The sequence below is a fragment of the Rothia sp. CCM 9419 genome, assembly GCF_048512815.1.
Lineage (GTDB): Bacteria > Actinomycetota > Actinomycetes > Actinomycetales > Micrococcaceae > Rothia.
Map to the genome: position 1 here is coordinate 1 of NZ_JBLXXY010000002.1, position 57,671 is coordinate 57,671.

The 57,671-nt window shown below is 47.7% G+C and carries 48 protein-coding genes, 1 tRNA gene and 1 rRNA gene (1 of these 50 running past the window's edge); 38 read left to right on the forward strand and 12 right to left on the reverse strand.

Going from position 1 to position 57,671, the window contains the following annotated elements; translation table 11 throughout:
- The first annotated feature begins 58 nt into the window (after window positions 1-58).
- The 18 genes from rrf (at window position 59) to ACN08W_RS02080 (ending at window position 17,367) form a co-directional block, all read left to right on the forward strand.
- Window positions 59-175, forward strand: a 5S ribosomal RNA gene (gene rrf, locus ACN08W_RS01995).
- 194 nt (window positions 176-369) lie between these two features.
- The gene (locus tag ACN08W_RS02000; protein WP_419108660.1) at window positions 370-1,614 is read left to right on the forward strand and encodes a hypothetical protein; all 1,245 of its coding nucleotides are present in this window, start codon (window positions 370-372) and stop codon (window positions 1,612-1,614) included.
- Window position 1,615: 1 nt separating this feature from the next.
- Complete coding sequence (locus ACN08W_RS02005; protein ID WP_419108661.1) at window positions 1,616-2,611, forward strand: HAD-IIA family hydrolase; 996 nt, start codon at window positions 1,616-1,618, stop codon at window positions 2,609-2,611.
- Window positions 2,598-2,795 carry a hypothetical protein gene (locus ACN08W_RS02010; protein ID WP_419102964.1) on the forward strand — a complete coding sequence of 66 codons (198 nt, stop codon included), beginning with the start codon at window positions 2,598-2,600 and terminating at the stop codon, window positions 2,793-2,795. Before ACN08W_RS02005 ends, ACN08W_RS02010 begins: the two co-directional genes overlap by 14 nt.
- Entirely contained in the window at window positions 2,792-3,520 is a 729-nt protein-coding gene (locus ACN08W_RS02015; protein WP_419108662.1) for a TlyA family RNA methyltransferase, read from the forward strand. Before ACN08W_RS02010 ends, ACN08W_RS02015 begins: the two co-directional genes overlap by 4 nt.
- A gap of 47 nt (window positions 3,521-3,567) precedes the next feature.
- Complete coding sequence (locus ACN08W_RS02020) at window positions 3,568-4,527, forward strand: NAD kinase (protein ID WP_419102966.1); 960 nt, start codon at window positions 3,568-3,570, stop codon at window positions 4,525-4,527.
- Window positions 4,528-4,542: 15 nt separating this feature from the next.
- Entirely contained in the window at window positions 4,543-6,270 is a 1,728-nt protein-coding gene (recN, locus tag ACN08W_RS02025; protein WP_419108663.1) for a DNA repair protein RecN, read from the forward strand.
- 29 nt (window positions 6,271-6,299) lie between these two features.
- Window positions 6,300-7,982, forward strand: a complete 1,683-nt coding sequence (locus tag ACN08W_RS02030; RefSeq protein ID WP_419102968.1) for a CTP synthase — start codon at window positions 6,300-6,302, stop codon at window positions 7,980-7,982.
- 155 nt (window positions 7,983-8,137) lie between these two features.
- Entirely contained in the window at window positions 8,138-8,824 is a 687-nt protein-coding gene (locus tag ACN08W_RS02035) for an NUDIX domain-containing protein (protein ID WP_419108664.1), read from the forward strand.
- Window positions 8,825-8,836: 12 nt separating this feature from the next.
- A complete protein-coding gene (gene xerD / locus ACN08W_RS02040; RefSeq protein WP_419106789.1) occupies window positions 8,837-9,811 on the forward strand; it encodes a site-specific tyrosine recombinase XerD in 975 nt (324 codons plus the stop codon).
- 70 nt (window positions 9,812-9,881) lie between these two features.
- Window positions 9,882-10,748, forward strand: coding sequence for a ParA family protein (locus ACN08W_RS02045; RefSeq protein ID WP_419102971.1), 867 nt, complete (start codon window positions 9,882-9,884; stop codon window positions 10,746-10,748).
- 108 nt (window positions 10,749-10,856) lie between these two features.
- Window positions 10,857-11,726 carry a segregation and condensation protein A gene (locus ACN08W_RS02050; RefSeq protein WP_419106791.1) on the forward strand — a complete coding sequence of 290 codons (870 nt, stop codon included), beginning with the start codon at window positions 10,857-10,859 and terminating at the stop codon, window positions 11,724-11,726.
- A 2-nt stretch (window positions 11,727-11,728) separates the two neighbouring features.
- Window positions 11,729-12,553 carry an SMC-Scp complex subunit ScpB gene (gene scpB, locus ACN08W_RS02055; protein ID WP_419102973.1) on the forward strand — a complete coding sequence of 275 codons (825 nt, stop codon included), beginning with the start codon at window positions 11,729-11,731 and terminating at the stop codon, window positions 12,551-12,553.
- Between the two features lie 103 nt (window positions 12,554-12,656).
- Window positions 12,657-13,637, forward strand: coding sequence for a pseudouridine synthase (locus ACN08W_RS02060; RefSeq protein ID WP_419108665.1), 981 nt, complete (start codon window positions 12,657-12,659; stop codon window positions 13,635-13,637).
- Window positions 13,638-13,652: 15 nt separating this feature from the next.
- Window positions 13,653-14,801, forward strand: a complete 1,149-nt coding sequence (locus ACN08W_RS02065) for a prephenate dehydrogenase (protein WP_419108666.1) — start codon at window positions 13,653-13,655, stop codon at window positions 14,799-14,801.
- Between the two features lie 20 nt (window positions 14,802-14,821).
- Window positions 14,822-15,511 carry a (d)CMP kinase gene (gene cmk, locus ACN08W_RS02070; protein WP_419108667.1) on the forward strand — a complete coding sequence of 230 codons (690 nt, stop codon included), beginning with the start codon at window positions 14,822-14,824 and terminating at the stop codon, window positions 15,509-15,511.
- A 31-nt stretch (window positions 15,512-15,542) separates the two neighbouring features.
- Window positions 15,543-17,117 carry a ribosome biogenesis GTPase Der gene (der, locus tag ACN08W_RS02075; RefSeq protein ID WP_419108668.1) on the forward strand — a complete coding sequence of 525 codons (1,575 nt, stop codon included), beginning with the start codon at window positions 15,543-15,545 and terminating at the stop codon, window positions 17,115-17,117.
- A 176-nt stretch (window positions 17,118-17,293) separates the two neighbouring features.
- Window positions 17,294-17,367: transfer RNA gene (locus tag ACN08W_RS02080), tRNA-Pro, on the forward strand.
- A 68-nt stretch (window positions 17,368-17,435) separates the two neighbouring features.
- On the opposite strand, the gene ACN08W_RS02085 is transcribed toward ACN08W_RS02080, so the two are convergent.
- From ACN08W_RS02085 to ACN08W_RS02110, 6 genes are all read right to left on the reverse strand, one after another.
- Window positions 17,436-17,996, reverse strand: coding sequence for a methylated-DNA--[protein]-cysteine S-methyltransferase (locus ACN08W_RS02085; RefSeq protein ID WP_419108669.1), 561 nt, complete (start codon window positions 17,994-17,996; stop codon window positions 17,436-17,438).
- Window positions 17,997-18,073: 77 nt separating this feature from the next.
- Window positions 18,074-18,994 carry an ornithine cyclodeaminase family protein gene (locus ACN08W_RS02090; protein ID WP_419108670.1) on the reverse strand — a complete coding sequence of 307 codons (921 nt, stop codon included), beginning with the start codon at window positions 18,992-18,994 and terminating at the stop codon, window positions 18,074-18,076.
- A 151-nt stretch (window positions 18,995-19,145) separates the two neighbouring features.
- On the reverse strand, window positions 19,146-20,702 hold the full coding sequence (gene glpK / locus ACN08W_RS02095; RefSeq protein ID WP_419108671.1) for a glycerol kinase GlpK: 1,557 nt from the start codon (window positions 20,700-20,702) through the stop codon (window positions 19,146-19,148).
- Between the two features lie 65 nt (window positions 20,703-20,767).
- Complete coding sequence (locus tag ACN08W_RS02100) at window positions 20,768-22,153, reverse strand: MFS transporter (RefSeq protein ID WP_419108672.1); 1,386 nt, start codon at window positions 22,151-22,153, stop codon at window positions 20,768-20,770.
- 72 nt (window positions 22,154-22,225) lie between these two features.
- On the reverse strand, window positions 22,226-23,011 hold the full coding sequence (locus ACN08W_RS02105) for an MIP/aquaporin family protein (protein WP_419108673.1): 786 nt from the start codon (window positions 23,009-23,011) through the stop codon (window positions 22,226-22,228).
- 282 nt (window positions 23,012-23,293) lie between these two features.
- Complete coding sequence (locus tag ACN08W_RS02110) at window positions 23,294-25,051, reverse strand: FAD-dependent oxidoreductase (RefSeq protein WP_419108674.1); 1,758 nt, start codon at window positions 25,049-25,051, stop codon at window positions 23,294-23,296.
- 104 nt (window positions 25,052-25,155) lie between these two features.
- Here ACN08W_RS02110 and ACN08W_RS02115 point away from each other — a divergent pair, with 104 nt between their 5' ends.
- Window positions 25,156-26,106 (forward strand): sugar-binding transcriptional regulator, encoded by a 951-nt coding sequence (locus tag ACN08W_RS02115; RefSeq protein WP_419102984.1) that lies wholly within the window; start codon window positions 25,156-25,158, stop codon window positions 26,104-26,106.
- A 5-nt stretch (window positions 26,107-26,111) separates the two neighbouring features.
- Here the strand turns inward: ACN08W_RS02115 and ACN08W_RS02120 are convergent, their stop codons facing one another.
- Window positions 26,112-27,041, reverse strand: a complete 930-nt coding sequence (locus ACN08W_RS02120) for a LysR family transcriptional regulator (protein ID WP_419108675.1) — start codon at window positions 27,039-27,041, stop codon at window positions 26,112-26,114.
- A gap of 159 nt (window positions 27,042-27,200) precedes the next feature.
- Here ACN08W_RS02120 and ACN08W_RS02125 point away from each other — a divergent pair, with 159 nt between their 5' ends.
- From ACN08W_RS02125 to ACN08W_RS02150, 6 genes are all read left to right on the forward strand, one after another.
- Window positions 27,201-30,686: a bifunctional proline dehydrogenase/L-glutamate gamma-semialdehyde dehydrogenase gene (locus ACN08W_RS02125; protein ID WP_419108676.1), complete on the forward strand. Its 3,486-nt coding sequence runs from the start codon at window positions 27,201-27,203 to the stop codon at window positions 30,684-30,686.
- Between the two features lie 195 nt (window positions 30,687-30,881).
- On the forward strand, window positions 30,882-31,028 hold the full coding sequence (locus ACN08W_RS02130; protein WP_419102987.1) for a hypothetical protein: 147 nt from the start codon (window positions 30,882-30,884) through the stop codon (window positions 31,026-31,028).
- A complete protein-coding gene (gene gcvH, locus ACN08W_RS02135; protein ID WP_419108677.1) occupies window positions 31,025-31,414 on the forward strand; it encodes a glycine cleavage system protein GcvH in 390 nt (129 codons plus the stop codon). Before ACN08W_RS02130 ends, gcvH begins: the two co-directional genes overlap by 4 nt.
- Window positions 31,415-31,696: 282 nt before the next feature.
- Window positions 31,697-32,176 carry an FHA domain-containing protein gene (locus tag ACN08W_RS02140; RefSeq protein ID WP_419102989.1) on the forward strand — a complete coding sequence of 160 codons (480 nt, stop codon included), beginning with the start codon at window positions 31,697-31,699 and terminating at the stop codon, window positions 32,174-32,176.
- Window positions 32,177-32,944: a MerR family transcriptional regulator gene (locus ACN08W_RS02145; protein WP_419108678.1), complete on the forward strand. Its 768-nt coding sequence runs from the start codon at window positions 32,177-32,179 to the stop codon at window positions 32,942-32,944.
- A gap of 218 nt (window positions 32,945-33,162) precedes the next feature.
- Window positions 33,163-33,765, forward strand: coding sequence for a MerR family transcriptional regulator (locus ACN08W_RS02150; RefSeq protein WP_419108679.1), 603 nt, complete (start codon window positions 33,163-33,165; stop codon window positions 33,763-33,765).
- An 82-nt stretch (window positions 33,766-33,847) separates the two neighbouring features.
- On the opposite strand, the gene ACN08W_RS02155 is transcribed toward ACN08W_RS02150, so the two are convergent.
- Window positions 33,848-34,621 carry a ParA family protein gene (locus tag ACN08W_RS02155; protein ID WP_419108680.1) on the reverse strand — a complete coding sequence of 258 codons (774 nt, stop codon included), beginning with the start codon at window positions 34,619-34,621 and terminating at the stop codon, window positions 33,848-33,850.
- Window positions 34,622-34,936: 315 nt separating this feature from the next.
- On the opposite strand from ACN08W_RS02155, the gene ACN08W_RS02160 reads away from it, so the two are divergent.
- Both ACN08W_RS02160 and ACN08W_RS02165 read left to right on the forward strand, forming a co-directional pair.
- Window positions 34,937-38,389 carry a pyruvate carboxylase gene (locus ACN08W_RS02160; protein ID WP_419108681.1) on the forward strand — a complete coding sequence of 1,151 codons (3,453 nt, stop codon included), beginning with the start codon at window positions 34,937-34,939 and terminating at the stop codon, window positions 38,387-38,389.
- 186 nt (window positions 38,390-38,575) lie between these two features.
- The gene (locus tag ACN08W_RS02165) at window positions 38,576-39,988 is read left to right on the forward strand and encodes a mycothione reductase (RefSeq protein WP_419108682.1); all 1,413 of its coding nucleotides are present in this window, start codon (window positions 38,576-38,578) and stop codon (window positions 39,986-39,988) included.
- A 96-nt stretch (window positions 39,989-40,084) separates the two neighbouring features.
- Here the strand turns inward: ACN08W_RS02165 and ACN08W_RS02170 are convergent, their stop codons facing one another.
- The gene (locus ACN08W_RS02170) at window positions 40,085-42,097 is read right to left on the reverse strand and encodes an AMP-dependent synthetase/ligase (protein WP_419108683.1); all 2,013 of its coding nucleotides are present in this window, start codon (window positions 42,095-42,097) and stop codon (window positions 40,085-40,087) included.
- The gene (locus ACN08W_RS02175) at window positions 42,094-42,852 is read right to left on the reverse strand and encodes an alpha/beta hydrolase (protein ID WP_419108684.1); all 759 of its coding nucleotides are present in this window, start codon (window positions 42,850-42,852) and stop codon (window positions 42,094-42,096) included. Before ACN08W_RS02175 ends, ACN08W_RS02170 begins: the two co-directional genes overlap by 4 nt.
- 240 nt (window positions 42,853-43,092) lie before the next feature.
- Between ACN08W_RS02175 and ACN08W_RS02180 the strand changes: the two genes are divergently transcribed.
- Both ACN08W_RS02180 and ACN08W_RS02185 read left to right on the forward strand, forming a co-directional pair.
- Window positions 43,093-43,851: a lysophospholipid acyltransferase family protein gene (locus tag ACN08W_RS02180; RefSeq protein ID WP_419108685.1), complete on the forward strand. Its 759-nt coding sequence runs from the start codon at window positions 43,093-43,095 to the stop codon at window positions 43,849-43,851.
- A gap of 200 nt (window positions 43,852-44,051) precedes the next feature.
- Entirely contained in the window at window positions 44,052-45,425 is a 1,374-nt protein-coding gene (locus tag ACN08W_RS02185; RefSeq protein WP_419108686.1) for a class II 3-deoxy-7-phosphoheptulonate synthase, read from the forward strand.
- Window positions 45,426-45,523: 98 nt separating this feature from the next.
- Here ACN08W_RS02185 and ACN08W_RS02190 read toward each other — a convergent pair whose 3' ends face one another.
- Complete coding sequence (locus ACN08W_RS02190; protein WP_419102997.1) at window positions 45,524-46,942, reverse strand: serine/threonine protein kinase; 1,419 nt, start codon at window positions 46,940-46,942, stop codon at window positions 45,524-45,526.
- A gap of 164 nt (window positions 46,943-47,106) precedes the next feature.
- On the opposite strand from ACN08W_RS02190, the gene ACN08W_RS02195 reads away from it, so the two are divergent.
- The gene (locus ACN08W_RS02195; protein WP_419103096.1) at window positions 47,107-47,439 is read left to right on the forward strand and encodes an Rv2175c family DNA-binding protein; all 333 of its coding nucleotides are present in this window, start codon (window positions 47,107-47,109) and stop codon (window positions 47,437-47,439) included.
- 121 nt (window positions 47,440-47,560) lie between these two features.
- Here the strand turns inward: ACN08W_RS02195 and ACN08W_RS02200 are convergent, their stop codons facing one another.
- The gene (locus tag ACN08W_RS02200; RefSeq protein ID WP_419108687.1) at window positions 47,561-48,688 is read right to left on the reverse strand and encodes a polyprenyl synthetase family protein; all 1,128 of its coding nucleotides are present in this window, start codon (window positions 48,686-48,688) and stop codon (window positions 47,561-47,563) included.
- A 172-nt stretch (window positions 48,689-48,860) separates the two neighbouring features.
- Here ACN08W_RS02200 and dinB point away from each other — a divergent pair, with 172 nt between their 5' ends.
- The 8 genes from dinB to ACN08W_RS02240 form a co-directional block, all read left to right on the forward strand.
- Window positions 48,861-50,123 carry a DNA polymerase IV gene (gene dinB / locus ACN08W_RS02205; RefSeq protein WP_419108688.1) on the forward strand — a complete coding sequence of 421 codons (1,263 nt, stop codon included), beginning with the start codon at window positions 48,861-48,863 and terminating at the stop codon, window positions 50,121-50,123.
- Between the two features lie 147 nt (window positions 50,124-50,270).
- Window positions 50,271-50,657: a DUF3040 domain-containing protein gene (locus ACN08W_RS02210; protein WP_419106818.1), complete on the forward strand. Its 387-nt coding sequence runs from the start codon at window positions 50,271-50,273 to the stop codon at window positions 50,655-50,657.
- A 277-nt stretch (window positions 50,658-50,934) separates the two neighbouring features.
- Complete coding sequence (gene mraZ, locus ACN08W_RS02215; RefSeq protein ID WP_419108689.1) at window positions 50,935-51,369, forward strand: division/cell wall cluster transcriptional repressor MraZ; 435 nt, start codon at window positions 50,935-50,937, stop codon at window positions 51,367-51,369.
- Between the two features lie 74 nt (window positions 51,370-51,443).
- Complete coding sequence (gene rsmH / locus ACN08W_RS02220) at window positions 51,444-52,436, forward strand: 16S rRNA (cytosine(1402)-N(4))-methyltransferase RsmH (RefSeq protein WP_419108690.1); 993 nt, start codon at window positions 51,444-51,446, stop codon at window positions 52,434-52,436.
- Entirely contained in the window at window positions 52,437-53,147 is a 711-nt protein-coding gene (locus ACN08W_RS02225; protein ID WP_419108691.1) for a hypothetical protein, read from the forward strand.
- Window positions 53,148-53,352: 205 nt separating this feature from the next.
- A complete protein-coding gene (locus tag ACN08W_RS02230; protein ID WP_419103004.1) occupies window positions 53,353-55,230 on the forward strand; it encodes a peptidoglycan D,D-transpeptidase FtsI family protein in 1,878 nt (625 codons plus the stop codon).
- 69 nt (window positions 55,231-55,299) lie between these two features.
- Entirely contained in the window at window positions 55,300-56,988 is a 1,689-nt protein-coding gene (locus tag ACN08W_RS02235; RefSeq protein ID WP_419108692.1) for a UDP-N-acetylmuramoyl-L-alanyl-D-glutamate--2,6-diaminopimelate ligase, read from the forward strand.
- A 7-nt stretch (window positions 56,989-56,995) separates the two neighbouring features.
- Window positions 56,996-57,671 carry the 5' portion of a UDP-N-acetylmuramoyl-tripeptide--D-alanyl-D-alanine ligase gene (locus tag ACN08W_RS02240; RefSeq protein WP_419108693.1) on the forward strand. Its footprint extends 914 nt past the window's final position, so the window shows 676 of its 1,590 coding nt (coding positions 1-676); its start codon is at window positions 56,996-56,998; its stop codon lies beyond the right edge, outside the window.

Consider the following 57,671-nt stretch of genomic DNA (forward strand, 5'->3'; position numbering starts at 1 on the left):
CTAATAACAAACCACAAGAGTTATAAAACTTTTGCAGGTATTGATTATTAAATAGATTTGCGGTGATTATATCGTAGGGGAAACGCCCGGTTCCATCCCGAACCCGGAAGCTAAGACCTACCGAGCCGATGGTACTGCACTGGGGACGGTGTGGGAGAGTAGGTTGTTGCCGCATTATTATTTGAAGGAGGATTTCTTCCAGGTAAAACTGGTAGAAATCCTCCTTTTTTGTTACCTATATTGAGTAACGTGTAAGAGAAAACGCATCAACACTTTTGATGTGTCGATAGCTCATCCTGAAATACCTCGATAAACTATATATTCAACGCCATAACGTGAATCATCTTCACAATAATAGAGGAGCATAATTTGTCTGACTACTCCCGCCGTGACGCGCGCCAGAACAACGATCGAAAAGATCAAGGAGGAAAAGCTCAACGACCTGACCGTCAGCGTTCTGCTTCTCGTGGAGAATACACAAAGAGCTTTGGCAACCACAAAAAGTTTAATGACCGTGGTCGTGACGGAGAAAAACGCTACTCAAAAGATACAGAACGTTCTTCTTCAGCCCGTCGCCCTTCCCGCGATAATAACCGCTCTGAACGTTCCTACCAAGACCGTAACAAAGGCGGACGACGCTATAACAACGAAAATAAACCTCAAGGTGGACATCGCCGTGGAGGAATAGAACAGCGTGAAGAGCGTTTTGCCCGTAAAGAAGGCTACCGTCCGGCACGCCCACAAGCTCCAGAGCTAGACACTGATGTGACCGGTCGTGAACTTGAAGGATACATCCTTCGTGAGCTACGAGCTCTCGAAAAAGATAACGCCGAAGTTGTGGCAAAACATCTTGTTATGGCAGGACGATACCTCGAACTTGATCCACAATTCGCGTTAGAACACGCCGTTGCCGCTACTCGCCGTGCAGGACGTATTGGAACAGTGCGTGAAGCAGCAGGAGTCGCCGCATATGTTGCTGAAAACTATGACTTATGCCTTCGTGAACTTCGCACACACCGTCGTATCAGCGGTTCCAACCAACATTTAGCGTTACTAATCGACAGCGAACGAGCTCTAGGACGTATCGATAAAGCCCTAGAAATGGCAGAACAATTCCGCTTCGACCAAGACTTACAACCTGCAACTCGCGTCGAAATCGCTCTTGTACTTTCAGGTATTCATCATGATCAAGGCAACTTGCAAGATGCAATGAAAGCACTAGAAATCCCCGAGCTGAACAGCAAACGTGGATTCGAATACAGTCCACGTCTCTTCTCCGCATACGCGAATCTTCTCGAAGAAGCTGGACGAGGTAAAGAAGCAGCACGCTGGAATCGTCTTGCTTTCATGACCGAAGCAGCTTTAGGCCAAGGAAACTTCGTAGAGCCTGAAATTTTTGACATTTTCACCGAAGAAGAACTCCTTGAACCAGAAGAACCTTCAGTAGATATTAGTGAATTAGAATCCCAAGCTGAAAACTCGACATCACAAGCACCTACTGAAGAAGACACTATAGAAGAGACTGACTTAGCATCTACTGAAGAATCACCGGCTGAAGAAGAATCTTCTGTAGCCGACGAGAAAACTACCGATAAAACATCCAAAGAAGCATAGTATGTTAATCAAAAAACATGATGCTATTCTGAGCGACCTTGATGGCGTCGTCTACGCTGGCCCGCATGCAATTGACGGCGCACCTCAAGCGCTTAACCGTGCAGAAAACGAAGGTGTACCTGTCGCATTTGTGACAAATAATGCTTCACGAAGCGTCGAAACCATTGCAGAACACTTACGCTCTCTAGGGGTAGACACCTCAGCAGAACGTATTGTTAGCTCTGCACAAGCTGCAGCAGAACTCTTACGAGAACACCTTAAAACAGGGGCAAAAGTTCTGATTACAGGAACTCAAGATCTTGCAGACTGTGTTGAAGCAGCAGGTTTTAAAGCGGTTTACCACCAGACAGAAAATCCTCAAGCTGTTGTTCAAGGTTTTAACCCAAAAATGGTATGGGAAAACTTAGCCGAAGCATCCTTTACCCTAGCGGACCCAGAAATTCTGTGGATTGCAACCAACACTGACTGGACTATTCCACAAGCCCGTGGAATGGCCCCCGGCAATGGCACACTAGTCTATGCCGTTGCTAAAGCAACGGGTAGAACACCATATATTGCAGGGAAACCAGAAGCCGCAATCTTCAGAACTGGAGCTCAAAAACTCAAGAGTAGCGCACCAGTTGTTGTAGGAGACCGTCTTGACACCGATATTCGCGGTGGAAATAAAGCCGGTATGGCAACTGCTTGCGTTCTGACCGGCGTAGAAAGCTATCAAAGTATTCTGCAGGCGCCAGTTCAAGACCGTCCAGACTATATTCTGGCCACATTAAACGACTTCTTCACAGAATATCCAACAATAAATATTAACGTTACCGAGGGCCTCTACAGGGCTGACGGTGCAGGATACTCTGCTGTAACCGAGGGTGAGACCCTCACCGTGACCGGTCATGGAGAAGAACTTAACGCATGGCGAGTAGCTTGTGCTGCATGGTGGGCAGCGCATCCACAACAAAAAGAAAGCTGCCAACCGGAAGAAATTATTCGTGACAAACGATAATGCACGCGACAAACTTTCCTCAGAGGAAGAAACTGAAAGATTAGATTCTTCCTACCTAGAACATTTTATCTATCAGCTAGAACAGGCCGAGACTCTAGATACCATGGACCAAAAAACTCAAGAACTTTGGTCCCTGATTAACGGGTTAGAGGACTATCTTCAAAAGGGTGACTCTTTAGAGTGAGACTCGATAAAGAACTCGTGAACCGTAACTTAGCTCGATCACGGACTCTCGCTCAGAAACTCATTCACGATAGTTTCGTGTCGGTCAACGGCGTCATCGTCACAAAAAGTTCCTACGACGTGCTACCTCAGGACACTCTTACGGTGCACGATAGTGAGCATACCCAATATGTGTCCCGAGCAGGACATAAACTGATGGGCGCATTAAAAATCTTCTCTGACGTTAGAGTCACTGGCAAATACTGTCTTGATGCTGGGGCCTCTACCGGAGGATTTACAGATGTCTTACTCCAACAAGGTGCAGCGCACGTTGCCGCAGTTGACGTAGGACATAACCAGCTCGTTCCTGAACTACGAGAAGACCCACGCGTTAGTGTCTATGAGGGGATGAACGTTAGATATTTACGTTTAGAAGATATCGGAGGAGCAGTAGATCTTACTGTTTCTGACCTCTCTTTTATCTCTTTAACCCTGGTCATGGAGGCATTAGCCCAAGCAACTAAAATGGGTGGAGACCTCCTGCTGATGATTAAACCCCAATTTGAAGTGGGCCAACATAAAATTGGGCGTGGGGGAGTCGTCAGCGATCCAACAGCACACCAAGAAGCTATCGAAAAAGTCTCTTTGAGCGCTAAAAGCTGCGGACTTAACATTGCCGGTCTTGAAAAAAGTCCATTACCGGGACAAGACGGAAATCAAGAATTTTTCCTTTGGTGTACTAAATAGTGCAGGCTAGCTCAACCTCAACGCAAAAGTGCCATAAGATTTATAAGGTGAGCACCTCAACACAAAAGAACTCTTTTTCTCGAAAAATTCTCGTCTTTGCACATACCGGACGTGAAGAAGCCCGACGGGCGGCACGTACCGTATGCACTCAGCTACACGAATCGGGGCTAATTCCCGTCCTTGAACGTAGCGACCTCGAATGTCTCGTTGAGGGGTGGCAAGACCCCGTACCCGTCGCGGTTGCTCGTGAAGCAGTAGCACTCGTTGACGTTGAACTAGGGATTGTCCTTGGTGGCGACGGCTCTATTCTGCGTGCAGCAGAGAAAGTACGTCATACAGATATTCCCCTCGTTGGTGTTAACCTCGGGCATGTTGGCTTTCTAGCCGAATCTGAAGAATCTGATCTTCAAGAGACCGTGCAATGCATCGTTGAAAATAACTACACCGTCGAAGAACGCATGGCTATTGAGGTAAAAGCATGGCACGGGCATCAAAAATTAGTCGAAACATGGGCTCTGAACGAAGCAAGTGTTGAAAAAAGTAACCGCGCAAAAATGATTGAGGTAGTTATCGAAGTCGACAAACGTCCGTTGAGCACCTTTGGGTGCGACGGGGTTGTTATGGCAACACCAACCGGCTCAACAGCTTATGCTTTCTCTGGTGGCGGACCTATCGTATGGCCAGAAGTGGAAGCAATGCTTATCGTACCGTTATCTGCACATGCTCTTTTCTCCCGTCCTCTCGTGACCGCGCCGACTTCTTTGCTTGCCGTTGAATTGTTGCCTCATAATGGGGTGACCGGCGTATTGTGGTGTGATGGACGCCGAACTATTGATTTACCCGCTGGTGCACGAGTCGAAGTATCACGATCAGATAAGTACGTTCGTCTAGCACGAATACATACCGCACCATTCTCCGAACGTCTTGTCGCAAAATTTGAACTTCCTATTCGCGGTTGGCGTGGACCCTATAACGCAATCCATGATGAAAAAGCATCCCAAGAATAAGAGAGACACTATTTTATGATTGAAGAGATTCATCTGCGTGACGTGGGTGTTATTACTGATGCTCGCCTGCCGCTAGAACCGGGGTTTTCTGTGTTGACTGGCGAAACTGGAGCCGGTAAAACAATGGTTGTTACTGCCCTCGGCATGTTACTTGGTGCACGTAGTGACGCTGGAACGGTACGAAGCGGTGCGAAGAACGCTTTAGCTGAAGCCGTGATGCGTTTGCCTAAAAACCATAAAGCTCTTGCTCTAGCAGAAGACGCTGGAGGTAGTTTCGACCATATTGATCAAGACCAGTGCGAATTGTTATTGGCTCGTACTGTCTCTGCTCAAGGACGTTCACGTGCTCATGTTGGCGGTTGTTCTGCACCTATCGGAAAATTAGCGGAAATTGGTCAAACCCTTGTGGCGGTGCACGGACAATCGGACCAGATTCGTTTGAAATCTTCTGCAGAGCAACGACGAGCCCTTGACTCTTATGCTGGTGATGAGCTGTCTAATATACAACGCGATTATCAGCAGCATTATGAGCGTTATCGCCATATTGCAACGGAGCTACGTCAAGTGCGCGAGAATACTCGTGAGAGAGCTCTTGAAGCGCAAACATTAGAAAGCGCTTTAAACGAAATTAACGCAATAGAACCTCTTCTTGGTGAAGATGAAAAATTAGCTCAAGAAAGTTTAAGACTAACAAATATTGAGTCTTTACGTTCTGCCGCGCAGACAGCTTTAGCAGCTTTAACAGGAGCAGAATACCTCGAATCTGAGAGCGCTAACGTTCTTGCCTTATTAGATACAGCTCGTTCTGCTTTAGAGGTGGAATCTTCTTCAGACGAGCAACTGGCGGCGCTAGTGCAACGACTCAATGACGCGCTGATACAGATTACGGATATTGCTGAAGAGCTATCGTCCTATACCTCGAATTTAGATAGTGAAGGCCCCCAGCGTTTAGCACAAGTTCAAGAGCGCTTAGCTCAGCTGAAGACTCTTACTCGCAAATATGGCTCAGATATTGCTGAAGTGCTTCAATGGGCAGAAGAATCTCAAGAACGTCTTTTGACGTTGAACGATGATCCACACCGTATTGAAGAGCTTGAAGACGAACTGCAAGACCTTCGAGAACGTCTTCAACGGCAAGCTGAGCAGATGTTGCAGATCAGGCAGCGTACAGCGAAGAAACTTGCTCATGCTGTGTCTGAGGAATTGAGCGCTTTAGCTATGCCTCATGCCGAACTTGTTGTTGACGTTCAAGAGAGCGCAAAGTTCACGCCTTCTGGCAAAGACACTATTGAGTTTTTACTCAAGCCACATGAGAAGGCTACGGCTCGTCCCTTAGGAAAAGGTGCTTCTGGAGGTGAACTTTCTCGCGTAATGTTAGCGCTTGAAGTTGTCTTAGCAGAAGTCGACCCCGTCCCTACTTTTATTTTTGACGAGGTAGACTCGGGTGTGGGTGGTAAAGCCGCCGTCGAAATTGGTCGGAGACTAGCGATGCTCGCTCAACATGTTCAGGTTCTGGTGGTCACACATTTGCCTCAAGTTGCGGCTTTTGCTGATCAACATATTCTTGTGATGAAGAATGATGATGCTTCGCTATCGAAGGTTAAAGTGCTTGATGAACAAGAACGTGTCGTAGAGTTAGCTCGTATGCTAGCCGGACATGACGAATCTCTCTCTGCTCAAGAACATGCAAGAGAACTGCTGAAAAATGGGAAGAACATCTCACGACCTGCTCACGTGCAATAGGTGAGTGGTGTTGGCTCAGAAGAATATCAATGATAAGGTGGAATTCCGTGGCGAATGAAAAAAAGACTTCAGATAACGGCAAAGTAACACATCAGATTTTTGTGACTGGTGGTGTAGCTTCATCCCTCGGTAAAGGACTTTCAGCATCTTCTCTAGGGCGTCTACTACGCTCTCGCGGTCTATCCGTGACGATGCAAAAGTTTGACCCCTACCTCAACGTAGACCCCGGTACGATGAACCCCTTCCAACATGGAGAAGTTTTTGTAACAGATGATGGGGCAGAAACAGACCTTGACATCGGTCACTACGAACGTTTCCTTGACGAAAATCTCGACCAGTCTTCCAACGTAACAACCGGACAAGTCTATTCTACCGTTATCGCTAAAGAGCGTCGCGGTGAATACCTTGGCGATACCGTTCAGGTTATTCCTCATATCACTGATGAAATTAAACGTCGTATGAGAGTACCTGCAACACGCGAAGATGCACCCGATATTATCATTACTGAAATTGGTGGAACTGTTGGTGATATTGAATCTCAGCCATTCCTTGAAGCTGCCCGACAAGTTCGCCGAGACGTCGGACGAAATAATGTCTTCTTCCTACACGTGTCCTTAGTGCCTTTTATTGGGCCTTCCGGAGAACTCAAAACTAAACCTACTCAGCATTCAGTTGCTGCGCTTCGTGGTTTGGGTATTATTCCTGATGGGCTCGTCCTTCGATGCGAACGAGAAGTTCCAGAATCTCATAAGAAGAAAATTGGGAACGCTTGCGATGTTGACCCTGAAGCAGTTATCTCTTGCGCTGATGCGCCTAGCATCTATGACATCCCTAAAACTCTTCACAGCCAAGGGCTAGACACCTATATCCTTGATTATCTTGGTCTTGACTATCAAGAGGCTGACTTTGCCGAATGGAACAAAGTTCTCACCGCTGTACACCAGCCTCAATCTGAGGTTAATGTTGCCCTCGTCGGAAAATATATTGACCTACCTGACGCGTATCTTTCTGTCTCTGAGGCGCTACGCGCTGGAGGCTTTGCAAACAACGCTAAAGTGAACGTCAAATGGGTAGCGGCTGACCTCTGCGCCACTGACGAAGATGCTGCACACCAACTACGTGAGATGGACGCAGTCCTCGTTCCTGGTGGTTTTGGTATTCGTGGTCTTGACGGTAAAATTGGGGCACTCAAATATGCGCGTGAACATCACATTCCAACATTAGGCATTTGCCTAGGTCTACAGTCAATGGTGATTGAATACGCGCGCAATGTGCTAGAAATTCGTGACGCATCATCAACAGAATTTGATCCTGAAACACCATCACCGCTCATCGCCACTATCAAAGAACAACAACAATTTGTTGAGGGCGCCGGAGACCTTGGCGGAACGATGCGCCTTGGCCTTTACCCCGCAACTTTAAACGCTGATTCTGTCGTGGCGAAGACCTACGGTGCTACTGAAGTTTCAGAACGTCACCGCCACCGTTACGAAGTTAACAACGAATATCGTGAACAGCTAGAAAAGGCTGGACTTGTTATCAGTGGTGTATCTCCTGACGGAAATCTCGTAGAATACGTTGAACTCCCTGAAGATGTACATCCTTATTACGTCGCAACGCAGGCACACCCCGAATACCGTTCTCGCCCAACACGACCACACCCATTGTTTGTTGGTCTAATTAGGGCAGCGCTTGCACAACGTGCAAAATAACGGGGTAATAAAAAACCTGAGGTAAGAAAGTCGGGTACTGGAGAAAAACACTCTGGCACCCGACTTTCTGTATCTTGTCTATTATCGATAGTTGTACCGTATACCTCGGTTGTAGACATGATATATGTTTGAGACAATATCAGGAAGGTTCCATCATGCATCTCTCGTCAGAAGAGCTGACCGATGATATCGATCCACGCCCCCTGCACCGGCGAGAACTCCTCTGCGGTGGTCGTATCTGGGATGTTGTGAGAGAAAGCGTCTCTCTCACCGAAGAATCAATACCCTTTGAACGGGACTTCTTAGACCACCCGGGTGCTGTTGCGATTGCAGTATTGAATGAAGAACACCAAATTCTTCTGATTCGTCAATACCGTCACCCCGTGCGTGCGAACCTTTGGGAAATACCTGCTGGACTATTAGATGTGGCAGGAGAAACTCCTCTCGAAGCGGCACAACGAGAACTCGCTGAAGAAGCTTTTCTGAGAGCCAAACAATGGGATACGTTAATGGAGTTCTATAATTCTCCAGGAGGAAGTACCGAAACCTGCCGAGTATTCTTAGCACGAGATATTACCCCTATTGATCAAGAACACCAGCATATTCGAGAAGATGAAGAATCTGAGATTGTGATGCGTTGGGTCAACCTTGACGACGCGGTTACGGCCGTCCTCTCCGGCAGAATACACAATCCTAGTGCGACCAACGCGATTCTTGCTACCTATGTAGCCCATCAACAGAATTTTGCTCATCTTTATTCTGCTCACGCACCATTTGAAGCGCATCCTCGGTACAGAAGAAAAGATTACATCGGGCCTATCAGCCCAGCAGAAAAATCATAAGATTATATTTCTATGACAACACCTTCAACACCAACAGCTGTACATCGTGGCATAGAACAATATCTGCAATTTCTCACTATCGAACGATCCCTGAGTAAAAATACGGTGGAGTCCTATCGGCGTGATCTACAACGATACGAAACATTTTTGACGCAGAACGCAATCATTTCTCCTCACGCCATCACCTCAAAACACATCCGTGATTTTGTCACCGAGCTTGCAACCAGAGACTCTCCAGAACAGAAACCGCTCAGCGTACGTAGCGTAGCAAGAGCTGTTGTTGCGGTGAGAGGACTACACCGTTTTTGGTTTAAAGAAAACACCACAAAAGACGACCCCGCATCTCATATTCAACCACCTAAAATCGCGTCAAGACTACCTAAAGGTATTTCTTATGAAGAAGTTAAAGCTCTTCTAGAAAGCCCCGATAAACAGTCCACCACAGGTCTTCGTGACCGCGCCGTCTTAGAGTTTCTATATTCCACAGGGGCACGTATTTCGGAGGTCCTTGCCCTTGACCTCGACGATATTTCTCTGCAAGAGCCCACTGTAGATACTTCTGAACAGAAACAGCGTACTGGCATGGTAAGGTTATGGGGCAAAGGATCGAAAGAAAGAATCGTTCCTGTTGGTTCGTATGCCGTACAAGCCATAGAAGAATATTTGGTGCGCGCTCGCCCCATACTTGCTCAGCAGGGCAAAGGAACCCCCGCACTATTTTTGAACGCTCGCGGTGGACGTTTAGGGCGTCAAGGAGCATGGCTCATGATTAAGAGCGCTGCAGAACGCTCGGGTATCGTTTCAGATATTTCTCCGCACACACTCAGGCATTCTTATGCTACGCATCTGTTAGAAGGTGGAGCAGATATCCGTGTTGTTCAAGAACTTTTAGGTCATGCTTCACTGACAACAACCCAGATTTACACTAAAGTTACGGCAGAAACGTTACGCGAAGTCTTCGCTGCAACTCATCCACGAGCTCTTTAACCAGAGATAATTTGACTCTAGGCTGTACTCTAGAGAGAGAACAATTTTCGGTTTCATAAAGGTAATGCACATGAATAAATCTTTTGATGATCATTCACAGACTGGTCCAACAGGTCGTCCTTTGCGGACATACCCTGATCCTGCGCCACTGCAAACCCACGGCCCAGCTCGTATTATTTCTATGGTGAACCAAAAAGGTGGGGTTGGTAAAACCACCTCAACTATTAACCTTGGCGCGGCTCTTGCCGAATGCGGGCGACGCGTCCTACTCGTTGATTTTGACCCACAAGGCGCACTATCAGCCGGTTTTGGTGCTAATCCACACGAGCTAGACCTAACGGTATATAACGTCATGATGGACCGTAACGTTGATATTCGCGAGGTTATTCAAAGCACCAACGTCGAAAATATTGACTTACTCCCTGCAAATATTGACCTTTCTGCGGCTGAAGTTCAGCTCGTGAACGAAGTCGCTCGTGAACAAGTCTTAGCTAGTGCTCTACGCAAAGTGGCTCATGAATACGATGTTATTCTGATTGATTGTCAGCCTTCTCTTGGTCTTTTAACTGTCAATGCGCTTACAGCCAGTGACGGCGTCATCATTCCTCTTATTTGTGAGTTCTTCGCCCTGCGCGCGGTCGCCTTATTGGTGGATTCTATCGAGAAAGTGCAAGAGCGCCTCAATCCTAAACTTCAAATTGACGGTGTTCTCGCAACTATGTTTGATTCGCGTACCTTGCATTCTAAAGAAGTGCTCGCTCGTATTATTGACGCCTTTGGAGACAAAGTTTTCGATACCGTCATTAAACGAACCGTTAAATTCCCTGATGCAAGCGTTTCTGCAGAACCTATTTTGTCGTATGCTGCGACCCATCCGGGGGCAGAAGCCTACCGCCAATTAGCACGTGAACTGATCAGCCGTGGTGGTGCCGCCTAAACGTGGGCAAAGCTACCCGCTCATACCCTTGCACTTTTCTTCTGTTCTACGGCAGAATCGTGGTAAGGACATCAACCTATATCTTTTTAAGAAGGACCTGCTACATCTATGACGACAGAGCCGGTCGCTGCCGTGATGGCACCGACATCCACTACCTCAGACGAGAGAACACCGACACCCTTCAACCTTACTCTTGAGAACTTTGAAGGGCCGTTTGACCTTTTACTCTCCCTGATTACTCGCCGTAAACTCGACATCACAGATATTGCTTTATCTGAAGTGACCGATGAATTTATGGAGTATATTTCGGCTCTTTACCAGCAACACCATCCTCAGGCGTTAGATACCGCCAGCGATTTTTTGGTTACTGCAGCAACACTTCTAGAGCTCAAAGCTTCCCGACTATTACCACGCGATACCACCGCTGAAAATAACTATGATGCAGCCTTATTAGAAGCTCGAGACTTACTCTTCGCACGACTCTTGCAATACCGTGCCTATCGAGAAGTCTCAGAATACTTGAACACCAGATACGAGCAAGAATCACACCGCTTTGCTCGAGAAGTCGCCCTCGAACCTCATCTTGTAAAGGTTCTCCCCGAACTTGTTTTTAACACTGGCATCGAAGAATTTGCGCGCATTGCTGCTCGAGCATTAAAGCTCAAAGAGTTAGAAACAGTTCATACACCAGAACCAACCGTCAACACCGAACATTTACAAGAACCTCTCACGACCATTGCCGCAGAAGAAGAACATATTAAAGAACGCCTACAAGACGGCGAAGAAATATCTTTCCTCGAACTTTTACAAGGTACCAATGTCTATGAGATAGCTATCGTTCGTTTTCTGGCTCTTCTTGGGCTATACCAGCAAGGAGCCATTGCTCTACACCAAGAAAAACCTCTAGGAACGATTCGTGTAACAGCGCAATACACCCGCGAAAAAACAACGTGCACACCCATAGCGCAGGAGCAATGAAAATGTCTGAATACCCAGAAGAATACGATTACACTGCCTCCGACCTTGAACTTCTCAATTCTGGTGCATGGAACCCCGAAGACGACCAAGACCATGAAGAAGAACAATACAACTTTTCAGATATTCAAAAGAGCGTTGAAGCTCCTGAAAACCCGTGGGAAGAACCTGAAAAAGCTGAAGAATACGCAACACAAAAAACCCAACAGAAACCTGTTGTTATTCTCAACGATGAGGACATCCCACGCGTTGAACTTCAACCGGGAGGCGCTAAAGCTGCCATCGAAGCTATCCTCCTCATCGCACAAAAACCGGTACGAACTCGAGAACTATCAGAAGCTTTACTCTTACCGGAAGACGCTATAGATAACGCTTTAGACCAGCTATATCGAGAATATAATGGTTATGTTGAACAAGATATCGTGCACGAACCTCGCGGGCTAGAACTCCGACGTGTAGCAGGAGGATGGCGTATCTACTCACGCGCAGATTTTAGCCCTTGGGTAGGGCGTTTTATCGGCTCAAAAGCAAACTCAAAATTGCCTAAAGCCGTGATGGAAACACTTGCAGTCATCGCCTATCAGCAGCCTGTTACGCGAGCGTACATTACAAGTGTTCGAGGAGCTAACGCTGATTCTGCAGTGCGAACCCTTCTCCAACGAGAGCTTATCGTCGAAACAACACCAGAACCTCACACACGGGCGCAACAATACATCACTACAGAACTTTTCCTTGAAAAACTTGGACTAGATTCTTTGGACGAATTACCACCCCTCGCCCCATACTTACCCGATGAAGACGACCTAGAAATAGCAACAAAAAACTTTTAACGAGCAGAACAGACTCCTATCTCAACACGGATAAAGACTCTTCAACTCGAACAGAAAAACTCAACACACTACGTGCTACTACAGCACAAACAGGAGAAAACACATGAGTGCACAGAAACCATCCGGCCGTTCACAGAACCGATCCGGCGCTAAAAATAATCGGGGAACCACCCACCGCAAAGGTGGAATCCCCAAAGGCGGTAAAGGTAATGGCGGAAAACGTTTCCGTTCTGGAAAACCGTTCGCACAAGAACGTGGAGAATACAGACCACAACGTAATAACTCCAACTACGCCGGACCCCACCGCCCCCGCCGTCCCCGTGCAGAACCCGTAGACCACTACGAATTTTACGAACAAGACGGCGTACGACTACAAAAAGTGATGGCTCAAGCCGGCGTTGCAAGCCGTCGCGTCTGCGAACAAATGATTACTGAAGGCCGTGTCACCGTCAACGACGAACTCGTGACCGAACTCGGCGTGCGCGTCAATCCTGAAGAAGTTAGCATCCGTGTTGACGGAATTACCATTCAAACTGACGAACGTAAAATCTACATGGCATTAAACAAACCTGCCGGTGTTGTTTCTACCATGGAAGACCCTGACGGTCGCCCCTGCATCAATGACTTCCTACGTTCCTCGATGAGCCAACGCGTATTCCATGTTGGCCGTCTTGACGTAGAAACTGAAGGGCTCTTACTGCTGACCAACGACGGTGAACTAACAAACCGTCTGACACATCCTAGCTATGAGATTCCTAAAACCTATTTGGTGCAAGTTCATGGACCTGTAGAATCTGGCGTGGGCGCACACATGAAAAAGGGCATTCGTCTTGAAGACGGCGTCTCACGAGTAGATAGCTTCAAACTTGTAGACTCTACCCCCGGACACGTCCTCATTGAAGTAACAATCCACTCCGGTAAAAACCGTATCGTACGCCGTCTATTCGACGCCGCAGGATACCCAGTAGAGAAACTCGTTCGTGTACAAATGGGCCCCGTACGTATTGGCTCCCAAAAACAAGGAACGATCCGCAACCTCTCCAAAGTCGAAATTGGCCAGCTCCTCGCTTCCGTAGGCCTCTAAACAAGAGAAAAAACGATGAGCATATCACCTCATACCGGGACGTACCCACAGCCGCCAGTTCTTATTATCGGAACCGGACTGCTGGGGGCATCCGTAGGGCTCTGCCTTCGTACTCAAGGCAGAGACGTCTACCTCGTAGACGTCTCTCCTACGGTAGAAGCCATTGCTGAAGACATAGGCGCAGGAATATCTGTTCACAAACGTGCTCAAGAACGCGGACTTGAGAGCTCAGAACTTGCACAACTGCTACCTGAAGCACCACAACTTGTGGTGGTCGCTGCTCCGCCCGATGTTGTAGCACACATCGTCATCGAACAACTACAACAATGGCCTGACGCAACGGTAATAGACCTTGCCTCTGTCAAAGCACCTATTGCCCAAGCCGTTCTTGCCTCTTCGACAGAGGCACACCGTTATGTGGGCGCACACCCCATGGCAGGACGAGAACGTTCAGGGCCTGTTGCTGCACGTGCAGAACTCTTTACCTCACGCCCCTTTGTCATCTGCCCACACCAAGATTCTTCCGAAGAATCTATCAGAATTGCTCACCACTTAGGTGCAGAGCTTGGCTCCATCGTGACAACCATGGACGCTCAAGAACACGACCGCGCTGTGGCACGTATTTCACACGTGCCACAGGTTATGAGTTCTCTACTTGCTTCCCGACTACAGGAAACACCCCTACACGCACTATCTTTAGCAGGACAGGGCTTACGAGACACCGTTCGTATCGCAGGGTCTGAACCAACCTTATGGACGCAGATTCTGGCAGCTAACGCTGAGCCTGTCCGTGAAACACTGCACGAGATACGTCAAGAACTAGACCGAATCATTTGTAGTCTTGAAAACCCTCAGGTGCAGGGCGCTCGCTTGAGTATCGCGCAGATGATACGTGATGGTAATGCTGGTGTGGCACGTATCCCCGGAAAACATGGGGGTGCGCCTTCTGCGTTCTCACAGATTGTAGTATTGGTTGAAGACACTCCTGGGACTATCGCTCAACTCTTACAAGAAATTGGTGAGTTGGGTGTGAACATTGAGGACTTACGTCTTGAACATTCTCCAGGGCAGCCGGTTGGCATGGTAGAGCTTTCGGTCAACCCTAATGAGCATGAAAAACTAGTTGAAGATTTGACGAACGCCGGCTGGAAAGTCGTTCGATAAAGATGAAGGAAGACAAGACGATGAAAGAACTTGTAATCGCGATTGATGGACCTTCTGGTTCTGGAAAATCCTCAGTCTCTGAGCAGATTGCACGGCACTACCAGTTGGCGTACCTAGACACTGGAGCGATGTACCGTGCCCTGACTTGGTATTGCTTAGAAGAAAATATAGATCTTAACCGTCCATCAGCAATTATTGAGGCAGCACAGCGTTTCCCGCTAGAACAAAGTACCACCGTTGATGAGAAGTTCTTGAAAGTGGACGGTGTAGAAGTATCTGAGCAGATTCGTTCTCCGCGCATTTCAGAGTCTGTTTCTGCTGTTGCTTCCATCCCCGAAGTGCGGTCTTTACTGGTTGCCCAACAGCGTCAAATCATCGAAGACTGCGGACGGCGTATCGTCGTTGAAGGTCGAGATATTACAACTGTTGTAGCGCCGGATGCTCATGCGCGTGTACTGCTGACAGCTTCTGAAGAGGTTCGAATGGCTCGTCGTGGTATTCAGCTCGGTGGAACACAGAACCAGCAGCAGCTACAAAAACAGGTTGCTGAACGTGACGCCAAAGATTCCCAAGTTAATAACTTTATGGAAGCTGCTGAAGGCGTCGCTTTGGTGGATTCGTCTGAACTAGATTTTGAACAGACGATTCTTGCTGTGCGTCAAGCCATCGAAGAGCAGATTCAATCCAATAGTGCATTAGACTTGAACTAAATAGAATAAGAGCGAAGAGAAAAGAATTTCTATGGTAGAGAATACTACGCCAGAGCGCGATGAATATGAGAAAAAATATCTAGGCGACGGTAACGACAACGTATCAGAACGTTTAGCGCAGATTGATGACGAGACCGCTGAACAGCGTGCTGAAGCGTTACGTGCAGGTCTTGAAGACTACGCTCTAGAAGATGAAGACCGCCAGCTACTTGGCGCATGGGGCTTCGACATTAACGAGGACGAGACCGAAGAAGCTGACCCCGTTGTTGCTATTGTCGGCCGTCCAAACGTCGGTAAATCCACTATTATTAACCGTATTTTGGGGCGCCGTGAGGCTGTTGTAGAAGACAAGCCGGGTGTAACTCGTGACCGTGTCTCTTATAAAGCAGAGTGGAACGGAAAAGATTTCACTCTTGTTGACACCGGCGGGTGGGAAGCTGATGCTAAAGGCATCGATGCGCAGGTTGCTGCTCAAGCCGAAATTGCTGTAGCTCATGCTGACGTCGTGCTATTAGTAGTAGATGCAATGGTTGGTATTTCTGCAACGGATGAAGCAATTGTTCGTATGCTACGTCGCATTGATAAGCCTCTTTTGCTGATTGCTAACAAGGTGGATGCTGAACATCAAGAGGCAGAAATTCATAACCTGTGGTCTTTGGGTATGGGACAGCCTTATCCGGTGTCTGGTTTGCATGGTCGTGGACTTGCTGACCTTCTCGATGCGTTGTACGAAGTGATGCCTGAACATTCTCAGTATGCTGAGCCAGAAGCGTTAGGTGGTCCTCGTCGTGTAGCTCTTGTAGGTCGTCCCAACGTGGGTAAATCATCGCTGTTGAACAAACTTGCTGGTGAAGAACGAGCTGTGGTGAACGACCTTGCTGGCACAACGCGTGACCCTGTAGACGAGATTGTGGAGCTAGGGGACCGCCCTTGGCGTTTTGTTGATACCGCAGGTATCCGTCGCCGTGTGCATATGGCAAAGGGAGCGGACTTCTATGCTTCTTTGAGGACGCAGACTGCTATTGAACGTTCTGAAGTGTGTGTTGTTCTACTCGATGTTTCTGAGACTATCTCTGAACAGGATATTCGTATTATTCAGCAAGTTGTTGATTCTGGGCGCGCTCTCGTGCTGGCCTTTAACAAGTGGGACACTCTTGATGAAGAACGTCGAGACCAGCTAGAACGTGAAATTGATCGTGACCTTGCCCATGTTGCGTGGGCTCCTCGCGTCAATATTTCTGCACGTACGGGATGGCACAAGGACAAACTTGTTCCTGCTTTGGAAACAGCTCTTGAATCATGGGATTCTCGTATTCCTACAGGTCGTCTTAACGCTTTCTTGGGTGAGATTGTTGCTGCTCATCCGCATCCGCTACGTGGTGGTAAGCAGCCTCGTATCCTGTTTGGTACACAGGTGTCTTCTCGCCCTCCAAAGTTTGTTCTCTTTACAACTGGTTTCTTGGACCCTGGATATCGTCGGTTCATTATGCGTCGTTTGCGTGAGACCTTCGAATATACGGGTACTCCTCTTGAAATTTCGATGCGTGTGCGTGAACGCCGTCAACTTGATAAGAAGCGTCAGTCTTCTAAAGGCTCTCGCCGCTAAATAGTATCTATTGTGTGATGCTGTGTTGCGTATGGTGTATCTCATGAACTGACGCAACACAGTATCAATGTGAGCTAAGACTCCAAACTTTTTAGGTTGTGAGTTTGTATTCATTCTCATGGGTGCTGTATAGTTGTCTAGGTGCTAGAAAGCCTAAGGCTTTCTATAGAGCATTTCGGGTTGTGGCGCAGCTTGGTAGCGCACTTGACTGGGGGTCAAGGGGTCGCAGGTTCAAATCCTGTCAACCCGACATATAAAAGCCGTGATAAAAACAATAAGTTTTTATCACGGCTTTACTTGTTCCTCTACTCTTATTCTCTAGAAAAGACGCTCACCAGCTAGCTTTCGAGAACGTTCTAACTCTAATAGCCACTGTTTTGCCGAAAGGCCACCGGCATAACCGGTCATTTTCCCGCCTGCCCCAAGAACCCTATGACATGGGATAAAAATAATACAGGGATTACGTCCTACCGCCTGACCCACGGCTTGAGCTGGCGCCCCAGGACCGACAATACGACTAATCGCACCATAGGTATTGGTGTACCCATAACGAATATCCGAGACAAGATTCCACACCGCTAGCTGGAAATCTGTTCCTTCTGGCCGAAGAGGAACTTCAAAAACAATACGTTGCCCCTGAAAATATTCTTCTAACTCTTTGACTGCCTGAGAAAGAACAGTATGCTCGTCCGCTGAAATCAATGTTCCAAGATGATTCTCATCAGGAAAATACTTCTGGCCCTCTAACCAAGCACCAACTAACGCATCCTCCTCAGCACAGAGAAAAATAGTACCAATCTGTGTAGAACAGGTGGTATAGAAACGTGGTTGCACATCATCTGCTCTTTCTTCAACCGTACTGGATAAAGACTCAGGCATGAGGAACACCTTTCGCACCATATATCATGATGGCGCCTTGAGAAGATACGTAATAATAACTCTAGGATACCGCTATCTTAGGGTTGAACAGCATCTACGATGGCTTCTGCCAATGTTAAATCTTCCCAACCCATACCTGATGTTTTAAAAACAATAGGACAACCAGCCTGCACCTTCACACGTTCTGAAACAACATCACACAGAGAATACAATTCTTCTTCTGATAACACACCATCTTCAATAGCGCAGATGATATCACCACATTCGCGAAGAGCAGTTGCCCGATCTTCAACAATCACCTCAGCAACTTCCATCACCGAAGAACTTACTTCTCGTGCCTGCGGAGTATGGGAACCTACCGCAACGATAATAGCGTGAGGGTTAATATCTTCTACCTCAAAGAGGGGCGTGGACGAAGTCGTGGTACAAAGAATGAGCTCTGCCTGTTTGAGGACATGAGTAGCGTCCTGAGAACCAGCCTGAACCCACTGTGTTATATTTTCTGGCTGGGTACGGCTGATAAAAGTATGCTCTACTGGACGTATTGCCTCGAGCGTATTTTCGAGGGTCTTAAGATGGGCGCGTCCTTGTGCGCCATAACCAAAAATGACGGTTTTTAGTGGTTCTGAAGAATCAGAAATATACGGGTAAACACCGGCAATAGAAACCGCTGACGTGCGGATATCAGTTAGTGCCACGCCATCAAGAACATGTGTTGGGGCTAAAGTCTGTGCGTTAAAGAGAAGATAAGAGCCCTGAATCAAAGGGACGTCAGGGCGTGCAGAGGTATCTGCACAACTGAGTATTTTCATTCCGAAACTATGAGAAGTGTAGGATGGCATCATGAGCAATTGCGCATAGGGCATATCCATTCTTTGACGAGGGTAATCATTACTTGGATCATAGCCATTTCTTAAAGTATTCCTCAGCGCATGTACCGCTTGTGCAGGGGAAAAATGGTCGAGAATATTCTGATACGAAAGATAAGTAATGCTCATATTTTCACCCTCTCAAAAACCAGCATAAAAATCTGCTATTAAGCCTAACGCTGAGCCGTAAGCGTCATAAATACTCACGTTGGAGTAATAACAACACCTACGACTCAGCGTTAGTGAATTCAGCTATCGAGAAGTGAAAATGACAATAGCTTTAGTCTTGGTCTACGTCCTCATCGACCCAGTCTAGAGTCTTGGCTACGGCCTTCTTCCAGAGGCGGTATTGACGTTCCACTTCTTCAGTTGGCATCTGAGGAGTCCAACGCTGATCCTCAGACCAGTTTGCGGTCACGTCTTCTTCTCCCGTCCAGAAGCCCACCGCGATACCTGCAGCATAAGCGGCACCCAATGCAGTGGTTTCAATGACCTTAGGACGAATAACCGGTACACCCAGAATATCTGCCTGGAATTGCATGAGGAACTCGTTTGCCGTCATTCCACCATCAACACGTAGCTCAGAAAGATCAACGTTAGTTCCTGCAGCCTGTGCATCAGCGTTCATTGCGTCGAGAACCTCACGAGTCTGCCAAGCGGTAGACTCAAGAGCAGCACGAACAATATGTGCACGGTTAACATAGCGGGTCAGACCAACGATAACGCCACGTGCATCTGGACGCCAATGTGGTGCAAAGAGACCAGAGAACGCCGGAACAACGTAGCATCCACCAGAATCTTCAACGCTTGTAGCAAGAGCTTCGGAATCTGCCGCGTTATCAATCATCTTCAGGTTATCGCGAAGCCACTGGATGAGTGAACCAGAAACAGCAACAGAGCCTTCCAACGCGTAGACAGGTGCTTGGTCGCCAATCTTATAAGCAACGGTTGTGAGCAAACCATTCTCAGAGATAACAGGTTCTTCGCCGGTGTTCATCAACATGAAGTTACCGGTTCCGTAGGTATTTTTCGCCATACCTTTTTCAAAGCATGCCTGACCGAAAGTTGCTGCCTGCTGGTCGCCAAGAATACCTGCAATAGGGGTGCCGTTGAGAAGTCCCTGGGAACGACCGTATCCGTACACCTCGGAGGAAGACTTAATTTCGGGGAGCATAGACATGGGGATGCCCATATCTGCTGCAATGTTTTCGTCCCACTCAAGGGTGCGAATGTTCATGAGCAGAGTACGGGAGGCATTGGTGACGTCAGTAACGTGGACGCCTCCATCGACACCGCCGGTCAGGTTCCAGAGAACCCACGTATCGGTGTTGCCAAAGAGCAAATCGCCGGCTTCTGCTTTTTCGCGTGCACCTTCGACATTGTCGAGAATCCACTTGACCTTAGGTCCAGAGAAATAGGTGGCCAAGTTGAGACCAACAATATCGTGGTATTTGCCAGGGCCAGCTTCGCCGCCTAGCTCATCACAGATTTTTTGAGTGCGGGTATCCTGCCACACAATAGCGTTGTATACAGGCTTACCGGTGGTCTTATCCCATACAACAGCAGTTTCACGCTGGTTGGTGATACCTACCGCTGCAATTTCGTGGTGGTTGACCTCAGCTTTGGTCATGCACTGACCAACTGCTTGGCGGACGTTCTCCCAGATTTCCATAGGGTCGTGTTCTACCCATCCAGCCTTTGGGAAAATCTGTTCGTGCTCAAGCTGTCCGATAGATTTAATCTCGCCGCTCTTGTTGAAGAGAATCGCGCGAGAGCTGGTTGTTCCCTGGTCGATGGAAAGAATGTACTTCTTACGCTCGGGGAGAGTGGTAGTCATAATGTCACTTCCTTGTGAAGTTTGATGTTTTGATAATGGACAAAAGATATCTCGTACGAGAAAAATTAGTTGTTGTCTGCCATCTCGCGCTGTTGGAGAAGTTCACGTTCTTTGCGTCCGATAATCCACATGAAGATGAGTGCGAGAACAACAATTCCAAGCAGTGCGCTATAGGCTACGCCCCAACCAAAATAGTGGATGAGTAGACCTACACCGGTAGATGCCAGTGAAGCGCCAAGTAGGTAACCGAAAAGCCCAGTAAAACCGGCGGCTGTTCCTGCAACATTACGAGGTGAGAGGTCGATAGCCTGCAAGCCGATGAGCATCACAGGGCCGTAGATGAGTCCACCAATGATAGCGATGAGGAGGTAGAAAACTCCGATTGGTGCAGTTGCCGGTAGCAAAGCATACGTTGCTAGAGCTAGACCGACACCGGCAAGGAATACCATCCCCGCGCCAGAACGCCAACCCTTGAAGACTTTATCGGATAGCCAACCGCACAAGAGTGTGCCGATGATTCCTGCAAGCTCATAGATTGCAAAGCCGAGGATGCCTTCTTTGACATTTGTTCCGTGAATCTTATCGGTGAGATAAATCGGAATCCAGTTAAGAACTCCGTATCGCAGAGTGTAAACAAAGACGTTTGTGATTGCTAAAAGCACGATCACTTTGTTTTTCAAAACATGCTTGAATAGCATCTCTTTCCACGGAACTTGAGCCTCAGAAGCAACCTTAGGAGGGTCGTTACGATACTCTTCGATAGGTGGCAAACCAACTGCTTCAGGACGGTCACGAATTAGAAGGAACGCAATGAAAGCGACAACGAGTGCAACAATAGCTGGTGCCCAGAACGCTGGTCGCCAGTCGGCCTCAGACTGAGCGTAGTGGTCGAGCGCCCACGCTGAGATAACACCAACAGCTGCACCACCGACGTTATGAGCACAGTTCCAAATGGAGGTCTTCCATCCTCGTTCGTTGGTTGAGAACCAGTGGACGAGAACACGTCCTGAGGGCGGCCATCCCATGCCCTGTACCCAGCCGTTGACGAACATGGTCAAAGCAAAAATCATGACGGTAGCTGATAGCGCTGGAATGAAGGCGATCATCAGATTGATGATTGCAGAAAGCGCTAGACCTAGGGGCATAAAGTAACGGGCGTTAGCTCTATCGGAGAGCATTGCCATGAAGAACTTTGATAACCCGTAGGAGAAGAGTACCGCGTTTGCAACGATACCGATACCAACAGCGTTGAGGATATCGTGCTCTTTGAGTACTGCTGAGACAAGTGAAACGTTATTACGGATGAGATAGAACCCTGCATAGCCGATGAAGATTCCCATAAAAACGCTCAGACGCAGACGACGGTAACGCTGCGGAACTTCGCTTTCGGGGATACGTTTGGCTGCTGGTGGGGCATTGAGAATACCCAAGGAGAACTTGTGTTGAGTCAATGTGTACCTCAAATAGTAGATGATGGAAAAATGCAATAACGGTGCGGTGATGAGAAACCCTACAAACTCGAATTAGATTCCGAGGAACATAGGAACGAGAATGGCTGCTGCAACAGATCCGATGATGGGGCCAACAACTGGAACCCAAGCATAGGACCAATTGGAATCGCCTTTACCCTTGATAGGTAGCACTGCGTGAGCAATACGTGGACCAAGGTCACGAGCAGGGTTGATAGCGTAACCGGTTGCACCACCGAGAGAGAAACCAATACCGACAACGATGAGGGCAACAGCCAACGGTCCAAGACCGGAAGGAGTTTGCCCTGAGGCTACGACGAACCCGATGAGTACAAAGGTTCCGACTGCTTCAGTAAATACGTTCCAACCGTAGGAACGAATTGCTGGCCCGGTAGAGAAAATACCAAGTTTGAGACCTGGTTCGGTGTCCTCATCAAAGTGTTTCTTATAGGTGAGAAATACCATGACAGCACCGGTAAAGGCACCCGTAAATTGACCCGCAAAGTAAATCATCATATTTGCTGCTGTTGCAGGTACTTCGCCGACAAGGTTTTCGCCGGCAGCCCACAATCCGATGGTGACGGCAGGGTTAAGGTGCGCACCAGATGGGCCAGATAGGTACACTGCAGCAAAAACTGCCATACCCCAGCCCAAGGCAATAGCTACCCAGCCTGCATCTTTAGCGATAGATCTTGGTAGCGAACAAGCAGCGCAAACGCCACCGCCAAGAAGAATGAGGATAAAGGTTCCCAAAAATTCGGAGGAGAATAATCCTAATGCAGTAGGTACTCCATCCGCTCCTACGAGGGCAGATGCGCCCTCAGCCAAAATAGTCTGCATGTATTTTTCCTTTCAACACAGCATTGTGGTGGGGGAAGGAGTAAAAGCAACCGTTGCTTTTACACAAACATTTTTGAGGGAAGAATCCTCAAATATACGACAAGAAAAAGATTTGAGAGGCACTATGACATGTTTGATATGTGCCTGATATGAAAGGTGGCAGAAACGTCGTAGTGGGGGAAAGTTTCTGCCCCTTTCATGAACATCAGTATTTTTATATGTAGGGGAGTGTTGTACCTATACCTTTCATGTGAAGTTTTCTATGGGGAAACTTAGTGAATATTAGCTCAACGGTACGCGAGGGCAGACATGCTCGATAGATGTGATGCATTGAGCTGCTTGAGCGTCAGAAGTTTTTTCTTCTGCTTGAGCGATTGCTTCTACTCGTTTGCGGTAGAGTTCTAGCTCTTTCTCTGCTTCAGCTTCGCTCCAACCGAGTTCTGGCGCCATTACTTGGAGGACTTCTTCGGCTGCGCTTAAGCCACGGTCACGCTGTTCAAGGTCTAGACGGCAACGGCGGATGAGTACGTCTTCTAAGTGAAGGGCACCTTCGTAACGTACTGCAAAGAGGACGTCTGCTCTGAGGAATTGTGGAGCTTTTGCCAAGGGCTGCGCTAACTCTGGTGCTTCATCAATGAGGGCTACGAGTTCCGTAACGTCTGCACCGTAACGTTCGAGCAGGTGTTCCATGCGGTCTTCGTCCCAGCCGAATCGTTGTGCGAGACGTGGGGAAGATGCTTGTGCTGCAGAGAAACCGGCTGCACCGACAAGCTGAATATTTTCGGTAACAGAAGGTTGTTCTTGTGCTCGTTCTTTGAGTGCAAAGTCTACGGCGTCAGCTGCCATAACACGGTAGGTGGTGAGTTTTCCACCCGCGATAGCGCTCATTCCGGGGGCTACTTCGGTGACGGTATGTTCACGGGAAACTTTGGTAGACGCCGCTTCGGAGCCTTCTTTAAGTTTTGGCTGTAGTAGCGGACGTAGACCTGCGTAAGTTCCGATGATGTCATCACGAGTCAGCTCACGTGCAAGGAGCTTATTGGCTTGTTCAAGTACATAGTCAATGTCTTGGGACGTTGCTACAGGGTGCGCGATGTCTTCGGTGTATGGGGTGTCGGTTGTTCCGATAATCCAGTAACGCTGCCAAGGGATGATGAAGAGTACAGATTTTTCGGTTTTGGTGAAGATGCCGCTGGAGGCGTTAATACGGTCTCGTGGAACGATGATGTGAATACCTTTGGACGCAAGAACTTTAAGCCCGGCATCCTTATTGGCCATGGACTCAGACTCTTCGGTCCATACGCCGGTAGCGTTAATGATGTGTTGGGTGCGAACGGTGTGTTCTTGTCCGTTTTCAAGGTCTCGGATGACTGCTCCGGTAACTTTTCCTTGAGCGTCTTTGAGTACTCGGGTGACTTGTGTGCGAGATGCCGCTAAGGCACCGTATCCTGCTGCGGTGCGTACAAGGTCAACGACGAGGCGTGCATCATCAACGCGTGCATCGTAGAACTGGATGGCTCCGGTAAAAGCTGAATCTTTAATATCGGGGAATACGGTTTTGGTACCTTGTTTTGAGAAGTGGTGTTGTGGCGGTACAGTTTTTTTGCCACGAGCCCCAATGAATGCAAGAGTGTCGTACATTCCAATTCCGATAGCGGAATAGGCGCGTTCGATGACTGGTGTTTTGAGGGGCCATAGGAAAGGCTGTGCTTTAACGAGGTGTGGCGCAATTTTTTCAAGGAGTAGGCCACGTTCTTTGAGTGCTTCTGCTACGAGTTTAAAGTCAAGGTTGTAGAGGTATCGGAGTCCGCCGTGGACAAGTTTTGATGACCATGCTGAAGTTCCTGCTGCCCAGTCGCCTGCTTCGACGATAGCGGTTTTGAGTCCGCGGGTTGCTGCGTCTAAGGCGATACCGGCGCCGGTGACGCCGCCACCAATGACGAGAATGTCTACGCCTTCTTCTGTGCTCATTTCTTTGAGAGCTTCAGTGCGAGAAGATGCGGTAAGCTGAGACTTCTGAGCGAATTGTGTGTTGGCCATAGTTCCTGTCCCTTTCTACTACGGGTGCTTGATATACATTCTGACGTAGTTGTAGTTACTATGACCAAAACATTTGAACGTTTTTTCAGAAGGGGGAAATTTGAATGAACGAACGTCACGACACCGCATACGAGGCAGCGTATCTGTATTACATGGAAAACCTCACCATGGAACAAATTGCGCAACATCTATACACTTCACGCGCAACGGTATCACGCCTACTCAAAACTGCTCGAGACACCGGAATTGTGCAGATTCGGCTCAACGAAAATAGCAAACCGCAAACAGATCTTGCCCAAAAACTAGGGGATAAGTACAGAGTCCGTGTACACCTAGTTAAAACCTCAAAAGAACAATCTGCTATTTCCCGTATGGAAAAAGTCGCTAAGCGTGGAGCAATTCTTGTGGACTCCTGCGTTGAAGAAGGCACCTCATTAGGTGTTGCTTGGGGGTCAACGGTGACAGAACTAGCCAAACATCTGCCGTATCGTCCGCTCAAAGATGTGGTGGTAGTACAACTTAACGGAGCCGGTAACGCTCGGCATACAGGTATACCTTACTCGGGGTCGATTCTTGGGCAGATTACTGCCGCATACGATGCGCAGATGGTGCATTTTCCCGTTCCTGCTTTCTTTGACCATTCTGAGACGAAAGAAGCAATGTGGCGTGAACGGAGCATTATGGGAGTTCTCGCTACACAGCGTAAAGCTGACGTTGCGGTGTTTGGGATTGGGGCTTTTGGGGGCGCTATTCCTTCTCACGTGTATAACGGAGGCTATTTTGATGCTCAAGAACAACGCGAATTGCGTGCAAACGGTGTTGTCGGAGATATGTGTACGGTACTTCTTCGTGAAGATGGAAGCTATCAAGACCTTGCCGTGAACCAACGTGCAACGGGGCCAACCGCAACAGAATTGGCACGGATTCGTCGTCGGATTGCGGTAGTTTCTGGCAATCACCGAGTCCTTGCTTTACGAGGTGCACTACGCACTGGTGCTATTACAGATGTGGTGATAGATACTCAACTTGCTGAAGCCTTGATGGACTGCCCCTAAAATTTTTAGATGCTATCGCTAGGGCACATGCTCTCTTGATGATGTTTAAGGGCACCGGCTGCATATGATAGTGCCCTTCTGACCATGGCAATGTTGGGTTGTTCTGCACTGTCAATTCTAGAAGCAGTAAAGATTTGACGTTCGGGGTGTTCGGGTAAACAGATGAGTTTAATAGAGGTCTTGTGGTGCGTGGAAGATGTGACAAAACCGGGCAGAATAGCTGCTGCATAACCTTGTTCTGCAAGACGTACATGAGTGAGTAAATCTTCGATACTGTAGCGAACGTACGGTTCGAAGCCTGCCTGGCGGCATTGATTAATACCCCAAATACGGCTGGTATTGTGTTCTCGTTCAAAAACCCATGGTAGAGATTTTGCTTCAGTGAGGGTTGTGTAGGGAGAGTCTTGTGCTAAAACAAGGTGAATTGGGTCTGCTGTGAGTAGTTCAAGGTGAAGGTCTTCATGCTCAGGTACAAAATGGTGCGGATAGGACTCTGTAATAGCAAGGTCGAATTGTCTGCTTCTTGTGAGTTCTAAACCTGTCTCTGGATCTATCTGCACAACTTCTAAAATGAGTTGCGGTGCATTCTGCTCTAAATACGATAGTGCTGTGGGTAAGAGCGCCATCGCTGCTGACTGAAAAATTGCTAGCCTTACGGTGCCTAGCGGTTCGCCAGAAAACTGTGCAATGCGAGTGGCAGTCTTATCCATCTCTCTGAGGATAGCTCGTGCACCGTGGACGAGGATAAGGCCTTCGTCGGTCAGGCGTACCGAACGTCCTGATCTGCGAATGAGGGGAGCTCCAGCTTCTTTTTCGAGTGCTGTCATCTGTTGTGAGATAGCAGAAGATGTGAGGTGTAGTGTTCTTGAAGCCGCCGCAAGGGAGCCTCGTTCATGGATTTCAAGGAGAATGCGGAGTCGGTGAATGTCGTACATTGCGCTAAACCTCATCACAGGCGGTTAAGTTTTTCTTAACTATTATGCTGAGAAATAGTTATTTTTACTAATAGTGTGTTCAGAACCATAACGTGGTCAAATAGAACAAAAGCACCATGAGTGCCAGTTCACACAAACACAGAAGATGGGAGCACAGGAATGACCACCAATCCCTTTGCCGCAGAACGCTACCAAGAACTTGCCCAAGAAGCACGAACCCTCGTACGCCAATGGCTCACCGAAGCCCAAGACGTCCCCGCAGACTCCTCCGCACAAATGCTCGCAGGTGTCCTCAAAGACCCTAACGGGCTAGACTTTACCGTCGGATTCGTCGACACTGTCGTCCGACCAGAAGATAATAATGTTGCTGGAGCCAATCTCGCAAAAATCGCACCCCTGGTACCATCCTTCCTCCCGTGGTACATGAAAAGTGCAGTGGCCGCCGGCGGAAAAATTGCTAGCAAAGCATCATGGCCCACTGTCGGTATCGCACGACGAGTCCTCCGCGAAATGGTTGGACACCTCATCGTAGACGCCCGCGATGAAAAACTCGGCCCAGCCATTGAACACCTCACCAAAACCGGCAACAAACTTAACGTCAACCTCCTTGGCGAAGCTGTCCTCGGTGACAAAGAAGCAGAACGACGACTCAACGAAACCAAACGCCTCCTCGCACGAGACGACGTCGATTACGTCTCCATCAAAGTCTCTGCTGTCTCTGGCCCACACTCTCACTGGGCCTTCGACGAAGTCGTCGAAGAAGCAGTACAACGACTCACCCCACTTTATGAACTTGCAGCACATTCCCCTGAAAAGAAGTTCATCAACCTCGACATGGAAGAGTACAAAGACCTCGACATGACCATCGACGTCTTTACCAAAATTCTCGACCAACCACAGCTCAAAGACCTCGAAGCAGGAATCGTTCTACAGGCATACTTGCCCGACACCCTCGCAGCAATGCAAAAACTCCAGCAATGGGCTAGCAACCGCGTAGCCTCCGGCGGAGCACGCATTAAAGTGCGACTGGTCAAAGGCGCCAACCTCTCCATGGAAATCGTTGAAGCCCTCACCCACGGTTGGGAACTGACCACCTGGGATTCCAAACAGCTCAGCGACACCAACTACAAACGAGTCCTCGAATACGCACTACGCCCCGAACACACCAAAAACATTCGATTAGGCGTCGCCGGACATAACCTCTTCGACGTAGCATTCGCGCTACTCTTGAGCGAAGAACGCGGAGTCAAAGACGATATCGAATTTGAAATGCTCATCGGTATGGCCGCACAACAGGCAGAAGTCATCCGCCGACGTGTCGGGCACCTCCTGCTCTACACTCCAGTCGTTCGCCCCGAAGAATTCGACGTAGCAATTTCCTATCTCGTTCGACGGCTTGAAGAAAATGCTTCGAGCGAAAACTTCATGTCAGCAGTATTCGACCTGCACGACAACGCTGAACTCTTCGAACGAGAAGAACAACGATTCATGCGCTCGCTCAACTCTGTTACCGATGAAGTACCTGAGCCCAAACGTCAGCAAAACCGTCAGACAGAAACCGTCGATAACGTTTTCCGACCCCGTCAAGGATTTGAAAACGCACCAGATACTGACCCTTCGCTTGCTGCAAACCGCCAATGGGGACGAGAAATTCTCGAACGTTCAAAAACAACTACCCTTGGCATCAACACATTGGAAGCTTCAAAGCTTAGCTCTAGTGGCGAAGTGCAACCATTAATCGACTCTGTGGTTGAAGCGTCGAAAGCATGGGCAGAACGTAGCGGAGCTGAACGCGCTCAGATTCTTCGTCAAGCAGGTATTGCTTTGGGCGTTAACCGAGCAAAACTACTTGAAGTCATGGCAGCAGAAGCAGGAAAAACACTTGACCAAGGCGATACTGAGGTTTCAGAAGCTATCGACTTTGCAAACTACTACGCAACTTTGGCAGAAAACATTGAACACATTGACGGGGCGACCCCCGTACCTGTTCACCTCACACTAGTAGTGCCACCGTGGAACTTCCCAACGGCTATCCCCGCAGGTGGTGTTCTTGCTGCACTGGCAGCCGGGTCTGGTGTCATTTTCAAACCTGCAACGAACACCGCAAGAACGGGTGCTTTGATTGCTGAGATTCTTTGGGAAGCAGGTGTTCCTCGTGAACTACTCAAGCTCATCAAAATCACAGACCGTCAGGCCGGAAAAGAGCTTATCTCTCACCCTGCAGTAGACCGACTGATTCTCACAGGCGGATACGAAACAGCAGAAACTTTCCGTTCATGGCGTCAAGACTTACCATTATTTGGTGAGACCTCTGGCAAAAACTCCATCATCGTTACGCCTAACGCCGACCTTGATTTAGCGGTTAAGGACGTTGTCTACTCTGCTTTTGGGCATGCTGGACAAAAATGTTCTGCAGCATCAACAGTGATTCTCGTTGGAACTGTCGCACAATCTGAACGTTTCAAGAACCAGCTCGTCGATGCTGTGTCCTCCCTGCACGTATCCTACCCACAAGATATCGAATCTCAGATGGGGCCAATTATCGCGCCGGCAGAAGGAAAACTACTCAGCGGACTAACCACTCTTGGAGACGGCGAAAGCTGGCTAATTGAACCTAAAAAACTCGACGAGAGCGGCAAACTCTGGTCACCAGGTGTACGTGTAGGAGTCAAACCCGGAAGCGAATACCACCTCACTGAATACTTTGGCCCAATTCTTGGAATCATGGTTGCTGAAACCCTCGAAGAAGCGATTGAATTGCAAAATGCAACCGACTACGGTCTTACTGCAGGGTTGCACTCACTAGACTCTGACGAATTAGCGCTGTGGCTATCTCGTGTCGAAGCAGGAAACCTTTATGTGAACCGTGGAATTACTGGTGCAATTGTTCGCCGTCAGCCCTTTGGCGGTTGGAAGAAGTCCACAGTAGGTAGCGGAACTAAAGCTGGAGGGCCTAACTACTTAGTAGCCCTTAGCGATTGGGAGAGCACTCCTTCGACAGCTACTGCTATGCCAACCTCTCGTGCTGTGCGAGAGACTTTAGCTGCTACCCGTCAGCCAACTGCTGTAGATCAAGAGAAACTAGAATTCTTAGTTCGTTCTGCATCTTCTGACGCTGAAGCCTATAACAGTGAATTTGGTATTGCTCATGACCCTTCCCAGCTAGGAGTTGAGCGTAACATCTTGCGTTATGTTCCACAGGCTGTGCAAGTTCGTGCGGATTCTTCTGCAGACGTCGCTGATACTTTACGTGTTATCCTAGCTGGTTTGGCAGCTGGTGCACCTATTTATCTCTCAACGGCGCGACAGCTACCGGTAGCGGTGGCCGGCACACTTGAAAACCACGGGGTGAAGATTGCTCTTCAAAGCGATGAGGAATACCGTCAATGGCTTGGAGCTTACGCATCCAAGAGCACAGCAGACCTACAAGGCACTCCGTTAGAAGGTAGCCGTATCCGTTACATCGGGGACCAGCCGACAAGCATCTTCGAAGCGTTGAACGGCCGCCCTGATATCGGAATTTACACGGCTGTAGTCACGGAAGCTGGACGTATTGAGATGCTTCCGTTCGTCAAAGAACAAGCTGTCTCTATTACTGCGCACCGTTTTGGTAACCCCAATAGATTCTCTGAACATGTAATCTAACGCCTTTGATAGAGGGTAGTGCCGTAGAAATGTTTTTCTGCGGCACTACTTTGTTTGTAGAGAGTCATGATGTTGATGAATCATCAATGGTTGGTTCTTTTGATAGAGAATAATTCTTGAGAATGGGCTGTTGATGAAGCCATCTTAATGAGATGTGGAATACTATAGAATGTGACGGGTGAAACGCAGGAGAAGATGTCTCTTACAGAATCTCCTCGCCCTAAGAACATCACACACGTTATTGTTCTACCCGTTGGTGAACATGGTTTATTTTTCTGGGGTCAGAACCCCGGGCATCTTGGTGGTCGTAGCGCCACACGCACGAAAGGAAAGCCACTATGAGTGACGTACCCGCAAATCTGCTATATACCTCAGAACATGAATGGGTTACTGCCGTAACCGCAGAAGGTACCGTAAAAATAGGTATTACCGATCACGCGCAACAGGCTCTTGGTGACGTTGTATATGTTGACCTTCCTGAGGTAGGGGAGAGCGTTGTTGGCTCAGAAACTTTCGGAGAAATCGAATCTACAAAATCTGTCTCAGATCTTTTTGCGCCCGTTAGTGGTGAAGTTGTTGCTATCAATGAAGAGATTGAAGCAGACCCCGCTTTGGTGAACACTGACCCCTATGAGAAGGGATGGCTCATTGAGCTACGTCCCGATAACGTAGAAGATCTCTCCACACTTCTTGACGCAGAAGCCTATGCTGCAGAAATCGCTGAATAAATAGTGCTTTCTAGTGGTCGGTGTCGGTCTCTCGTGACATGAGAAGCCGACACCGATGCCGTTAATAATGGTGTATAGATGTTCCTATAGAAGATACTGCGTCATGAAGAAAATGCTGAGGAGTTTTTTGACGCCATCGTGTTTTATATAGCTAACTCTTATACTTGCCTATAAGATTAGACGGTAGGTTCAATGTTTACCGAATCGTTATCATTGTGAAGGGTAAAGATACGGTCAAAAAATAACCTATCGGGAAGACTCATACGGCAAAGGACACCACCCATGACTGAACACAACGAAGCGCACCCACCGACAGCTGCGCTCAATCTCCTCACCCAAGAAGAGTTGCGGATTGCTGCAAAAGTTACTGCAGAATTTGAAAACGCTCATCACAAGCCCACCGTGGAAGAACTGGGCGTTTTAGCAACCATTCCTCGAGGCTCAGGGTTGCTCATTTGCACTAGCACAGAACTTGAAGGTGCTCGTTTCTTACTCAACTCTGAGCTTGACGAAAACGGTGCTGAGAAACAAATCGTCGTTGGTCGTAGCCCAGACTCTGATGTCTTCCTTGACGATGTCACGGTCTCTCGTCAGCACGCTGTTTTCACACCCAACGCTGGGTCCTTCGCTATTACAGATAATAATTCACTCAACGGCACATACCTCAACGGTGATCGTGTAGATACCGCTTTCCTGATGAACGGATCTGAAATCCAGATTGGAAAATACATTTTTGCGTTCTTCTTGGGAGTCGGAGAATAAATGTCAGCCCCCGCGCAAAAGCTCTCTGACGGTGAAGGTAAAGACCGTACTATCGGTCAAGTTCTTAGCGCCCTAGATATCGATTTTAAAGGTATTAGCGCCTCAAAAATTCGCTTTTTAGAAGACAAAGGTTTAGTTCAACCTCATCGTACCAATACTGGCTACCGGAAGTACTCTGCTCGAGACGTTGAACAGCTACGCTACATTCTGTTATTGCAGAGAGACCAATACCTGCCATTGAAGGTTATTAAAGACAAACTGCAGGCAGGGGAGTTTGACCAATACTATCGGGAAAAGACACAAGGCGACACAACGCCTGACTCAACTTCTGACAGTGCGCACGAAAAATCTGCCCCAAAAGAGCCAGATGCAGTCGCGAGTTTTGTTCCCCTGCCTGAACAAGAGAGAAACTATAGCTTAAGAGAGCTTTCTACCGCAGCCGGTGCAGACATGCCCTTACTCCGTGAACTTATCAATTTTGGTCTGATTCGAGATGTCGACGGAAACTATAGTGAGTATGATGTTGCCATCACCAAGATTTGTTCTCAGCTTACCTCTCACGGCTTGCAGCCTCGACACCTACGCCAATTCCGTGCAACAGCTGAACGGGAAGCTGAACTGGTTAAAAATGCGGTAGCTCCTTTAGCTTTAAGGAAAGATAAAGACTCACTTTCATTGGCAAAAACTCGTGCTCGGGAAATATCTAATCTTTGCCTTCGCCTACATATGGCACTTGTTATTTCTTCTATTCCTGATTACGAGTCCTAAGTCCATATTCAGGGAATCTCTGAAGAAAAACAGCTGTTCTTTATCGACAATGACGACGTTTTGCCGTATCTACCGGTAATATGTCAAGAGGTCAGTAAAAAAAAAGTATCTACGGTTAGGAAGTCCTTATGGTAGCTCACAAGAATGGGGGCACACGTCGCCCTGGTTCTGCGGTTCAACCTTTGAACCTAGCTACACAGAACTCAGAAACTATACCGATGGATCAGCCTATCTTAGGGTTTGAGCAAGTAATGCCCAAACAGCCTCCTCAACAAGGTGAGCAGGGCGTACTCTTCACTGACTCCGTCTCACTCGTCGACGAAAACCTCGGATACCGTGGGCCAGTAGCATGTAAAGCTGTAGGAATTACCTACCGCCAATTAGACTATTGGGCTCGCACCAAACTCGTAGAACCTACCGTTCGCTCAGCGTCTGGTTCCGGTTCTCAGCGTCTTTACTCTTTTAGAGATGTCCTCGTCCTAAAAATTGTTAAGCGTCTTCTCGACACGGGGGTTTCTCTCCAGCAGATTAGAACTTCCGTTAAACATCTACGGACCCGCGGAATTGAAGACCTCTCCGGTATCACCTTAATGAGTGATGGCGCAAGTGTATACGAGTGCACTTCACCTCATGAAGTAATCGACCTTGTACAAGCTGGGCAAGGCGTCTTCGGTATTGCTATTGGGCGAGTCTGGCGTGAACTCGAAATTAACCTTGCGAACCTTCCAGGCGAAAACACCTGCGCAATTTCTGACGATGAAGAGCTCGCACCAACAGATGAGCTTTCCTTACTCCGTGCTAAAAAAGCAAACGGAAACTAACCTCAATATCCTTAAAATATTTTAGCGAGGGGTCTTATACAAAAGATTTTGTATAAGACCCCTCGCCTGTTAAACGAAAGAGTTACGTGAGCCCCTGAAGAATGTCAGAGAACACGGCGGCACAACGTTGAGCATCATCACTGGGCCAATAATGCATAGGATACGCAGAACCCTGAACGCGTTGGAACTCCTCAAAATCTTCTAAGAACTGGTCAGCAACAAGATCACCAAATAAGACCTTCATTTCTTCGACACGATAAGAATGCTCATTACTGTGAGGACGAACCTTATTCAAAATAACCGAGGCAGAAGATACAGAATACTGACTATTTTCTTCAAAACGTGTGATAGCTCGGAGGGTACGTTCTGTACCAGCAACCGAAAACAAAGAAGGCTCAGCTACCGAAATAACACGATCAGAAGCCGCCCACGCCATAGACGTAAGTACCCCCAACGTTGGAGGGCAATCAATGAAAACTACATCATAATCATCAACGTTACCCTGAAGGAGATTCAAGAGGCGCGATAAATACTGGGGCAATGGGGCTTGCTCTAATGGAGTAGACGAAGCACTGCCTCGTACAACGTGAACAACTCCATCAGAGTTCTTCTGTCCTTGAGCAATAGCATTCCACCCAGAAAGAACAATATTGTCTCTCAACGAGAAACGTTCTGGATCAGCAAGCATACTGCCGATATCTGCTCCTGTTGTAGGAGCATTCAAACCTGTACTCGCATCACCATGAGGGTCTAAATCAATCACAAGAACCTTCTGCCCAGCGTGCAGAGCTGCTGAGGTAAGACCAAGAGTAACTGAAGTTTTACCAACCCCACCTTTAAGGCTGCTGATACTCACAATCAGTGGCATAAAAAATGGCCCCCGCCCAAATCCAGAACACAAATCTAACGTGCAATTTTTACACAGTTAACATAATGCTACCGAACTTTAGCGGTAACTCCTGCCAAAGGTCACCAAAATATCGCATTGTGGGCTTAAATGTAGATAACCACAGCAGATGCCCTATAACTATGTAAACTTTAGGTATTCTTGGCTCCACCAAGAACAAAAAAGGGCAAAAACTAGCAATGATGCATATAGTAGAGCTAGTCACACACCGTGAAAACCTCTACCAAGAATGCCTCCTACGCTAGGCAGATTGGAACTAAACACATGTTTGAAAAGATTCTTGTCGCAAACCGTGGCGAGATTGCCATTCGTGCATATCGCGCCGCCTACGAACTTGGTGCAAAAACAGTTGGCGTATTCCCTTACGAAGACCGCCACTCCATTCACCGTCAGCAAGCCGATGAAGCCTACCCTATCGGTGAAGAAGGACATCCTGTTCGTGCGTACCTTGATATCAAAGAAATCATCCGCGTCGCCAAAGAAGCCGGCGCAGATGCCATCTACCCAGGATACGGTTTTCTCTCAGAAAACCCAGACCTTGCACGTGCCGCAGAAAAAGAAGGAATCACCTTCATCGGACCACCACCAGAAGTCTTAGAACTAGCCGGTAACAAAGTCGAAGCACTACGCGCAGCACGAGCAGCAGGCATACCCGTCCTCAAATCTTCCGAACCGTCCAAAGACACCGAATATCTACTAGCAGAAGCCGAAAAAATTGGGTTCCCCATCTTCGTCAAAGCAGTAGCAGGTGGCGGTGGACGCGGAATGCGTCGAGTCGAAAGCAAAGAAGCCCTACCCGACGCGCTCGCCTCAGCAATGAGAGAAGCAGACACTGCCTTCGGCGACCCCACCGTATTCCTCGAACAAGCAGTACTGCGCCCGCGCCATATCGAAGTGCAAATCCTTGCCGATGCACAAGGGAACATCGTGCACCTCTTTGAACGTGACTGCTCCTTGCAACGGCGACACCAAAAAGTTGTCGAAATTGCACCGGCACCACAACTCGATGAGAACATTCGACAAGCGCTCTTCCGCGACGCCGTCAAATTCGCTCGTGAACTCGGCTACCAAAATGCTGGAACCGTAGAATTTCTTGTAGACACCGCAGGCGAACGCGCCGGAGAACACGTCTTCATCGAAATGAATCCACGCATTCAGGTCGAACACACCGTCACCGAAGAAGTCACTGACGTAGACCTCGTCCAAGCTCAAATGCGTATCGCTTCAGGAGAATCCCTCGAAGACCTCGGCATTAAACAAGAAGAACTGCACGTTCGAGGCTCAGCCTTACAATGTCGCATCACAACTGAAGACCCTGCCAACGGATTCCGACCTGACGTCGGAAAAGTGTCATACTACCGATCAGCAGGTGGTTCTGGCATCCGATTAGATGGCGGAACCGTTTATACCGGAGCTCAAATCTCACCACACTTTGACTCCATGCTCGTAAAACTCACCTGCCGTGGACGAAACTTCTCGGCAGCGGTGCAACGTGCACAACGCGCGTTGGCAGAATTCCGTATCCGCGGAGTTGCCACCAACATCCCCTTCTTACACGCGGTACTTGAAGACCCCACCTTCCAAGCTGGAGACGTTTCGACACCGTTCATCGATGAACACCCAGAACTGTTACGCAAACGTCCCTCGGGTGACCGCGGCACAAAAGCCTTACAGTACCTTGCAGAAGTGACCGTCAATCAGCCTCACGGTGCACGTATTGAAGGGCCAGACCCTCGCCATAAACTTCCTCGATTCCCCGGAGACAAAATTGACGAGCCTTTCCGCTCGCCCTTCGACCACGGCGAACATGAACGACCCCGAGGATGGCGGCATATCCTGCAAGAACGAGGCCCAGAAGGATTTGCACAAGCACTACGCGAATACCAACCTATCGCCATCACTGACACGACGTTCCGAGACGCCCACCAGTCTCTTCTAGCAACACGTCTAAGAACCCGAGACCTGCTAGCTGCAGCACCTGCCGTCTCACACGTGCTACCAGAACTATTCTCTGTAGAAGCATGGGGTGGAGCAACCTATGATGTGGCGTTACGCTTCCTTTCAGAAGACCCTTGGGAACGTTTGGAACACCTTCGTGCGGCCATGCCAAATATCCCCATCCAGATGCTTTTGCGCGGACGAAACACCGTCGGGTACACTCCTTATCCAGTAGAAGTAACCGATGCTTTCGTCCAAGAAGCGGCTGCTACAGGCGTCGATATCTTCCGTATCTTTGACGCTCTCAATGACGTCTCACAAATGACTCCTGCAATTGAGGCAGTACGGAAAACCGGAACAGCCGTTGCAGAAGTCGCCATGTGCTACGCCGGTAACCTCCTAGACCCTCAGGAGAAGGTCTACACTCTTGAATATTACCTTGAGCTCGCACAACAAATTGTTGACGCGGGTGCACACATCCTTGCTATCAAAGATATGGCAGGGCTACTACGTCCAGAAGCTGCACGACGTCTTGTGAGTGCTTTACGTGAACGCTTTAACCTGCCAGTACATCTTCACACTCATGACACTGCTGGCGGACAAATCGGAACGTTATTGGCTGCTGTAGAAGCAGGGGTAGACGCTGTCGACCTTGCCTCCGCTACCCTCGCTGGAACAACTTCACAGCCTCCTTTCTCTGCTTTCATCGCAGCGATGGACGGCACCGAACGTCAACCAGAAGTAAGCCTTGACGCGGCGCTCTCTCTAGAACCTTATTGGGAAGCCATTCGAGCAATCTACCGTCCCTTTGAAAATGGTTTGAGTTCACCCACTGGGCGAGTCTACGATCACGAAATTCCTGGGGGACAACTCTCAAACCTCAGGGCACAAGCCAAAGCCCTTGGCTTGGCTGACCGCTTTGAAGATATTGAGAATATGTATGCTGCAGCGGATAAAATGCTGGGGCATATCGTCAAGGTGACACCCTCCTCAAAGGTTGTTGGTGACCTTGCCTTACAACTGGTAGGTATGGGAGTCGACCCCGAAGAGTTTGAGAAAAACCCACAGAACTTCGACATTCCAGATTCTGTTATCGGTTTCTTGAATGGAGAATTAGGAACACCTCCAGCAGGTTGGCCAGAACCGTTTAGAACCCGTGCGCTTGAAGGGCGAAAACTAGCGAAACCGACGGTCAATGAACTCTCTGAAGAGGACAGAAAAGCTCTACAAGAAGGTGGAGACACACGTCGTAAAACACTAAACAGGCTACTTTTCCCTGCCCCGACACGAGAATTTGAACGTGTCCGTCAAGACTATGGTGACGTTTCTATCCTTCATACTCGAGATTTCCTTTACGGAATGATCGAAAACCGAGAACATGTTATCTCCTTAGGAAAAGGAGTGCGTCTTATCGCCAGCCTTCAAGCAATCTCTGAACCAGATTCTAAAGGTATCCGGCACGTCATCTGCACGCTTAACGGACAATCTCGAACTGTCGAAGTACGAGATCTCTCCATTGAATCTGATGTTAAAGAGGCAGAAAAAGCTGACCCCACCAACCCCGGTCATGTTTCTGCACCTTTTGCTGGTGGGGTAACGATTACCGCCACGGTAGGAGACCGTGTCGAAGTCGGAGAACAAATTGCCACCATTGAGGCAATGAAGATGGAAGCATCTATCACCTCACCCGTAGCCGGCGTTGTGGAACGAGTCGTCTACCAAGATGTTACTCAAGTGGCAGGTGGAGACTTGCTCATCGTAGTTAACACCAACTCATAAAAACATAATTCACTAGGTGATGAGGTCTTTCTTTAACAAAACTTCTTTTTTGTTAAAGAAAGACCTCATCTTTTATCAACGCCGTAGCATAAACACATCAAAGGCTGTCAACGAGGGAATAGAACCACTATCAAACCCGTTATAGTCAGCAGAATCTATCCCGAACACTCATTTCACGGAGGAAACATGACCGAAGAATACGACCTCATCATTATTGGATCAGGCTCAGGGAACTCTCTCATCGATGAACGCTGGGAACATCAAAAAGTTGCCATCGTGGATGGCGGAACGTTCGGAGGAACCTGCCTGAACTTCGGTTGTATCCCCACTAAACAATACGTTTATCCCGCAACTCTTGCCTACGAGACTACTCATATGCAACGCCTTGGCGTGCAAGCTGAGCTTGTGAACGTTTCATGGAAACAGATGAGAGACAGAATCTTTACACGCATTGACGCAATCTCTGAAGGCGGGCTCAACTACCGCAAAACCCTCGATAACGTTACTGTCATCGAAGAGTACGCACATTTCATTGATACACATACCCTTCAAACCGATAGTGGGCGACAACTACACGCACCAAAGATTGTGATTGCTGCCGGCTCACACACCACCATCCCCGAAAATATTGATGGCACCCATAGCCCACTAGTGCACACCTCTGACACTATTATGCGCATTGAAGAACTCCCCAAGAGTCTCATCATTATTGGTGGAGGGTTTATTGCCGCAGAATTTGCACATGTCTTCAGCTCCTTAGGTACTGAGGTCACTCAGCTACACCGTTCAGAAACTCTGCTACGTGGTGCTGACGAACTCATCTCAGAACGTTTTGAACACAACGCACGTAAACAATGGAGCGTATACACTAATACTCCCGTCCATGCCATCGAGACAGACGAGAACACTCAGCAAGTCACGGTTCGTGCAAAACATGAAGGAGAAGAAAAAACTTTTAACGCAGAACTCGTTCTCTTGGCTGTTGGACGAACACCAAACAGCGCATCGCTCAAACTCAAAGACGCCGGTTATGATGTGGTAGACGGTGGGTTCCTCGCAGTTGACGAATACCAGCGGGCACTATCGAACGGAAAAGTTGTAGAGGGCGTTTTCGCCTTAGGAGATATTAGTTCACCGTGGATGCTCAAACACGTCGCTAATGCACAGATGCGAGCCGTACAACATAACCTATGGGAAGGCGAAGACCTACACCGCGCAGAAAACAACATCGTTCCAGCTGCTGTTTTCACACACCCGCAGATCGCTAGCGTAGGACTCACCGAGAAACAAGCCCTGCAACAGGCAGAAAAAGAAGGCTTTGAGATTGTTACTAAAGTCCAAAAATATGGTGATACCGCCTACGGGTGGGCGATGGAAGACACCGAAGGCTTTGTCAAACTTATCGCTCGTACAGATACTGCAGAACTATTAGGGGCACATATTATGGGCGCTGAAGCATCATTACTGATTCAGCCCCTCATTCAGGCAATGAGCTTTGGACAAAACCTAAGAACTCTAGCTCGCGGACAGTACTGGATTCATCCAGCACTCACAGAAGTTGTTGAGAACGCTATTCTAGGTCTTGACTTACACTCCTAAAAAGTTTGTACCACCATTAACGGGTGATGGGTGTTGGCTTCAATCCCTTAAACGGGAGGAGCCAACACCCATCATCTTTTTATCAAGGTAAGGTTATTATTCGCTGGAGGATTCGTCCTGACCGGCGCTATGTTTAGGTGTGTAGTCCTTAATCTGCTCACCTAATTCAATGAGTTTATTGCCAGTTTCTTGACGGAACTCATCAAGTTTCTCGGCACGTTCAGCACGTTTAGCTTCAGCACGTTCAGCACGCTCTGCTCGGAACTCTTCGAACTTCTTAGACTGCTCATTGACAGACTCTTTAGTACGGTTATAAATATCCTCAATATATGAAGCAAAATCATGCGAAACTACAGCACGTTTAATTTTTTGTGACGGAGTCAAATGCCCTTCTTCTTCGGTAAAATCACGGTTCATAATACGGAACTCACGAATAGATTCCGCTCGTGACACAAACGTGTTTGCCTCATCGATAAACTTCTGAATAGCCTCACGAACTTTAGGGTTAATAGCCGCATCAGAAATAGACATCTCACGCGGTAAACCAAGATGCTCTAACTCATCTGGTAAAGCGTCTGGGTCGAGGGTAATCAGTGCCGCAATAAACGGTTTCTCATCGCCAATAAGCATGGCATTAGAAACTAGTGGGGAAGTACGTAGACGCTCTTCAGCAACTGAAGGAATAACGTTTTTACCACCAGCTGTCACAATAATTTCTTTTTTACGTCCGACAATCTTAATAAAACCACGCTCATCAATTTGAGCTAAGTCGCCGCTACGGAACCAACCATCCTCTGTGAAAGCGATAGCGTTTTCTTCAGGGTTATCAAGATACCCCGTAATGACACCAACACCTTTAAGCTCTAACTCGCCGTCTTCAGCAAGACGAGCAGCACCACCAGGTAACAACGTACCAACATTTCCGACCTCAAAGTCGCGGGTGCGTCCAACACAGATAGGACCGGTACATTCAGTTAGTCCGTACCCCTCAATGACCATAACACCTACTGCATGGAAGAAATGGCCTAACCGAGGAGCTAAGGGGCCTCCACCAGATACCGCATATCGGAGGTTTCCTCCCATTGCTTTACGCAACTGAGAGTAAACCAGACGGTCATAGAATGCGTATTGTAGCGCTAACGTGCGGGGAACTTTTCCAGCGATAGAAGCCTTCGACCAACGAATTGCTACGTCAACAGAACGGTGGAAGAGCTTAGCGTTAACTTTTCCGCCTTTCTCTGCCTTACGCACTGACGCCTCATAAATCTTCTCAAAGAGACGGGGGACCACCAACAAGAAGGTTGGTTTAAACGAACCTAAATCAGAGGTTAGATTCTTGATATTAGAAGAATGACCAACCACAACTCCAGCGTCCATCGCCGTAATCTGAATGATACGAGCCATGACGTGAGCTAAAGGCAAGAACAACACTGTTGAACCACCCGGTTTAGAAACATTTGGTTCACCCACCAAGATGTTGGCTGCAACACGCGCAAACATGCCGTGAGTGAGAGGACAACTCTTAGGCTTTCCTGTTGTGCCAGACGTATAAATAATGGACGCAACAGACTCTAACGTAGCGTGGGAGCGACGCTGCTCCACTACCTCATCACTAATATCCTGACCTTTGCGGACCAGTTCTTTGAGGTCACCTTGATCAATAACCCAGGTATTGTCTAATACAAGGGGAGCGAACTGCTCACCTTCAGCAACAGTGTGAGCAAGGGCTTCTGTTTCTACGAACACTGCTTTTGCCCGAGAGTGCGAAAGCGCCCAAGCGGCTTGAGCAGGTGAAGAAGTTTCATAGACAGGAACTGAAATGGCGCCGGCATACCAGATTGCAAAGTCAATCAGCGTCCACTCATATCGGGTGCGGGACATAATGCCAACGGTATCGCCAATTTCGATGCCTGCAGCAATCATACCCTTAGCAAGGTCTACTACCTGTTTTTTAAACTCGGTGGCACGAATAGGTACCCAGTTGCCAGGGGAGTACTGGACACGGTAAAGAACGGGGTTCTCACTATGTTGTACTTTACGTTCCAAAATATCGGTAACGTTGAGCTGTGGGTCACAGGTGACAGCTTCTGGTACTGAAACATACTTCATAAGGTAACTTTCTGGCTCAATTCACATGATGTGAGAAAAACAGTAGCATGTTCAAAGATGAACGGGGCATCATTATCAAGAGTTGCCACATGATAGCTATTCTCAAGCTCAATAAACTCTACCGGGCAGAGCGCATTTTTCAGAAAATAACGGTGCGAAGCATCTGAAACCACATGATCTTGCCGTGAACGAAAATATAAAACTGGTTCAGACAAAAGCGGTATCACCGGACGCAACTGTCGCCCCAAAAAATGTAACTGCGCTGCAGAGGCAGTAGGAACTCTATCATAAGCACCCTCATCAACACCTTCTAACGCAATATCAGAAGCAATAGAAGACGTACTTGAGATAAAAAACTTCGTATACGGAGTCAAAGACAACAACGGGGTTGGATTTACAACATAAGGATTAATAACAATTGTTCCCACCACCGGACGACGAGCAGACTGATAAAGAGCTAACGCCCCACCCATCGACAAACCCGCAATAACAACGTCACACCCTTGAGAACGTAAACGCCAATACGCCTGATCTACCTCAGCCAACCAATCATGACGAGAAAACCTCGACATATCCTGCCATGAGGTGCCATGACCCGGCAGACAAGGAAGTTCTACCGAATATCCCAACCCCATCACATGCTCAGCTAAAGGACGCATGCTCCACGGCGAACCCGTAAAACCATGCAACACCAGCACACCGATAGACTTTTGACCACGAAAAGATATCGGCTGATGGTTAAAAATACCGGCCAAAACTATATCTCCTGAAGGTGCCTCATCGGAACGCGAACACCACTCATTATAAGGTCACTGAACAGCATTCACCTCGTATCAAAGACACAACTGTCACAAAAACACTCCAGCAAAAATAAACCTGCACTACTTAGGCCATGACAGTTCTCAAGCCACGCAACCAAAACGAGATGCAGACAGAACACTATTGATAAACTATGAATGCATTCGACGCTCGTGTAGAGAGGCACACCCACAAGAATGAAAAATACCCAAAGCACCCGCCTATATATGGTCCTCAAAAAAGTTTGCACTCCACTGCTTGGACGCATCTATCACCACAGCGTCCAAGGACAAGAAAACTTACCAGCAGGGGGAGCCATTCTTGCCAGCAACCACTTAGCATTTTGCGACTCCCTCTTTATTCCCATGTCAGTACCTCGACAAGTATTCTTTCTCGCAAAATCTGATTACTTTACCGGAACCGGACTCAAAGGACGCCTCATGCGCTGGTTCTTCAGCGGCGTTGGACAAATTCCTATGGACCGGTCTGGTGGAGCTAAAAGCCAAGCCTCTCTCAACCAAGGAATCAACAAACTACACGAAGGTTGCTACCTCGGCATCTACCCAGAAGGAACAAGAAGCCCCGACGGCAGAGCCTACCGAGCAAAAATTGGTGTTGCAAAACTTGCCCTGAGCGCTCGCGTTCCAGTTGTTCCTATCGGGCAAATCGGAACAGACCGGGTCCAACCACTTGGAACAAATGCTGTACGTTTCAAAAATGCTGACGGGTCCGCTATTACCGTAGAAACACGTATTGGAAAACCCTTAGATTTCTCCGAATACTGGGACCGTGCATCTGACCATAAAGTTCAACGCCTTGTCGCTGACCGTATTGTGGAAGCAATCCGTGAACTTAGCGAACAAGAATACGTTCCGGTTTATGCTGCAGACGTCAAAGACCGCATGAAAAAACATCATGTCACAGCAGAAGAAGCTATTGCTGAGATAATGTCCTAATTTTTTGCAAACTGCTCAAGATACCGGTAATGTTCACCAAAATACTCGTACCCTGCAGAGGGTATGAGTCACTTGCTTACCAAGCAGTAGCTTCACAAGAATACCGTTCTAAGAACACCCATATCTTAAGCGCGGTATCTTGTTGTAGCACCCCATTTTCTGATACCGCAGAACTTTCGTACTCTCGAAGGAAACCTAATATGTCACTAGAAAACAGCCAACATGGTCAGACGCTGAACTCCCACAATCTGCCAGAGCTTGACGAATGGCGCAATCTACATATTGACCAACAACCAACGTGGCATGAACACCCCGATTATCCTTCGTCTATTCAAGAGCTCAGCTCACTTCCCCCTCTTGTCTTTGCCGGTGAAGTGGACCGTCTGCGCAGAAGACTCGCGAACGTTGCTGAAGGAAAAGCTTTCTTCCTCCAAGGTGGAGACTGCGCTGAAACCTTTAACGACGCTACCGCCGATAAAATCTCAGCACGAGTAAAAACACTCCTACAAATGGCTGTCGTACTCACCTACGGTGCCTCTATGCCCGTTGTCAAAATGGGACGTATGGCAGGACAATTTTCAAAACCTCGCTCCTCAAACGATGAAACACGTGATGGAATCACCTTGCCCTCGTTCCGTGGCGAAATGGTTAACGGCTTTGACTTCACGGAAGAAGCTCGTGCTCATGATCCTCGACGTATGGTACGTGGATACCACACCTCCGCATCAACGCTTAACCTTGTCCGAGCTTTTACAACAGGAGGGTTTGCTGACCTTCGTTTAGTCAACCAATGGAATAAAGGCTTTACCGCTAACCCTGCACACGCACGCTACGAATCTTTAGCACGAGAGATTGACCGTGCACTTAAATTCATGGAAGCTTGCGGAGCCGATTTTGAAGCTCTTAAAGCAACCGAAATGTACGTCGGGCATGAGGGATTACTCCTCGACTACGAACGTGCCATGACACGGATTGATTCACGTACTCAAAACCCATATGACACCTCTGCACACTTCATCTGGATTGGTGAACGAACCCGAGGACTAGACGATGCACACGTTAACTTCCTGTCTAAGGTGCGTAACCCCATCGGTGTTAAGCTTGGACCAACGACATCTACGGAAGAAGTCCTCCGCCTCATCGACATTTTAGATCCAGAACGTGAACCAGGACGTTTGACCTTCATTACTCGCATGGGAGCACAGAAAATTCGAGAAAATCTTCCTCCCCTCGTTGAATCGGTTAAATCTGAAGGCTCAAAGATTGTCTGGGTAACAGACCCCATGCACGGTAACACTATTTCTGTGCCATCAGGATATAAGACAAGACGCTTTAACGATGTTGTCGATGAAGTTCGTGGTTTCTTTGAAGTGCACGAGGCATTGGGAACATTCCCCGGTGGGCTACATATCGAGATGACAGGCGACGACGTCGCTGAATGTTTGGGAGGCTCAGACCCCGTTGACGAATCAGCGTTCTTAGATAGTTATGAGTCTCTCTGCGATCCACGGCTTAACCACCGCCAATCTTTGGAGATCGCGTTCTTGGTTGCAGAGTATCTTGCACGACGCTAAACCTCATTGAGGGTATTTAAAAAATAATATTTTCAATAGTTGAGGGGCAGTAGGAAAAAATTCTATTGCCCCTCAACTATTAATGTCTGAGCTTTTTATCAAAAGCTTTCAAAGAGAAGTCCTTCGCTCGGCAGTGCCGGCAAAGCGTTGAGATGCGGAATGAGCGGAGATTGTATGAGAATCACCGCTAGCTGTTGCCCTAGGAAACCTGCGATAGTGTATGTGAGAATAAAGACGAGCATTATTCCTATACATACAGGCAGAGTAGGCTTTCGAGTCCACGACTGTGGGGGCTTGCGACGAGTTGTAGGATGAGTATGAAAAGCTTGTTGAGGCGGGGTCACTATCGGGTGAGAAGACTCAGCAGGCCCTTGTGGAAGATAATATTGAGCGCTTAGGGCGGACGTATCGTCGGAATTTTCTGCTGTTGTATCTCGTACTGAACTATCAGAATAATAAGTATTTTCTGACTTGGCGTCTTCGAACGTGCGAGAGTCTGCGAACTTTAAGTTTTTATCGACTTCTTTAAAAGCAGTAAAGATAAGGTTCTGCGATTCTTCCAAAGGTTGACTTGCCGCCGTCAGCTGTGCAACGTCCTCCCAGAGACTTCTGCTCGGAAGTGCATCATCTGTCTGTCTATAGTTCAACGCATCAGGTGATAAATCTGAATGAACCTGTTGGAGAATTTCAAAAAGCTCGGTAGCGTGAGACGGGCGCGCTCTCGCCGGTTTACGCGTACACCATTTGATGATTCCTGAAATGCTCTGATCAAGTTGCGGAGCATATTTATTGATGTCTGGTAGTTCCGTCTTCACATTATGGTAGATAACCTGCTGATCATCTGAACACTCTGCGAAGGGAAGTCTGCCGCTGAGCATACGGTACATGATAATCCCCAGAGAGAAAATATCTGCTTGTACTCCCACCTCAGCTCCGGGCGTGACAATCTCTGGGGCAACAAATGACGGCGTGCCCATCAGCTCACCTGTCCACGTCTGGTCAGCACGTCGGGTCAAACCAAAATCTGTCAGTTTAATGTCTCGATAATCTGCAGAGAGAAGAATATTGCTTGGTTTGAGGTCACGGTGAATCAAATCGTGTGCATGGACCTCAGAAAGACCCTCAACTACTGGCAGAATAATCTCAAACATTTCTGCTGGTGTGAGAACCTTACGATGGTTTAACAAATCTTGCAATGTGCAACCGTGCACATAATCAAGAACAAGAAACATCAGCTGATAGCCTTGTTCCTCTTGAACACCAGAATCAATAACACCCACGACATGCTCATGAGATATATTGCGAAGAGAACGTTCTTCTCTAAAAAATTTTTGCTGCTGTGAGATATCTGAACAAAAACGAGCAGACAAAACCTTAATAGCCACAGGATTATGAGAGAACACGTCCGTAGCATAATAAACCTCTGCCATACCCCCTTCGCCGATTTTTTTGCCGAGTTGATAGCGTTGGCCAAAAGTTTTTCCAGTGAGCCATGCGTCAGAACGTGATTTACTCATGTAGCTATACTACTAGGCTCAAAACTGTCGATAGGGTGAAAATATCTTCATTCTTAGCGAATAAAATCCTTTGAGGTGCTCTAAAGCACGGAAAAACTTCTCAATATCTGGCAGACTCATTAACTGTGACTGAAGAAAAAACTACTGCACAGATTTTTGACCTTGTGGGCAATTGGCTCACTATCCCCGATATCGCTGAGCTACTTGATATTAAGGTAACTCGCGTACACTCTCTTATCGCAGAACGTGCGCTTTTAGCTCTTCGCGACCCAGAAACTCAGATTCGTAAAGTTCCAGAATTCTTCTTCCGAGAAGAACACGTTTTGGAATCTCTTAAAGGAACGTTAATCGTTCTTCAAGACGCTGGGTTCAGTGACGAAGAAGCTATCACATGGCTATTTACTGAGGATGAATCCCTACCTGGCCGTCCTATTGATGCGTTACATCAAGGACGGAAAACCGAGATTCGTCGTCGTGCTAGCGCGTTAGCTTGGTAACGCCTCTTACGGTGTAAAAAACATCAGATACATCATATGGTGGTGTAGCTATCGTAGAATCTATGATAGCTACACCACCATTTTCCATCTCGTCGTACAGGACCCCCAGATACATAAGAGCCTATGAGCGTCGATGCAACATCTTCGACACAATGCCAGCTAAAGCAACGCGAGTGAGCTCATCAATCTGCATACTCTCTAAAGCTGAAAATACTTCATTTCTGGTACTTTCGATGTCTTTTTCGACCTCTGCAAGCGCACCAGAATCAGTAATAATCTTTCGTAGCTGAGAAATCTCATCGTCATTCAGCTCGGGGTTCCCCAACTGAGAATTCAATAATTCCCAATGTTCTCGAGGAGCGTTCTTCTCGACAAGAGCGATGAGTACCGTCCGCTTTCCCTCTTTAAGATCGTCACCGGCAGGTTTTCCTGTCTCTTGTGGCTCTCCAAAGACACCTAATACATCGTCTCGAAGCTGATAACCTTCACCCAATGGCAACCCAAAAGAACGGTATTGCTCAAGTAAGGAGCTCGACTCATCCGAAGAAATATTCAAGGCGAGCGCTCCACCTAAAGATAACGGGTGCTCACATGAATATTTTGCAGATTTATAACGGATAATATTGCGGGCATATTGCAAAGACTGCTGGTAACCTCTTGACGGTACTACCTCGTTGAAAATATCGAGGTACTGACCTGCCATCACTTCAGTGCGCATGAGGTCAAAGATATGTCGAGCTTCAGAACCCCATAATGCTTTGTCTCCGATAGAACTAAACATCATCTCGGACCACGATAGACACAAATCTCCTGCGATAATGGCGCTAGAAGTACCATAATTTTCTGAAGACGTAAGCCACTGTTGCTTCTGATGCTCGTATTCAAATCCGCGGTGCACTGATGGTGCGCCACGTCGAGTATCTGAACGATCAATAATATCGTCGTGAATCAGCGCTGCCGTTTGGAATAATTCGATGGCCACGCCTGCTTTAACAATTTCATTCGAGATATCGTGTGCACCTGCGCCACGATAACCCCAATAGCTTAGGAGCGCACGAATTCTCTTTCCTCCTGAGCAGAGCCTACGGATAGCATTCAGAAGTTCAACCGACTCAATAGAAATCTTGTGAAGAAGCCGTTCTTGGCTCGTGAAAAACGCTTGCATATGGTCTTCTACCGCTTGAAGGTAAGCTTCTTGTTCTGCACGGACCTGTTCTGCAATCGTCTGGTTTGGAGCGTTATGAGCCAATGGTGATCCTTGAGCATGAGGGGAGTAAACTCTCCCCATTTTAGGGGAGGTCTTGAAAGAAAATCTACTGTAATACAAGAACTCTCCGGGTGTTGATTCCTAGAAGCTGTCAAAAGTTATATGCTCTTAGTAGCGTTATATCGAATATATGTTCTATTTAGGTGGTGTTCTTATGACAGAAAAACCCTCAAGAATCATTATGCACCTTGATATGGACGCTTTTTTCGTGAATGCTGAGTTGCTTCATCGAAACTATACGACGGATGTACCCGTCATCGTGGCGAAAGAAAGCGCTCGCTCTGTGGTGCTTTCTGCCTCATATTCTGCACGTGCTTATGGTGTCCGATCGGCAATGCCACTTCTGAGGGCAAAATCGTTATGTCCGCACGCTATTATTCTTGCGCCGAGCGCAGATTATGCCCACTATTCTCATCAGATGATGAATATTCTGAAAAGTTATAGTTCGCTGGTTGAAAAGATAAGTATTGACGAAGCCTTTGTCGACTTGAGTGGTACCGTTCGTACTTTGGGACACCCCGTGGGTGCTGCTCATCATATTCGGCAAAGAATCATGCGTGAATTATCTTTACCTTGTTCGGTGGGGATAGGTCCTACAAAATTTATTGCTAAGATGGCTTCTTCTGCAAGTAAACCTCATGGTTTATGGGCTATTGCTCCTCATCAGGTGCAAGATTTTCTGGACCCTCTGCCGGTTGAAAAATTGTGGGGAGTTGGAGCTAAAACACAGCAGCTATTAGCTGATATTGGTGTGCACACTGTATCCCAGCTGCGCGATTATTCCCGTCCTTTCCTTATTTCACGTTTTGGTGCGAGTTCAGGCTCTCATCTTTATGATATTGCTCGAGGTCTTGACCCTCGCGAGGTTATCCCTCAACGTCCAGAGAAGTCAGTGGGGGCAGAACACACTTTTTATCAAGATGTTTCATCGTGCGAGCAGGTACAACAGGAATTGCTGAAAATATCTTTATCTTTAGGTGTTCGACTCCGCAAACTTCGTAAATACGCATCAACGATTTCCATTAAAATTCGATACTCAGATTTTCATACAGTAACTCGTTCCACCTCTTCTTCAGAAGGTACGAACTCTGGGCAAAAAATTTATACTGTCGCTTTAGATAAAATGCGGGAGCTTTCTATCTTTGATAGTAACGGTATTGCTCATCGAAGGATTCGTCTGATTGGTGTAAGAGCAGAAAACCTGCGCGATATAGAAACTGGTGTTCAAGGCGCTCTCTTTGATCGAGAATCACAGTACGAGAATTCTCTTTCTGGCTCAACATCATTCGGAAGGGAAGACAACTGGCGTCGAACAGAAGAAATGATGGATCAAATCCATGAACGTTTCGGAGTTAAGGGCATCATGCCCGCAAAATTATTGAATTCTTCTCTCTCAGAAAAAGATGAGACATCGTAGGATGTGGGTGAGAAGAAAATAACCCTCATTATTCTTGGTGTATCCATAGCACTGGAGATAATGCTTCTGTATGATGAGGAGAGAGTTTGAGAAAGAGATACTTTGTCTCTTGTATCCCATCAATAATTATGAAGACAGGGGAGCAATATGCCACTTTCGGAACGTGAGCAACAGTTGCTAGCGCAGCTTGAACAGCAGCTCAACGCGGAAGACCCAAAATTTGCAAGCTCCATGTCTTCCTCTGAGACTTCTTCTGTTGTGACGTATTCTGCTCGGCATTTAGTTCTTGGTGTTTTGATTGCTCTTGTTGGGCTTGGTATTGTCTTGGCTGGTGTCAGCACAAAGCTTATTCTTCTTGGTGTTTTTGGTTGTGTCATTACCGGTGTTGGAGTTTATGTTGCGACATTAAAAGATTCCTCTAAGGCTGCGGTAAAGACTTCTTCTTCAAAGGTGCGTTCTTCCTCAAAAAATACCTCACGTTTTATGAAAGATTTAGAAGAGAAATGGGATAAACGTCAAAACGGTGGATTGTAGTTTTTTCTTAGGTCCTTGAAGTAAACGGCGGTATGGGTGACCATACCGCCGTTTTTTATGTGTTGAGGTGTTGTAGGAGTGGGGAATGATGCTTTGTCGTTGCTTACCTGGGTGTCATCGCAAAAGATATGTGAAAACTCTTAAAAACATCGAGAAATGCGGGTATTTGGGTAGACTGGGGAGGAAAGTGGAGTAAAGTGGGGTAAGGCGAAACAACATGGTTGTAGTTTTCATTCTTTAAGTGCATGAAGAAACCAAGGAAATGTGAGGTGTACTAATGTTTTTAGGAACATATACACCTCGTCTTGACGCTAAGGGGAGAGTTATCCTCCCTGCACGTTTTAGAGATTCCTTGGCTGATGGGCTCGTGTTAACTCGAGGGCAAGAACGTTGTCTCTACGTTTTCCCTCTAGAAGAGTTTCAACAAATTCATGAGCGGATGAGGATGGCTCCCATATCATCTAAACAATCCCGTGACTATATTCGTGTGTTCTTGTCGGGCGCTTCTGATGAAGTACCTGATAAACAGGGAAGAGTCACTATTCCCACGAACCTGCGCGAGTATGCAGGTTTGGGGAAAGAACTAACTGTTATCGGTGCCGGTAGCAGAGCTGAGATTTGGGATTCTCAAGTATGGGAAACATACCTTGCAGCGAAGGAATATGAGTTTTCTGCAACAGATGAAGAAGCTTTAGAAGGTTTCGTCTTATAAGCACCTAAAGATACCGCCTCAAAGAACCACCAACATCATGAAAACGTTATAGGTCATAACGTGAAGGAGCAAAAGTGACTGACGGCGCCGCACTCGGCAAAGAAGCCCATCAGAGGCACATCCCCGTTATGCTTGACCGCTGCCTTGAGCTTCTTGCACCTGCTATCAGTCGTGACAACGCTTATGCTATTGACGGGACGTTAGGAATGGGTGGGCATACCGAAGCGATGCTTGAACGTTTCCCAAAACTAACCGTTATTGGTATTGACCGTGATCTTGAAGCTCACCGTATCGCGGGGGAGCGACTCCAACGCTTTGGTTCACGATTTAAACCTATCCACGCTGTATACGATGAAATTCCAGATGTTCTTTCATCATTGGGCTTAAGTTCTGTTGATGGTGTGCTCTTCGACCTTGGTGTTTCTTCTATGCAACTAGATGAGCGCGAACGCGGGTTTGCTTATTCCTATGATGCACCATTAGATATGCGTATGGACGCTACTGAAGAACTCACTGCAGAGCGTATTGTGAATGAATATTCTGTTGAAGAGCTACGTCGTATCATTCGTTCTTGGGGAGAAGAAAAATTCGCCTCACGTATTGCCTCCGAGATTGTTAAAACCCGTCAAGAGCAACCTTTAGTAACAACAGGAGAGCTTGTCAGCGCCATCCAACGTGCTGTTCCTGTTGCTGCTCAACGTCAGGGCGGGCACCCTGCAAAAAGAACTTTTCAAGCCTTGCGTATCGAAGTTAATCATGAATTAGATGCTTTATCTCGAGCGATTCCAGCAGCTATCGATGCGCTAAATCTTGGTGGGCGTCTTGTCGCGATGAGCTATCACAGTTTAGAAGATCAGCTTGTTAAAAAAGCGATGGTACGAAAAGCGACTTCTAGTGCGCCTAAAGGTTTTCCCGTTGAGCTTGAAGAACATAAACCGGAGCTAAAAATTATTACTCGTGGTGCAGAACCGCCGAGTGAACAAGAAATTAGCGAAAATTCGAGGGCAGCTAGTGCAAAATTACGAGCTGCTGAAAAGGTTAAGATGAATCAGGGAGGAGGGCGTTAGATGAGTGCTGAACCTCAATTTCCTCGTCGAGGGCAGAATATGAAAAATTCTTCGTCAAAGCGACATTTGCGGCTCGTCTCTGATTCTGTGAGTGTATCTTCTGCTAAAACTCGGCCTGCTTTAGTTCCAGGTGCTGCGCCTAAGAACCGTAGAATGCTGATTATCCTCGGGTTCCTTGCTATTCCTTTTGCCCTCGGAATTATCCTATGGCTTAACATTCTCACGGCGCAGGGACAGTACGAACTTCTCGATCTTCGTGCGCAAGAAAAAAGTCTGATTGAAAAAAATGAGGCGCTAGTTCAAGAAATTGAGTACGATAAAGCACCTCAAGATTTAGCGGTGCGTGCATCTCAACTAGGGCTTGTTGCAACAGACGTGACAACAACACTGAACTTGCAAACAGGGCAGCTGAGTGGAACTCCTGTTCCTGCGGCAAAAGTTGAAGGTCAAGACCATCGTAAAAATCTGATTAGCCCACCTGCCTTGTATGACACCGAAGCGTATGCTAAGGCTAGCGAACGAGCTGCTGAACAGCTCAAAAAAGAACGTGCAGAACAGAAACGTAAAGAAGAAGCTGCACGTCAGAAGAAAGAAGCTGAGCAGAAAGCTCAGCGTCAGCAGCATGAACGGCAGGAAAATGCTCCTCCTCCTTCTGCCTCGCCGTCACAACAGCCTGCCACTCATCCCTCTGCACCAGATGCAAACCACTAATAACTGGGATATGACACCTTCGCTCACAGTCGTAGAGGTTCAACTATGTTGTTTTCAGGCAGGATGATGGTTTAAAGATTCTACGTGTTATAAGTAGGCAAATACTTGTCGCGTGAACTTGAGAGTGCTGTGGAAAAATAGGTATGGTGTTAGCCGGTTATGGTAGTGCTAAGACCAGAGGTTGAGAGAGTTTAAGGGAAACGCGATGAACGAAAAAGAAACTAGGAAACCCGTACCTAGTTCACGGCCGACAGAACGTCGGGCAATCGGCCGTCGTGCCTTTTTAGCGAGTGCAATCGGCACCGCCGGTTTAGGCCTTTTCAGTGCGCGTCTCTTATATCTTCAAGGGTTTGACCCAAACGGTATTGCGGCAAAGGCTAAAGAGCGAAGAATTCGAACGCAAGAAATTCCGGCCTTAAGAGGTCAGATTCTTGATATTAACGGGAATATTCTTGCTCGAACCGTTCAGCGTTACACTGTTGTCGTCGATCAGAGTGCCGTTGCGCCGTTTCGTCGTTACGTTAAAGGCAGTAAAGACCAGAATGAGACGGAACTCGTTACTCCGAGCCAATTAGTGTATGAGCTGGCTGATTTGTTAAAAATGTCAGACTCAGACGTTAAAGCTGCACTTGACGGTGATAGAAAATATTCGGTGGTTAAAGACAACGTTACACCGGAGGTCTATAACGCTGTTAGCGACTTAGGCGCAACATTTGTGTACGGAAAAGTTACCTCTGAGCGCCTTTATCCTAATGGGGCAGTAGGTGGATCCGTTGTTGGACGTTTTCAAATGGTTGAAGCTAAAGTTGAAGGTTCAGATGAGATTGAACTTCAAAACAACTCCGTAGGTATTGAACGCGTATACGGCGAAACTCTAGCCGGAAAAAACGGAGAACGTAGCTTCGAGATTAGTGCAACCGGTGTGCGTATCCCCGTTGGCGACGAACATAATATCCCCGCCGTCAACGGAAAAAATGTGCGTCTAACCATCAACCAAGACATCCAATACTTCGCCCAGCAAGTTGTAAAAGCACGAGCCGACGAACTTAAAGCTGAATGGGCAACCGCCGTCGTTATGAACGTAACAGATGGTTCAATTCTGGCTTTAGCAGACTCCAGTACCATGGACCCAGGGTCACAGAAATTCACTTACGCTGACATGAACCCCCGCGCCATCACTCAAGCCACAGAACCTGGCTCAACAGAAAAGATTCTTACAGCCTCAGCCTTACTTGATAGAGGCCTCGTCACACCCACAACAGTATTTGATGTACCTGCCGAACTCGTCATCGATGGGCAGACCATTACTGACTCGTTTGAACATCCTCCCCAGAGACGCACATTCTCTGGCATCATTACCGACTCTATGAATACCGGAACTGTTCTTGCGGGAAAGAAAATGACTCCTGAACAACGTTATGACTGGCTTAAGAAATATGGTTTGGGCGAATATACGGGAATTGAGCTAACCGGCGAAAACCAAGGAATCGTAGCCTCTTGGAAAGACTGGGATGTCCGCCAACAATACACCGTACTCTTTGGCCAAGGTGTTGCTCAAACACCCCTACAAACCTCCTTGATTTACCAAACTGTGGGTAATTTAGGTATCAAGCTGAAGCCAAGAATTGTTGACGCTATCATCGATGCCGACGGTACCGAAGAAATGATGCCTATTGAGCCTGGAGAAAGAATCATCTCCGAAAAAGCAGCACGAGAAACCCTGAGCCTAATGGAAAACGTGGTGCTACAAAATGCAAAAGGTGCCCAAGTAGCAGGATACCGAGTGGGCGGAAAAACTGGTACCGCAGAAGCACCCAGTGAAACTAAAGCAGGGTACGACGGGTACACCACCTCTTTTGTGGGGGTAGCACCCCTAGAAAATCCACAATTTTTGGTCAGCGTAACGATTCAGCGTCCAGATGCTAACGCATATAACGTTGGTCTTGCTGGTGCTGCTACACAGTTCTCGCAAATCATGGAAAAAGTGCTGAGCACTTATAACGTTCCGCACTCAACCAGTGAACCAGTAGAAATCCAAAAATTTGCCGAAAAAGATGAATCAAAACAAGACTCGATAGGGTAAAAGAGTCTTTAACTCACGAAAATTCCAGCAACCTTATAAAATAAGAATATTATGAAAGCGCAGAATACTATGAGCACTGAGGAACCAACCGGTCAAGGAACCGCTCAGAGCCTCCGACCGCAACATATCGTCGGACGCTCCGCACAAGAATTGGTTGATTACCTAATAAACGTGGGACACCCCGCCCAGCTGCTCACTGATACACCACATATCACTGGAATCACAATGGACTCCCGTGAAGTCCAATCAGGAGACCTCTACGTCGCTATCCCCGGAGCTCAAACTCATGGCGCAAAATTCGTTGAAGCCGCAATCAACCAAGGAGCTTCAGCGATACTTACTGATACACAAGGTCTAGAAATCCTCAAAGCGAAAAATCTGTCAGCTCAAGAGCTCACATTAGGGGTTATCCGATGCGAAGAACTGCGCGAGCTCATCGGACCATTATCTGGCTACATCTACCAATCTCAACCTCAAGACGGCAGCGCTCCGACGCTCTTTGCTGTTACCGGAACCAATGGAAAAACCACCACAACATATATGGTGAACTCCATGATGCAAAGTCTTGGAAATACAACCGGTCTTATCGGAACTATCGAGATTCTTGCAGGACAAGAATCTATCCCCTCAAAACTGACTACGCCAGAATCCCCACATGTACACTCACTTATTGCCTTAATGAGAGAACGAGGCATTGGCGCGACCTCAATGGAAGTCTCTTCGCATGCCTTAGACTACCGACGTGTCGACGGCATCCGATACGACGTATCAGGGTTTACTAACCTGACTCAAGACCATCTCGATTTACACGGAGATATGGAAAGCTACTGCGCATCTAAAGCAGAGCTTTTTACCCCAGAACGTTCAGCTCGGGCCGTTATTACCGTTGATGATGCTTGGGGTGAACACATCTACCAGCAAGCATGCCAAGCAATGGGAGCTAACCACGTCGTAGCACTCTACACAAATGCCGGCGCAGGATACGAACATGCACCGACAGGGCTTAACCCACAAGACTGGGTACTTCTCAACGTCGAACGCCACGGCATCGGACACCGTTTTACCGTAGTTCGCACAGATGGAACCCAACTGAACTTACAAACACAATTACCAGCAGACTTCAATGTCTCTAACGCATCATTAGCTGCCGTCATGGTTTATGAATCAGGCCATAATACGACAGAACTAGAACAAGTTTTGCAATGCGCACAAACCCTCACCCCCGTCGTTCCAGGACGTATGCAGTTGATTGGAGAAGCCCCCACCGCTATCGTTGATTTCGCACATAACCCTGACGCGCTCAAACGAGCGCTAGAAGCGGTACACCCTGCTGAACAGAATGGGCGAGTGATTATTGTCTTTGGTGCCACCGGAAACCGTGACCAAACAAAACGTCCCATTATGGGTAGCATCGCTGCACAATATGCAGATATTGTCATCGTCACTGACGATGACCCTCATGACGAAGATCCAACACCGATTCGTCAAGCTGTGGTTGATGGCGCAGAACAAGAAAAAGCATCTGGCGCCCGCGCACAACGGATACTTAACATTTCCCCTCGAGCTGACGCAATCGATTATGCCTTTTCGCTAGCTGGCAAACAGGACTCTGTCCTTATTGCTGGACGTGGGCATGAAACAGCCCAAGATATTGCTGGTGTTGATATTGAACTTGACGATAGGGTAGAAGTAGCTCGGGCACTTAACCGCTATGGGTACAGCGTACTTGCTGACTATCAGCTAATGTTGGAGGCATAAACACAATATGATTACGTTAACCGCTGCAGAGATTGCTCAGGCAACCGGCGGTAGCTTAGAAGGAATCTCTACTGAAGCTGCCCAACAAATAACGTGCAACTTTGCAACAACCGATTCTCGTGAAGTACGAGAAAGCACACTCTTTCTTGCAAAGCCCGGAGAACAGACCGATGGACATCTATTCGTTCCCGCTGCTTTTGAAACCGGTGCTAGCCTCGCATTAGTTGAACGTCCCATTGAACAAGAAGACGGTACCCCATACCCACAGATTGTGGTAAACGACATGGTGCTCGCAATGGGTCGCTTAGCAGAATTCTGTGTTCAGAAGATGCGTGAAAAATCTAAGCTAACAGTGGTTGGTATTACCGGTTCTGCCGGTAAAACCACAACCAAGGATCTTCTCGCTCAGATTTTCGCTACAGCTGGGGAAACCATCGCTCCGATTGGTTCTTATAACGGCGAAGTTGGGGTTCCTCTAACTGTTTTCCGAGCAGATGAGAACACCCGTTACTTAGTGATTGAAATGGGAGCTGACGGTCTTGGCCATATCGAATACTTAGCGAACATAGTTCGCCCCGATTATGGCGTCATCCTCAAAGTTGGAACAGCTCATGCTGGAGAATTTGGTGGGGTTGACAACATCGAAAAGACTAAAGGCGAACTTGCTGAAGGCGTGAAACTCA

What these genes read in the sequence shown, in the direction of transcription:
- ACN08W_RS02170 (WP_419108683.1), bottom strand. Translation starts at nt 42,097, where the DNA reads ATGAAGTATGTTTCAGTACCAGAAGCTGTCACCTGTGACCCACAGCTC.
- ACN08W_RS02005 (WP_419108661.1), top strand. Translation starts at nt 1,616, where the DNA reads ATGTTAATCAAAAAACATGATGCTATTCTGAGCGACCTTGATGGCGTC.
- ACN08W_RS02185 (WP_419108686.1), top strand. Translation starts at nt 44,052, where the DNA reads ATGTCACTAGAAAACAGCCAACATGGTCAGACGCTGAACTCCCACAAT.
- ACN08W_RS02090 (WP_419108670.1), bottom strand. Translation starts at nt 18,994, where the DNA reads ATGAGCATTACTTATCTTTCGTATCAGAATATTCTCGACCATTTTTCC.
- ACN08W_RS02160 (WP_419108681.1), top strand. Translation starts at nt 34,937, where the DNA reads ATGTTTGAAAAGATTCTTGTCGCAAACCGTGGCGAGATTGCCATTCGT.
- ACN08W_RS02150 (WP_419108679.1), top strand. Translation starts at nt 33,163, where the DNA reads ATGGATCAGCCTATCTTAGGGTTTGAGCAAGTAATGCCCAAACAGCCT.
- ACN08W_RS02035 (WP_419108664.1), top strand. Translation starts at nt 8,138, where the DNA reads ATGCATCTCTCGTCAGAAGAGCTGACCGATGATATCGATCCACGCCCC.
- cmk (WP_419108667.1), top strand. Translation starts at nt 14,822, where the DNA reads ATGAAAGAACTTGTAATCGCGATTGATGGACCTTCTGGTTCTGGAAAA.
- ACN08W_RS02145 (WP_419108678.1), top strand. Translation starts at nt 32,177, where the DNA reads ATGTCAGCCCCCGCGCAAAAGCTCTCTGACGGTGAAGGTAAAGACCGT.
- ACN08W_RS02230 (WP_419103004.1), top strand. Translation starts at nt 53,353, where the DNA reads ATGAACGAAAAAGAAACTAGGAAACCCGTACCTAGTTCACGGCCGACA.
- recN (WP_419108663.1), top strand. Translation starts at nt 4,543, where the DNA reads ATGATTGAAGAGATTCATCTGCGTGACGTGGGTGTTATTACTGATGCT.
- ACN08W_RS02120 (WP_419108675.1), bottom strand. Translation starts at nt 27,041, where the DNA reads ATGTACGACATTCACCGACTCCGCATTCTCCTTGAAATCCATGAACGA.
- ACN08W_RS02190 (WP_419102997.1), bottom strand. Translation starts at nt 46,942, where the DNA reads ATGAGTAAATCACGTTCTGACGCATGGCTCACTGGAAAAACTTTTGGC.
- ACN08W_RS02050 (WP_419106791.1), top strand. Translation starts at nt 10,857, where the DNA reads ATGACGACAGAGCCGGTCGCTGCCGTGATGGCACCGACATCCACTACC.
- ACN08W_RS02235 (WP_419108692.1), top strand. Translation starts at nt 55,300, where the DNA reads ATGAGCACTGAGGAACCAACCGGTCAAGGAACCGCTCAGAGCCTCCGA.
- ACN08W_RS02065 (WP_419108666.1), top strand. Translation starts at nt 13,653, where the DNA reads ATGAGCATATCACCTCATACCGGGACGTACCCACAGCCGCCAGTTCTT.
- ACN08W_RS02105 (WP_419108673.1), bottom strand. Translation starts at nt 23,011, where the DNA reads ATGCAGACTATTTTGGCTGAGGGCGCATCTGCCCTCGTAGGAGCGGAT.
- der (WP_419108668.1), top strand. Translation starts at nt 15,543, where the DNA reads ATGGTAGAGAATACTACGCCAGAGCGCGATGAATATGAGAAAAAATAT.
- ACN08W_RS02125 (WP_419108676.1), top strand. Translation starts at nt 27,201, where the DNA reads ATGACCACCAATCCCTTTGCCGCAGAACGCTACCAAGAACTTGCCCAA.
- dinB (WP_419108688.1), top strand. Translation starts at nt 48,861, where the DNA reads ATGACAGAAAAACCCTCAAGAATCATTATGCACCTTGATATGGACGCT.
- scpB (WP_419102973.1), top strand. Translation starts at nt 11,729, where the DNA reads ATGTCTGAATACCCAGAAGAATACGATTACACTGCCTCCGACCTTGAA.
- ACN08W_RS02140 (WP_419102989.1), top strand. Translation starts at nt 31,697, where the DNA reads ATGACTGAACACAACGAAGCGCACCCACCGACAGCTGCGCTCAATCTC.
- xerD (WP_419106789.1), top strand. Translation starts at nt 8,837, where the DNA reads ATGACAACACCTTCAACACCAACAGCTGTACATCGTGGCATAGAACAA.
- glpK (WP_419108671.1), bottom strand. Translation starts at nt 20,702, where the DNA reads ATGACTACCACTCTCCCCGAGCGTAAGAAGTACATTCTTTCCATCGAC.
- ACN08W_RS02130 (WP_419102987.1), top strand. Translation starts at nt 30,882, where the DNA reads ATGTCTCTTACAGAATCTCCTCGCCCTAAGAACATCACACACGTTATT.
- ACN08W_RS02210 (WP_419106818.1), top strand. Translation starts at nt 50,271, where the DNA reads ATGCCACTTTCGGAACGTGAGCAACAGTTGCTAGCGCAGCTTGAACAG.
- ACN08W_RS02085 (WP_419108669.1), bottom strand. Translation starts at nt 17,996, where the DNA reads ATGCCTGAGTCTTTATCCAGTACGGTTGAAGAAAGAGCAGATGATGTG.
- ACN08W_RS02060 (WP_419108665.1), top strand. Translation starts at nt 12,657, where the DNA reads ATGAGTGCACAGAAACCATCCGGCCGTTCACAGAACCGATCCGGCGCT.
- ACN08W_RS02225 (WP_419108691.1), top strand. Translation starts at nt 52,437, where the DNA reads ATGAGTGCTGAACCTCAATTTCCTCGTCGAGGGCAGAATATGAAAAAT.
- ACN08W_RS02115 (WP_419102984.1), top strand. Translation starts at nt 25,156, where the DNA reads ATGAACGAACGTCACGACACCGCATACGAGGCAGCGTATCTGTATTAC.
- mraZ (WP_419108689.1), top strand. Translation starts at nt 50,935, where the DNA reads ATGTTTTTAGGAACATATACACCTCGTCTTGACGCTAAGGGGAGAGTT.
- ACN08W_RS02045 (WP_419102971.1), top strand. Translation starts at nt 9,882, where the DNA reads ATGAATAAATCTTTTGATGATCATTCACAGACTGGTCCAACAGGTCGT.
- gcvH (WP_419108677.1), top strand. Translation starts at nt 31,025, where the DNA reads ATGAGTGACGTACCCGCAAATCTGCTATATACCTCAGAACATGAATGG.
- ACN08W_RS02030 (WP_419102968.1), top strand. Translation starts at nt 6,300, where the DNA reads ATGATAAGGTGGAATTCCGTGGCGAATGAAAAAAAGACTTCAGATAAC.
- ACN08W_RS02110 (WP_419108674.1), bottom strand. Translation starts at nt 25,051, where the DNA reads ATGGCCAACACACAATTCGCTCAGAAGTCTCAGCTTACCGCATCTTCT.
- ACN08W_RS02165 (WP_419108682.1), top strand. Translation starts at nt 38,576, where the DNA reads ATGACCGAAGAATACGACCTCATCATTATTGGATCAGGCTCAGGGAAC.
- ACN08W_RS02180 (WP_419108685.1), top strand. Translation starts at nt 43,093, where the DNA reads ATGAAAAATACCCAAAGCACCCGCCTATATATGGTCCTCAAAAAAGTT.